This window comes from Brevundimonas naejangsanensis DSM 23858 (genome assembly GCF_000421705.1).
In the GTDB taxonomy this organism is placed as follows: domain Bacteria; phylum Pseudomonadota; class Alphaproteobacteria; order Caulobacterales; family Caulobacteraceae; genus Brevundimonas; species Brevundimonas naejangsanensis.
In genome coordinates this window covers 117,017-170,615 of record NZ_ATXN01000003.1, presented here as the reverse complement: position 1 = coordinate 170,615, position 53,599 = coordinate 117,017, and the positions used below count along the sequence as shown (strand labels likewise).

Below are 53,599 nucleotides of genomic sequence, written 5' to 3'. Positions count from 1 at the left end.
GGAATACCAACCGAGCAACAGATTACAGATCAGAGAATGTACTGAATCGTTACTAGGAACCTAACTGTGCACGAGGCGGCCTCGCCGCCCCCTCACCCCCGCCCGCGATACCCCGCCACGCCCTGATCCGGCAGCCACACGCCCTCCAGCGGCGCGCCCGTCTGCCAGAAGACGTCGATGGGGATGCCGCCGCGCGGATACCAATAGCCTCCGATGCGCAGCCATTTCGGTTGCAGCAGTTCGGCCAGGCGCTTGCCGATGGCGACGGTGCAGTCCTCGTGGAAGGCGCCGTGGTTGCGGAAGCTGGTCAGGTACAGCTTCAGGCTCTTGCTCTCGACCAGCCAGTCGCCCGGCACATAGTCGATGACGATGTGGGCGAAGTCGGGCTGGCCCGTCACCGGGCACAGGCTGGTGAACTCCGGCGCGGTGAAGCGCGCCACATAAAGCGTGTCGGCGTGCGGATTAGGCACGCGCTCCAGCACCGCCTCTTCCGGATTGGTCGGGGCGGCGGTCTGGACGCCGAGTTGGCTGAGGCTGTCGGTATAGTGGGTCATGCCCGCCATTTAGGCGTTTGGTCCGCCAAAGAAAACGCCGCCCCGCCGCAATCGGCCATCCCCCCGCCGCGCCTGTGCTAGACTGCGCCCCGGTCGAGGGGAGAGCGGCCGTGCAGGGACGGGGCAATTTCAGACGATTCAGACGAATTGGACTCTCTTTTTTCCTTCTCCCCTTGAGGGAGAAGGTGGGCGCTGGAGGCGCTCGGATGAGGGGTGTCGGCGCGATGTTTGAACCTTTGTCCGCCCCGGATCCGCAATCGGACGCCGCAGCGCTCACACCCCTCATCCGTCAGGCTGGCGCCTGCCACCTTCTCCCTCAAGGGGAGAAGGGCGCTGGAACGCATTGCCTTCCCTGACGACAGCCGGTTAGCGTAGCCAAAAGCAACTCAGGAGAGACGACCCGTGGCCATTCCCGCTTCCCTGCAGTCCGGCCTCAAGCTGCCGGTGATCGCCTCGCCCATGTTCCTGGTGTCGGGGCCTGATCTGGTGGTCGAGGCCTGTAATGCGGGCGTGATCGGGACCTTCCCCTCGCTGAACCAGCGCACGACCGAGGGCTATCGGGAGTGGCTGCACGAGATCAAGTCGCGGCTGAATCCCGACGCCGCCCCCTTCGGCGTCAACCACATCGTCCACCCGACCAATCCGCGCCTGATGGCCGACATGATGGTCTCGGTCGAGGAGAAGGTGCCGCTGATCATCACCTCGCTCGGCGCCGTGCGCGACGTGGTGGACGCGGTGCACGGCTATGGCGGCGTGGTCTTCCACGACATCGCCAATGTGCGTCATGCGCGCAAGGCGGCCGAGGCGGGCGTCGACGGCCTGATCCTGGTCGCCAACGGCGCGGGCGGGCACGCCGGGGTCGTCAACCCCTTCGCCCTGATCAACGAGGTCCGCAGCTTCTACGACGGGACCATCATCCTGGCGGGCGCCCTGTCGACCGGGCAGGACGTGGCGGCGGCGCTGATGATGGGGGCCGACTTCGCCTATATGGGCACCCGCTTCATCGCCACGACCGAAAGCGCGGCCCAGCCCCACTACAAGGATCTGATCGTCCAGTCGGGCTCGGCCGACATCACCTATACGCCCGCCGTCTCGGGCATTCCGGCCAACTTCCTGACGCCCTCGCTGGTCGAAAACAAGATCGACCCCAAGTCCCTGCCCGAGCACAAGCTGGACATGGGCGAAGAGGCCAAGGCGTGGAAGACAATCTGGTCGGCCGGTCAGGGCTCGGGCGCCATCCACGACGTGCCGACCACGGCCCAGCTTGTCGCTCGGCTGACGGACGAGTTTTCGCAGGCTTGTGATAAATTCGACAAGAAGCGCCTCTAGGAAGCGGCCTCGACACTCCCCTGACGAGGCCGACCATGCGCATCCTGACGACCGCCCTTCTGGCGACCGCCCCGCTCCTGATCCTGGCCTCGGCGGCTCAGGCGCAAGAGCTTCCCGGCCGCTGGAGCTTCAGCGCGGGCGCCGCCAGCGACAACCGCTCCAAGGACGCCTCCAAGTCCGACGGCGATCCCTTCGTCTGGGGCGCGGCGGAATGGGAAAGCGAAAGCGGCCTCTTCTATGTCAGCCCCGCCTTTGAAACGATCAAAAGCGGCGGCTCGGAGCTGGAGTTGGAACTGGCCGGCGGCGTGCGCCCGCAATGGGCCGGCTTCGACTTCGACCTGAACGTCGCGCACAAGTGGCGGGTCGACGCCGACCCCGGCTATGACGACAAGTCGTGGGAGTTCACGGCCGACATGAAGCGCTCGATCGGCCCGGCCAGCGCCCGCCTGCGGCTGCAACACTCGCCCGACGGCGCCGGTTCGGTGAAGGCCTGGACCTGGGTCGCGGTGCGCGGCGGCTGGGACTTTACCGACAAGCTGAACGTCTCGGCCGAGGTCGGCCGTCGCGAGCAGGACAACAGCGTCGACTACACCGGCTACAACATCGGCGCGACCTACGCCCTGACGTCCAATCTTGAGGCCGAACTGCGCTGGCACGGCACGAACGCCAAGGTTCCGGGCGAACAGTACGCCGACGCCTTGGTCGCCGGGATCAGCGTCTATTTCTGACCAGAGGCCTGCGTCTCAGGCGCCTGTTTCACCTTTGGCGGAAAAAGCCTAGGCTGACGCCATGACTTTTCGACCGACGACTTTGGAACGTGCGTACCAACTGGCCCAAAGCGGCGCCTGCCGAACCGTAGGCGATGTAAAACAGGCCCTGAAGACCGAGGGGTATGAGCGGATTCAGGACGCGCTGTACGGCTCGACCATCACCTCGGCCCTGCGCAAGCTGTGTCAGGAGAACTGGATTTCGCCGCCGGAAACGGCCGAGCCCTGAACCCCGCCCCTTGCATTAGGGCGATGGAGGGTCCACCCTAGTGAGGTCGATCTCTCTGCGTAACGCTCTGCCTTCTGCCCCGCGCACCGAGGTCTAAGCCGATCCATACAGACCCGACAGGCCATCAGGGACGTTCTCTGAGGCCAACTTCTAGCGGAGGTCCTGAAAATGGCTACCGGCACTGTAAAATGGTTCAACTCCACCAAGGGCTACGGCTTCATCCAGCCGGATGACGGCGGCAAGGACGTCTTCGTCCACATCTCGGCCGTCGAAGCAGCCGGCCTGCGCGGTCTGGACGAAAACCAAAAGGTTTCCTACGAAATCGAGCGCGACCGTCGCTCGGGCAAGGAATCGGCTGGTCAACTGAAGACCGAAGGCTGATCCAGCCCTCTCGCCGCTCCGTTCGCAACGACGGGCGGCGATGACAGGATTGAAGCGCGCAGAGGTCGCCCTCTGCGCGCTTTTCTTATGAGGACTTCAGCTGGACGAAGTCCGCGCCGGTGGGCGACTGAAACAGGCGCAGGCCGAACTCAGGCAGGATCGCCAGCAAGTGGTCGAAGATGTCGCCCTGGATCGCCTCATACTCGGCCCAGGCCGTGGTCGCGGTGAAGGCGTAGATCTCCAGCGGCAGCCCCGTCTCCGTCGGCTGCAACTGACGCACCAGCAGGGTCATGTCCTGACGGATGCCGGGGTGGTTCTCCAGATAGTTCTGCACATAGGCGCGGAAGGCGCCGATGTTGGTCGAGCGGCGCATATTGACCGGGTCGCGCCCCGCCGCGACCAGTTTGGCGTTCCAGTCGGCCATCTCAGCGCTCTTGTCGGCCAGATAGTCGTCGATCAGCAGAAATCGCCGCATCCGGTCACGCTCGTCCTCGGTCAGGAAGCGCGCGCTGGTCTGGTCGATCAGCAGGGCGCGCTTGATACGACGCCCGCCGCTTTCCTGCATCCCGCGCCAGTTACGGTAGGACTCGCTGATCAGCCGCCAGGTGGGGATGGTGGTGATCGTCTTGTCCCAGTTCTGGACCTTCACCGTGTGCAGGGCGATGTCGATGACGTCGCCGTCTGCGTTGACCTGGGGCATCTCGATCCAGTCGCCGACGCGCAGCATGTCGTTGGAGTTCAACTGAACCGAGGCCACGAGCGACAGTATGGTGTCCTTGAACACCAGCATCAGCACCGCCGCCAGAGCGCCGAGGCCCGACAGCAGCAGCAAGGGCGACCGGTCGATCAAGGCCGCGATCACCAGTATGGTGGCGATGGCGTAGATGACGATCTTCAGCACCTGAAGATAGCCCTTGATGCTGCGTCGATGGGCGCGCGGCGAGCGGGCGTAGATGGCGTTGGCCATGTCCAGACCGGCGCCTATGCCGATGGCCACGGCCACGATCATGAAGGCCCCGGCCACGTTCTGGATCAGGGTGACGACGCCGGGCGCCAGATGCGGCACGCCGCTGATCCCCTGATGGATGATGATGGCGGGCACGACGCGGGTGAAGCTGCGCACCACGGGCTGCAACAGAGTGTCGAGATCATGCACCGCCCGGCCGACGACTTTCAGGATCAGTCGGGTCAGGATGCGGCGGACCACAAAGTCCGCGATGAAGGCAAGAAGGGCGAGAAGACAGAGCCCGATCAGCATCTCCGCGATCGGAAACTCCGCCAAGCGAATACGCATGGCGTCGAAATCAAACATGACCCCAGCCTAGGCAGGCCCGCCGGGGATTTGAACCCCCGGCGCCTCAATCAGCCTCAGCCGATAGCCTGATCCAGGTCGGCGATCAGGTCGTCGATGTCCTCGACGCCGACCGACAGGCGGATCAGGTTGTCGGTGACGCCGCCCGCCTCACGCACCTCTTTGGGCACGCTGGCGTGGGTCATGATGGCCGGGTGGTTCACCAGGCTTTCGACGCCGCCCAGCGACTCCGCCAGGGTGAAGACCTGCACCCGTTCCAGAACCCGCTTGGTGCGCTCCAGATCGCCGTCGATCAGCATGGTGACCATGCCGCCGAAGCGGCCGTTCATCTGGCGCGCAGCCAGTTCGTGCTGCGGGTGGCTGACCAGACCCGGATAGAGCACCTTGGCGACGCCCTTTCGGTCTTCCAGCCAACGCGCCACGGCCAGGGCGTTCTCATTGTGCGCCTTCATCCGCAGGCCCAACGTCTTCAGGCCTCGGTTGGCCAGGAAGGCGTCGAACGGTCCCATGATCCCGCCGATAGAGTTCTGCAGGAACTTCAACTGGGCCGCCATCTCTGCGTCCTTGGCGACCAGAACCCCGCCGACGATGTCGGAGTGGCCGTTCAGATATTTGGTCGCCGAATGCATGACCACATCGGCGCCCAGCGTCAGCGGCTGCTGGCTCCACGGCGTGGCGAAGGTGTTGTCGACCACCAGGATCAGCTTGTTCGCCTTGGCGACGTTCGACAGGGCCTCGATGTCGGCCAGTTTCATCAGCGGGTTGGTCGGCGTCTCCACCCACAGCATCCGCGTCTTGTCGGTGATGGCCGCTTCGACCGCCGCCAGGTCGGTCAGGTCCACATAGCTGAAGTCCAGCCCCATCGACCGGCGCCGCACCCGCTCGAACAGCCGCCATGAGCCGCCGTACAGATCGTCGCCGGTGATGATGTGCGACCCGGCGTCCAGCAACTCCAGCGCCGTCGAGGTCGCCGCCATGCCCGAGCCGAAGCCGAAGGCCTGAACCCCGCCCTCCAGATCGGCGATGCAGGCCTCGAACGCCTCGCGCGTCGGGTTCTTGCCGCGGGCGTATTCATAGCCCTTGTTCACGCCGGGGCTTTCCTGCGCATAGGTCGAGGTGGCGTAGATCGGCGTCATCACCGCGCCCGTGGTCGGGTCCGGCCGCTGGCCCGCATGGATGGCGCGGGTCGAGAAGCCCTGGCGGTTCTTCAGTTCAGACATAGGCTTACCGGTTCAGGCTGAGGTGGTTGATCAGGTCGGTGCGGGTGATCAGGCCGACGAAGCTCTCGCCGTCCAGCACGATGGCCACGCGGTCTCGGTCAAAGACCGGGATCAGGGCGTCCAGCGATTCCGTCACCTGCAGCGTGTCCAGATCGCGCGTCATGGCCGAGGCGACCGGCTTGGCGAAGCGTTCCTGGCGGGTGATGTCGTCGGTGTTCATGATGTGGACGATGTCGCTTTCGTCCAGAATACCGACCAGACGGCCGTCCTGAATGACCGGCAGTTGCGACAGCCCGTCGCCGCGCATCCGCTTGAAGGCGGTGTCCAGCGTATCTTCAGGCCCGATCACCACCACGTCGCCGGCGGCGTATTTGCGGTTGATCAGGTCCGACAGGTCGCCGTGCAATTCGCGCTCCGCCAGCCCCTGATCGGCCAGCCAGGCGTCGTTGTAGACCTTGGACAGATATTTGGCGCCGGTGTCGCAGACGAAGGTCACGACCCGCTTCGGCTCGGCCTGCTCGCGGCACCAGCGCAGGGCCGTGGCGATCAGGGTGCCCGAGGACGATCCCGCCAGAATGCCTTCCTTCAACAACAGCTCGCGCACCGTGGCGATCGCCTCGGCGTCGGGGATGGAATAGGCGACGTCGATCAGATCTGGATCGGTCGTCTCAGGCATGAAGTTCTGGCCGATGCCCTCGACCGTATAGCTGCCGTCCGGCCCAGCGACGCCCTCATTGATCAGTCCCGCCAGCGCCGATCCCACCGGGTCAGCCAGAATGATCTTGGCCTTGGAGCCCTGCGCCTTGAAGTAGCGCGCGTTGCCGGTAATCGTCCCGCCTGAGCCGATGCCGGCGACGAAGGCGTCGATATCGCCGTCCATCTGCTCGAAGATTTCCGGGCCGGTCGTCTTGAAGTGGGCCTCGGAGTTGGCGTCGTTGGCGAACTGGTTGACGAAATAGCCGCCCGGAATCTGCTGGGCCAGACGCTCGGCCATGTCGGTGTAATATTCAGGATGGCCATGCGGCACGTCCGAGCGGGTCAGGCGCACGTCGGCGCCCATCGCTCGCAGGTGCTGGATCTTCTCCTTCGACATCTTGTCGGGGATGACCAGCAGGACCTTATAGCCCTTCTGCTTGCCCACCAGGGTCAGGGCCAGGCCGGTGTTGCCCGCCGTCGCCTCGACGATGGTGCCGCCGGGCTTCAGCCAGCCCGCCTTCTCCGCCGCCTCGATCATCGACAGGGCGATGCGGTCCTTGATGGAGCCGCCGGGGTTCTGGCTCTCCAGCTTCAGGAAAAGGCGGCACGGGCCGGTGTCGATCCGCGTCACCTCGACCATCGGCGTCTTGCCGATCAGGTCCAGCAGGCTCTTGGCCGGACGGCTGAGAACAGGGGCGTCGGTCATCGACATGAGAGCAGGCTCCGTTGCACGGGTGACTTGTGAAGCTGGGCGTCCGCCCCTTCGCGGTCAACTCCTGCAAGTTTTCACCCTTTCGCCGAGAAGCGCGTTAGAAAGGGCGCAATGGTCAAGACACCCAAACGCCCCGCTGCGGGCCTGCCCGACAAAGAATCCCTCATCGCCTTCCTTCGTGAGGCTGGAGAAGCCGAAAAGGCCGACATCGCGCGCGCCTTCGGCCTGAAAGGCGCCGAGCGGCGCCAGATGCGCGACATGCTGAAGGAGCTGGAGGCCGAGGGCCGCCTCAGCAAACGCGGCCGCAAGGGCTTTTCCGAGGCCGGCGCCCTGCCCCCGGTCGGCGTCGCCGACGTGGTGGATCGCGACGCCGACGGCGAACTTTACGTCCAACTGGTCAAGGGCGGAGAGGATGCACCGCGCGCTGTCCTGATGCCTGATCGCGAGGGTCGCGGCCCGGCGCCCGGCATGGGCGACCGCCTGCTGGTCAAGTTCAGCCAGGGCGTCGACGGCTGGGAGGCCCGACTGGTCAAACGGCTGGATACTGGCGGCAACCGCGTGCTGGGCGTCATCCGCAAATCGGCGCGCGAAACGCGGGTCGAGCCGGTCGACAAGCGCTCCAAGGATGTTCTGCTGGTCCCGCAGGCACAGGCTGCCGATCTGCGCGACGGCGATCTGGTTCTGGCCGCCGTCGAGAAGGGCGAGCATCGCTACGGCCCCAAGCGCGGCAAGATTCTTGAGAACATCGGGCGCGAGGACGACCCGCGCGCCGCCTCCATCATCGCCATTCACGCCCACGGGGTGCCGACCGGCTTCTCCGAGGCCGTGGAACGCGAGGCCGAGGATCAGGCTGTCCCGACGCTGAAGGGGCGCGAGGACCTGCGCCACGTCCCCTTCATCACCATCGATCCCGCCGATGCGCGCGACCATGACGACGCCGTCTATGCCGAGCGCGATGAAGACCCGGCCAATGCGGGCGGCTGGATCGTCTGGGTCGCCATCGCCGACGTCGCCGCCTATGTGCGCCCGAACACGGCGCTGGACCGCGAGGCGCGAGCCAAGGGCAACTCGACCTACTTCCCCGACCGGGTCGAGCCGATGCTGCCCGAAGTGCTGTCCAACGGCCTGTGCAGCCTGAAGCAGGGTGAGAACCGCGCCTGCATGGCCGTGCGCATGGTCTTCGACAAGGACGGCAGGAAGACCGGGCACAAGTTCACGCGCGGCCTGATGCGCAGCCACGCCAAGCTGTCCTACGAACAGGCGCAATCGGCCATCGACGGCCTGCTGGACGACGCCACCGGGCCGATCATGGAGGCCATCCTCTATCCCCTGTGGAACGCCTACCGCACCATGTTGAAGGGCCGCGAGCGCCGCAGTCCGCTGGCCATCGAAAGCCCCGAGCGCCGCATCATCATGTCGCCCGACGGCGGCATCGCCGGCATCGAGCCGCGCAAGTCGCTGGAAGCTCACCGCCTGATCGAAGAAATGATGATCCAGGCCAACGTCTGCGCCGCCGAGACGCTGGAGAAGACGCACACGCCGCTGATCTATCGCGTCCACGACACGCCCAGCCAGGAGAAGATCTTCAACCTGGCCGACTTCCTGCACACCATCGGCAAGCCGTGGAACAAGGGCGAGGCGCCGAACACCAAGCGCTTCAACAAGCTGCTGGAAGAGACCCGCGACACCCCGCACGCCGAGGTCGTCAACGAAGTCGTCCTGCGCACCCAGATGCAGGCCATCTACTCACCGGACAATGTAGGCCACTTCGGTCTGCACCTGGACCGCTACGCCCACTTCACCTCGCCCATCCGGCGCTATTCGGACCTGATCGTCCATCGCGGGCTGATCCGGGGGCTGAAACTAGGGTCGGACGGCCTGACCGACCGCGAGATCGCCGAACTGGGCGGCATCGCCGAACACGTCACCGAGACCGAGCGCCGCTCGATGGCGGCCGAGCGCGACGCCATGGACCGCTACATCGCCGCCTTCCTTGAAGAACACGTCGGCGCGACCTTCACCGGCCGGATCACCGGCGTGACCCGCTTCGGCCTATTCATCCGGCTGGACGAGACGGGCGCAGACGGTCTGGTCCCGGTCTCGACGCTCGGCGACGAATATTTCACCCACGACGACCGCGCCCATGCCCTGGTGGGAGAGCGCAGCGGCAAGCGCTTTCCGCTCGGCCGCCGCGTCGAGGTGCGGCTGATGGAAGCCACGCCCGTCACCGGCGGTCTGGTGCTGGAGATGCTGTCCGAACCGGACCCGCGCGACCCCAACGCCCCAGCCCCGCGCTATGGGATGCGCGGAAGAGGCGGCGACGGCCCGCCCAAGCGTGGGAAAGGCCGTCCGGGCGGTCCCAAGCCCCGCAACGGCGCCAAGCCCTCCGGCGGCCTGAAGGGCGTCAGAAAGGGCAAGCGGCGTTGAACCCCCTCCCCTTCGACGCGGCGCAGGACCTCGCCGATGCGCCGCGCACCGGGGGCGTCCAGCGCCCCAAGGACGCCGCCACCCTGATCCTGACGCGCGACGCCAAGCGGCCCGAGGTGCTGATGGGCCGCCGCGCGCCGGGCCATGTCTTCATGGCCTCGAAGTGGGTGTTTCCGGGCGGACGCATCGAGCGCGCCGATTTCACCGCCGCCTCGAAAGGCCCCTTGTCGCTCGACGCTGCGCGCCGGCTGGAGGTGGAAATGCCCGCCCGCCGCGCCCGCGCCCTGGCTCTGGCCGCTGTGCGCGAGACCTTTGAAGAAACGGGGCTGATCCTGGGCCAAGCGGCGCCCGCCGCCTCAGTCGCCGGGCCGTGGCGGGAGTATCGTCAGGCGGGCGCCCTGCCCGATCTGTCGGTCCTGTCCTATGTGGCGCGGGCCATTACGCCGCCGGGCCGACCGCGCCGTTTCGACGCGCGCTTCTTCATGGCCCCGGTCGAGGCTCTGCGCGATCCGGACCGTATCGAAGGCTCGGGCGAACTGGACGAGATCGCCTGGATTCCTCTGGACGAGGCGCAGAGCCTCGACCTGCCCGCCATCACCCGCTTCGTGCTGGGCGAGGTGGCCGAGCGGCTGGAGACGCCTCAGCGCCCCCTGCCCTTCGTGCACATGGTGAGCGGCCGCCACGTCATCGACCATCAGGACTGACGCGGCGGCCTTAAGGTCTTATTCGGCGACCGGCTTCGTCAGGTCGAAATCAACCTGGAAGTGGCGGTTCGGGCGGCGCAGTTCATAGGTGAAGGTCTTGTCGGGATGGACCTCCATCGCCCAGACGTTGGTCGTCGAGACCGAGGCGTCGTTGGCGTTGAACAGGTCGATGGATTCCTGATCGACCGGGAACTCCTGACGCTCTGCCGTGCCTTCGTTCGCCGTGTCGCCGCCGTACCAGTGCAGCGGGTCGGTCTTGCCGTCCGGCTGGCGGTGATCGTGCTTCAGGCGCAGGCCCGAATCGGTGCGCGTCACCACCCAGGTGCGCGAGCGGTCTTCGCCGACCCAGAAGGGGATGCGAATCTCGTCCGCCGAACAGTCGCGCACGTGCATCAGCAGGCGCTTGCCGGCGAAATCGGAATCGGCGGCCTCGTTGGTGACGACCTTGCCCTCGAATCTCTGGCCGCACAGGGCGGTCAGATTGGCGAAGAAGGCGTCCTGCGCCGTGGCTGGAGCCTCAGCAGTCGCAGCCGCCGGTGCGGCAGGCTCGGACGAACAGGCGGAAAGGGCCAGACCGGCGGCGACAACGGCGGCGGAAAGGACGTGGGCGGGCTTTAGACAAGGCTTTTTCATGGCGAAACACTAGCGTCTGTATGGCCAGGCTCAACGCGACATCGAAGCCGTTGACTTTGAGCCCGTCCTGAGTATGTTCCGCGCCTCTTATTTCAAGCGGCTTTCGCCGTCGCAGAGGTTAATTCCGATGGCCAAACCGGCTTCCATCAAGATCCGCCTGAACTCCACCGCCGACACCGGCTTCTTCTACGTCACCAAGAAGAACGCCCGTACGATGACCGAGAAGATGGTCGTCAAGAAGTACGACCCGGTCGTCCGCAAGCACGTCGAGTTCAAGGAAGGCAAGATCAAGTAAGGGCTTCGCCCCCCGCTTGAATCTGCAAGAATCGAAACGCCCGGTCGCAGGACCGGGCGTTTTTCTTTGACCGTTTATCGGAAAGCGCCGCGTCACGCGGCGCGGGCGACGACGCGGTTGCGCCCCTGAGCCTTGGCCTCATAGACGCCTTCGTCCGCCCGCTTGAGCAGGGCCTCGGGCGTGTCCTCCATGCCCAGGCTGGCCGCCACGCCGACTGAAACGGTCACGCCCAGCACATCGCCTCCGCTGATACGGAAGGGGGCCGCCCCCACGTCGCGGCGAATACGTTCGGCGATGCGATGGGCGTCTTCCAGCGTCGTGCCCGGCATGACCACCACGAATTCCTCGCCGCCGAAACGACAGGGCAGATCGACCGCACGCACATTGGTCGCCAGCCGTACCGAAAACTCGCGCAGCACCTCGTCGCCGACGTCATGACCAAAGGTGTCGTTCACGGCTTTGAAGTGGTCGATGTCCAGCACCAGCACCGCCACCGGGTCCCCGCCCCGCGCGGCGCGCGCGACCAGAGCTTGCAACTGGCTGGTCATGTAGCGGCGATTGTGCAGACCCGTCAGCGGGTCGGTGATCGCCATCTCCAGATTATGGTCCAGCTTGTCGCGCAGGAAGTCGCCGTACCGCTTGCGCTTCACCTGGGTGCGGACCCGCGCCGACATCTCTTCAGGATCGACCGGGCGGGCCAGGATGTCGTGCGCGCCCAGATCCAGCGCCTTCAGCAGACGCGGCCGATCATGGGTGTCGATCAGCGCCAGTATGGGAATGCGCCGCGTCATCTCCTTGGAGCGCAACTGGGCGATCAGGCGCAGGCCGTCGAAACCCTCGGACGACACATTGACGATGACCAGATCGACCGGTCCCCGCGCCGCGTCCAGAGCGTCGGCCAGGGTGTCCGCAATCATCGGGCGATGCTCGATCGACAGCTCCCGCGCGATCATCTCGGCCTGAAGCTCATTGTCGTCGACGACCAGAACCCGACCGCCCGAGCCCTTCAGACGGCCGACGCCGCCTGCGTCCATGCCCAGACGGCGGCTGCTTTCCTCGCGTTCACGCAGCTCATCCATGACCATTTTCAGGCGCGTCAGGCTCTTGACTCGCGCCATCAGGATCACATCGTCCAGCGGCTTGGACAGGAAGTCGTCAGCGCCCGCTTCCAGTCCCCGGATGCGGTCATGACGCCCGTCGAGGGCCGTCACCAGCACCACCGGGATATGACGCGTTTCCTCGGCGGCCTTGAGCCTACGGCAGGTCTCGAACCCGTCCATGCCGGGCATCATGACGTCCAGCAGGATCAGGTCGGGCTGTTCATCCCGGGCGATGCGCAGGCACGAGGTCCCGTCGCCGCAGGTCAGGGCGTCATAGTATTCAAGGGTCAGCTTGGCTTCGAGCAGACGGACATTCGCCTCTACGTCGTCGACCACCAGAATTCGCGCGCTCATCCCCTACCCCAGGTGCTTTCGCACCGTTTCAAGGAAGGAAATGACAGAGATCGGCTTGGAGATGTAGGCTTCGCAGCCCCCCTGACGAATCCGTTCCTCATCACCCTTCATGGCGAAGGCTGTAACGGCGATGACGGGTATATGGTTCAGCTCTTCATCGTCCTTGAGCCATTTGGTCACCTCAAGCCCGGAAATCTCCGGCAACTGGATATCCATCAGGATCAGATCGGGGCGGTGCTCGCGCGCAATCGCCAGCGCCTGCAGCCCTTCGCGGGTCTGCAGCACTTCGTACCCCTGAGAATCGAGCAGATCATGAAAAAGCTTCATGTTCAGCTCGTTATCCTCGACGATGAGGATCTTCTTGGACATCCGCCACCCGGCCGTTGCGCCTCTTGTTCATTCGCTTTCGCGTCGGGCTGTTACGCCTTCTTGGGTGCACTGTGGGCGCGTCAGTCTTAAGTTGACGTGAAGCTGAGGAAACGGAGTTCCTGTTTGGCCATCACGGCCCTTTGCCGCGACTGTCTGTGGACCGGAGACCGCAAGGTCGTGCGGTGCCCGTCGTGCGCCTCGCGCCGGGTGATCGCCCACGACGAACTGAGCGATCTTCACATCGCCCACCTGGACTGCGACGCCTTCTACGCCTCGGTCGAAAAGCGCGACCGACCCGAACTGCGCGACAGGCCCGTGATCGTCGGCGGCGGCAAGCGCGGCGTGGTCTCCACCGCCTGCTATGTAGCGCGGCTGTACGGCGTCGGCTCGGCCATGCCGATGTTCAAGGCGCTGAAGGCCTGTCCGGACGCCGTGGTCATCAAGCCGGACTTCGCCAAATACAAAGCCGAGAGCGCACGCATCTTCGGCGCCGTGCAGCGCCTGACGCCGCTGGTTCAGACCCTGTCGCTGGACGAGGCCTGGATCGACCTGAAGGGCACAGAGCGGCTGAATGGCGGGCCGCCCGCCTTCCAGTTGGCGCGCCTGCAGAAATGGATCGAGGACGAGACAGGCTTGAGCGTCTCCATCGGCCTGGCGCCCAATCGCTTCCTGGCCAAGATCGCGTCCGAACTGGACAAGCCGCGCGGCTTCTCCGTCATCGGCGCGGCCGAGGCGCAAGGCCTGCTGGCCCCCCGCCCCGTGACCACCCTGCCCGGCGTCGGGCCGGTGTTCGGGCGCACCCTGCGTTCGGACGGTTTCGCCACCATCGGCGATCTGGCCGCCGCCGAGGTCAAGGACTTGATCCGGCGCTATGGCGAGACGGGCCTGCGGCTGCACGATCTCAGCCACGCCCGCGACAGCCGCCCGGTGAACCCCGACCACGACCGTCGCGGCATGAGCGCCGAGACCACCTTCAACGACGACCTGACCACCGCCGAGGCGCTGGAGGCCGAACTGTGGCCCCTGTGCGAGAAGCTGGCGGCCAAGGCGCGACGCGACGGCGTGGCCAGCCGGGTCCTGGTGCTGAAACTGCGCAAGACGGACTTCAAGATCGTCACCCGCCGCATCACCCTGGCCGAGCCCGTGCAGACGGCGCGCGCCCTGTTCGCCGCCGGTCGCGACCTGCTGAAGCCGGAACTGGGCGTGCCCTATCGATTGATCGGCATCGGCATGGCCGATATCGCCGACGCCCAGGATGTCCCCGCCGGGTTGTTCGCCACCGCCGAAGCCCGCGCCCTGAAGACCGAGACCGCCATCGACGCCCTGCGCGACAAGTTTGGGGCAGGCGCTGTCGTCGCCGGGCGCGCTCTGAAACGTCCCAACGAACGCCCCGGATGACGCGGCCGCCGCGCCGCGCTAAACCCCCTGCACCCTTTCATACGGAGTCGCCCCATGAGCATCCACGCCCGCATCGCTGAACTCGGCATCACCCTGCCCGAGCCCGCCAAGCCGGTCGCCAGCTATGTCTCCTACGTCCGCTCGGGCGAGCAGATCTTCATCTCGGGCCAGCTGTCCAATGACGCCTCGGGCGGCATCAAGGGCACGGTCGGCGTGGATGTGACCCCGGAGCAGGCCGCCGAGGCCGCCCGCCTGTGCGGCGTCAACCTGCTGGCCCAGATCAACGCCGCCGTCGACGGCGACCTGGATCGCGTGGTCCGCATCGTCAAGCTGGGCGGCTTCGTTCAGGCCGGACCGGACTTCGAGGCCATCCCCGCGGTCATCAACGGCTGCTCGGACCTGATGGTCCAGGTCTTCGGCGACGCCGGCAAGCACTCGCGCTCGGCCGTCGGCGTCTACAAGCTGCCGCTCGGCTTCGCCGTCGAAGTGGACGCCGTCATCGAGGTGAAGTGACACCTGTGAACGTCAGCCTTCTCCCCTCGGGGGAGAAGGTGGGCGGCGGAGCCGCTCGGATGAGGGGGACGCTGGCTTCGCCCTTATCCGCCGCCTGCGCGGACACCGCCCCCTCATCCGGCCCTGACGGGCCACCTTCTCCCCCGAGGGGAGAAGGGTAAAAGTGTCCGGCTTCACACTTCAGGTGCACGACAGGATCGCCGCGATAGGCCGGGACGCGTGGGACGCCTGCGCGGCCCCGACCGGCGACCCCTTCGTCTCCTATGACTTCCTTGACGCCTGCGAGGCGTCCGGCAGCGCCGTCCCGTCTGAAGGCTGGGCGGCGCGCCACCTGTCCCTGCACAATGAAGACGGCGTCGTGATCGGCGTTATGCCCCTTTATCTGAAGGGCCACAGTCAGGGCGAATACGTCTTCGATCACAGCTGGGCCGACGCCTATCAGCGCGCGGGCGGGCGCTATTATCCCAAGCTGCTGGGTGCCGTGCCCTTCACCCCCGCGACAGGCCCACGCTTCCTGAACGCGCCGGGAACGGACGCCGCCACGGTGCACGAGGCCTTGCTGCAAGGCGCATTGACGCTGACCGAGCGGCTGGGCGTCTCCTCGCTACACGTCAACTTCCCAACCGAGAGCGACTGGCGCGCCATGAGCGAGGCGGGCCTGCTGCCGCGCCGGGATATCCAGTTCATCTGGCGCAACGACGGCTATCAGAGCTTCGACGACTTCCTCGGCGCCCTGTCTTCCAGTCGGCGCAAGACCATCCGGCGCGAGCGACGCGAAGCGCAGGCCGGTCTCGATATCCGCGTCCTGACGGGCGTTTCAATCACGCAGGCGCATTGGGACGCCTTCTTCGCCTTCTACATGGACACCGGAGACCGAAAGTGGGGGCGGCCCTATCTGACGCGCGACTTCTTCGCCCGCGTGGGGGCGAGCATGGCCGACCGCATCGCCCTGGTCATGGCGTTCGAAGACGAGACGCCCGTGGCGGGAGCGCTGAACTTCATCGGACGGGACGCCCTATACGGCCGCCAGTGGGGGACGCTGGTCGACCGGCCCTTCCTGCATTTCGAGCTGTGCTATTATCAGGCGATCGAATTCGCCATCGCGCGAGGGCTGTCGCGGGTCGAGGCGGGGGCGCAGGGGGATCACAAGATCGCGCGCGGCTACCTGCCCTCCCCGGTCTATTCGGCGCATTTCATCGCCGATCCGGCGCTGCGCGATCCCGTCGCCCGCTATCTGGAGCAGGAACGCCCGGCTGTGGAGGCGGAGATGCACGCCATGACTGCGGAGCTGTCTCCCTATCGCCATCGCTGACATGCGGTCGCACCTGATAAAACGCCGGAACCTCGACCTTGGCTGCGCGCTTTGAGGGAGAGTTTCACTCCCCAACAGGTAAGAAGAATGGCTAATCAACGTATCGAAGGCGCTGTCGAAGAGTTTGAAGGCAAGGCCCAGCGCGGCCTGGGTCGTCTGGCGGGCGACAGCAAGCTTCAGGTCGACGGCGCCATCAAGGAAGCCGGCGGCCGCGCCAAGAACGCCTATGGCCGCGTCATCGACGGCCTGGACGGCATGGTCGACAAGGCCCCGGCCGACCTGCGCGCGCCCGCTCGCAAGGGTCTGGACTTCGCCCGTGAAAAGCCTCTGCTGACGGTCGGCATCATCGCCGGCGCGGCAGCCGTGCTCAGCGCCCTGGGCCGCAAGCGCTAAGACGGCGACTCCCGATATGAAAAAGGCCCGGACGGCGACGTCCGGGCCTTTCTCTTTGCGCCTGATCGAAATCAGGCGGTCTCTTCTTCAGCCTCCTTCACCGCTGCGCCCTTGGCCGGGGTGATGTCGAAGGCGATCTTGCCGTCCTTCAGCTCGACCTTGACATGGCCGCCGCGGGTCAGGCGGCCGAACAGGATGTCGTCGGCCAGCGGCTTCTTGATGTGCTCCTGAATGACGCGGGCCAAGGGCCTTGCGCCATACAGTTCGTCGAAACCGTTCTTGGCCAGCCAGTCGGTCGCCTCGTCGGTCAGTTCGATCGTGATGTTGCGGTCCGCCAGCTGGGCTTCCAGCTGCAGCACGAACTTGGTCACGACCGAGCGGATCGTCTCGGCGCCCAGCGGCTTGAAGGCCACGATGGCGTCCAGACGGTTGCGGAACTCAGGCGCGAACAGGCGCTGGATGGCCTTCTCATCCTCACCCTCGACCTTGCCCCTGCCGAAGCCGATGGCCGCGCGCGCGTTATCGGCGGCGCCCGCGTTGGTGGTCATGATCAGGATGACGTTCCTGAAATCGACCTTCTTGCCCACGGCGTCGGTCAGCGTCCCGTTGTCCATCACCTGCAGCAGGATGTTGTAGACGTCGGGGTGCGCCTTCTCGATCTCGTCCAGCAACACGACAGAGTGCGGGTGCTGGTCGACGGCGTCGGTCAGCAGGCCGCCCTGATCGTGGCCGACATAGCCCGGAGGCGCGCCGATCAGGCGGCTGACCGTGTGGCGCTCCATGTATTCGCTCATGTCGAAGCGCTGCATCTCGATGCCGAGGGTGGCCGCAAGCTGCTTGGCCACTTCGGTCTTGCCGACGCCGGTCGGGCCGCTGAACAGGAAGGCGCCGATAGGCTTGTTCGGGTCGCGCAGACCCGCCCGCGCCAGCTTCATCGCCGACGAGACCTGATCGATCGCCTGCTCCTGACCAAAGACGGCGCGCTTCAGATCGGTCTCCAGCTCGCGCAGGGATTCCGTGTCCGACTTCGACACCGACTTGGGCGGGATGCGCGCCATCTTGGCGATGACGGCCTCGACCTCCTTCTGGCCGATGACCTTCTTGCGCTTCGATTCCGGCAGCAGCATCTGCGACGCCCCCGCCTCGTCGATCACGTCGATGGCCTTGTCCGGCAGCTTGCGGTCGGTGATGTAGCGCGCCGACAGATCGACCGCCGTGCGGATGGCCGAGTCGGTGAAACGCAGCTTGTGGTGCGTCTCATAGGTCGTCTTCAGGCCCTTGAGGATCTTCACCGTGTCCTCGATCGTCGGCTCATTGACGTCGATCTTCTGGAAGCGACGCACCAGGGCGCGGTCCTTCTCGAAGTGCTGGCGATATTCCTTGTAGGTGGTCGAGCCCATGCAGCGCAGGCTGCCGGACGCCAGGGCAGGCTTCAGCAGGTTCGACGCATCCATCGCCCCGCCCGAGGTCGCGCCCGCGCCGATCACCGTGTGGATCTCGTCGATGAACAGGACGGCGTTGTCGTGGCTCTCCAGTTCCTTGACGACCTGTTTCAGTCGTTCCTCGAAGTCGCCGCGATAGCGGGTGCCCGCCAGCAGCGAGCCCATGTCGAGGCTGTAGATCGTCGCGTCCTTCAGGACTTCCGGCACCTCGCCGTTGACGATCTTGCGCGCCAGACCTTCGGCGATGGCGGTCTTGCCGACGCCGGGGTCGCCGACCAGCAGCGGGTTGTTCTTGGTGCGGCGGCACAGGATCTGGATCGAGCGCTCGACCTCGGCCTGACGCCCGATCAAGGGGTCGATCTTGCCGTTGCGGGCCTTCTCGTTGAGGTCGATGCAATAGGCTTCCAGCGCCTCGCCGCCCTGTTTGACGACCGAACCGTCCTCGGCCTCTTCGGGGCTGGCGCCGCGCACCGAGCGGGCTTCATTGGCCCCGGCCTTCTTGGCGATGCCGTGGGCGATGAAGTTGACCGCGTCGTAACGCGTCATGTCCTGCTCCTGCAGGAAATAGGCGGCGTGGCTTTCGCGTTCGGAGAAGATGGCGACCAGGACGTTGGCGCCGGTCACTTCCTCGCGGCCGGACGACTGGACATGGATGACCGCGCGCTGGATCACGCGCTGGAAGCCCGCCGTCGGCTTGGCGTCGTCGCCGTCGGCCGTGGCCAGGGCGGCCAGGTCGGTGTCGACATAGGAGCCGAGCGCAGCCTTCAGCGCGCCCAGATCGACGTTGCAGGCCGTCATCACGGCCGAGGCGTCCGGATCGTCGATCAGGGCCAGCAGCAGGTGTTCAAGCGTGGCGTATTCGTGCCGACGCTCGTTGGCGTAGTGGACCGCGCGGTGCAGGGTCTCTTCGAGAGGACGGGAAAACGAAGGCATGGCAGGTTCCTCTCAGTCCTTTTCCATCGTGCATTGCAGGGGGTGCTGGTGGCGTCGCGCCGTCTCGACCACCTGGGCGACCTTGGTTTCGGCCACTTCGTAGGTGAAGACGCCGCAGACCCCGACGCCATGCTGGTGCACGTGCAGCATGATGCGGGTCGCGTCCTCGCGGCTCTTCTGGAAGAACCGCTCCAGCACGTAGATGACGAACTCCATGGGGGTGTAGTCGTCATTCAGGATCAGCACCCGATAGAGCGAGGGGCGCTGAAGTTTCGGCTTTGTCTCGGTGACGACGGCGGCGCCTGCGCCTCCGCCTTGTTCACCTGGCCGTCTGTTAGGCATTCGTGGTCCGTATGCGGGGAGTGTCGAGGGATCAGATAGGGAATGATGGCCTGATTTGTAGAGGCGTCCAGCCCCGCAGACGCTCGCGCACGCCCAGTTGATGCCTGAACGTGAAAAGGCCCCGGCGTTTCCACCGGGGCCCTTCCGAAGTTCTGGACCTGAAGGTCGCGCTTAGCGAGCGGCCTGGAACTGCTCGACGGCAGCCGAAACGCGCTCGTTGATCGGCTTGAAGCTGTCCTTGACCGAGGCGGTCATGGTCTCGGTCGCCTTGCCGAACTCGGCCAGATAGGCCTCGGCGGCCGACTTGGCCCAGTTGGTCTGCAGTTCGAACAGTTCCTGCATCGAGCGGGCCTGCGAGAAGGACTGGGCGGCGGCGACGCCGTCTTCCCAGGACTTCTTGCTGTAGGCCATAGCCTGTTGCGACAGGGCCTCGGCGCCCTTCTGGGCGGCGGCGGCGGATTCCACCACGGCTTCCAGGTTCTTCTTGCCGTGCGCGTTGATCTCGCTCAGCGAGGCGACAGACTTGTCGACGCCTTCGCGGAACGCCTTGGCGCCGGCGGCCTGGATGGATTCTGCCTGGGCCTTGGCCTTGGCGGTGGTTTGTTCGACGGTCTTCTTCACGGTCTCAGCGGCGTCAGCCATGGGGAGTCTCCTGAAGCGAAAGGTTTCATGCGACAGGCGGAGCCCATCGCGACAACGGCGATATGGTGCACCTGCGAAAAGACTTCAAGTGAAATTTGTGCAACGCACAATATAATCGCTGATCACCTGACGCGGAGCCGCTCGATCACAAGTCTGTTGACGCGCCGTTAACCCTCTCGAAACCGGGCGAGCCGATGTTAGCGTTTGTAACGTGCGTGATCGCAGCCGTCTTCGCGCCACAGTGACGAGGCTAGTAGCTTGCCCATGAACGCCATCTTCCGCCGTCGTTTCCTGGCCGCCCTGGTCATGGGGGGAATTGTCCTGACGCCAACGGTCGGCGTCGCCCCGCCGGAAGCCCAATCGACCGATAGCCGATACGCCGCCATTGTGGTGGACGCCGCCTCCGGCGAGGTGCTGTTTTCGCGCTTCGCCGACGCCCGGCGCTTTCCGGCCTCCATCACCAAGGTCATGACCCTGTATCTGACGTTTGAGGCGCTGGAATCGGGCAAGGCCAAACTGGACGACAATCTGACCGTCTCGCCGCGCGCAGCCTCTCAGCCGCCGTCGAAGCTGGGTCTGGCGGCAGGCCAGACGATCAGCCTGGACGACGCCATGCGCGCCACCGCCGTCCGCAGCGCCAACGACATGGCCGTGGTTATCGCCGAACATATCGGCGGCTCCGAAGGTCGCTTCACCCAGATGATGACGGAAAAGGCGCGCGAGCTGGGCATGGAGCACACCCGCTTCACCACCGCCAACGGCCTGCCCGACACGCGCCAGGCGACCACGGCGCGCGACCTGTCGATCCTCAGCCGCGCGGTGATGCGCGACTATCCGCAATACTATCGCTACCTCGGCCTGCACGACTGGTTCTACAAGGGCCGCGACTACCGCAACACCAACGGCCTGCTGGCCACCGGGCGCGGCTATGACGGCATCAAGACCGGCTTCACCAACGCCTCGGGCTATAATCTGGCGGCGTCTTCGGTGCGCGACGGCAAGCGGATCATCACCATCGTCATGGGCGGGCGTTCGACCGCCAGCCGCAACGCCCACGTCGCCGAGCTGATGGACACCGGGTTCGAGGTCCAGCGTCGCCGGGGTCAAGGCGAGAACATCCAGCTGGCTCAGGCCTTCTTTGAACAGCGCGGCTATGGCGTCAGCAGTGATCCTGCGCCCGTCGCCTACGCCTCCCTGTCCGACGAGGATGGAGAAGGCGTCGGCTCCTCGACCGAAGTGGCCTATGTCTCAGGCCCGCCGCCGCGCAGCCTGCCGACCGAGGTGACCCCGCCGCCGTCGGCCCGCCGCGCCGAGAACCGCCCGCCCGAAAGCCTGACCGCCGCGCTGAACGGCGGATCAGCCGCGGCGCCTACGCCCCCTGCCCGCACGACCCGAAACCCGCCCGCGCGCGGCGCCGCCCCGGCCCCGGCCCCGGCCGGTCGCTGGACCGTCCAGGTCGGCGCCTTCCGCGAAGAGGCCGTGGCCCGCGACTGGCTGAACAACGTCAGCCGCCGCTTCTCCAGCCAGTTCTCGAACGCGCAGCGTGACGTGCAGACGGCCAACGGCTGGTATCGCTCGCGCTTCACCGGCATGACCCAGCAGGCGGCCGAGGCCGCGTGCGAGGCCCTGTCGGAACGCCGCGTCACCTGTATGGTGGTCCGCCCCAGCTAAGCGAGGCGGCGCTTCTCAGCGCCCCTGCCCGTTGCGCCACCCCGGCTCCGCCAGACGCCGGGCGTAGGCGCGCACGCCGACGGGCCAGTTCTCTGTTCGAGCGTCGAACGCCGTCCAGTCGCCGGCGAACAGCATCCGCACGGCCTCTTCATAGTCCGGCAGGTCGCCCGCCACGGCGGTCATGAAGCGATAGGCCGCCTCGCGGCTGCGACGCATCCGGTCAGGCCCCTCGGCCTCGCGCAAGGCGGCTTCGACCAGCTTGCGTAGGGCCACCGACGCCCCGCCGGGCTGAGACGCCAACCAGTCCCAATGACGCGGCAACAGCGTCACCTCACGCGCCGTGACGCCCAGCTTCGGCCGCCCCGGCCCCCGCTTCTCAGGCCCCCGCTTCTCAGGCTCAGGCTGCGTCTGCTCCTGCGGCAGGCGCGCCAACACGGCCTGCAGGTCTCCGCGCAGATCCAGATCAATCGGCCGGGCGTCCTCGTCTCTGAAAACGAGAACTGTCCGTCCAGCGTCATGTGCGGCCTTGGCCGCTGCGGCGATCTGCGCCAGGGGCCCTGCCGCAATCATCGTGTGGCCATCAAAGGCCGTGCATAGAGTCATGATCCGTCCTCACTCGTTGAGGCCGGATTTACCCGGACAATATTATGCCGTCAATATTGCCCGGATAAATTATCAGGCCCGATCAGCCATGCCTCCAAACAGAGCTCCGGCGATCCAGCTGACGACGCCGGTGACGATGGCCGCCCCAATCCCCGCCCACAGGCCGTTGACGACGAAGCCGCCCAGGAACATGGCCGTCAGCCCGATCATGGCCGCGTTCACCACCAGCAGAAACAGGCCGAAGGTGACGATGGTCAGCGGCAGGGTCAGGATCACCATCAGCGGCCGCACGAAGGCGTTGACGACACCCAGAATGACCGCCGCCGCGACCAGCGATCCGTTGGAAGTGAACTCCACCCCCGGCACCAGTTTGGCCGAAGCCCACAGGCCGATCGCCGTGACCACGGCCTGAACGATGAAACCCAGCATGACGCCTCCGTTGGTTGAACCTTGACCATATAAGCGCATATCGCGGCGATCCGCTCCGTGCGTCCATCAGGATCGCCTGCTAGGCTGGCCGCCCTATCCCGAAGGAGACCTCCATGAGCCTTCACGGCGCCTACGACCCGGACAACATCTTCGCCAAGATCCTGCGCGGCGACATGCCCAGCGTGAAGGTGTGGGAGGACGACGACGTCCTGGCCTTCATGGACGTGTTTCCCCAGTCGGAGGGTCACGTCCTGGTCGTGTCCAAGACCTCGACCGCCCGCAACATCCTGGAGATCGAGCCCGAGGCCCTGGCCAGGCTGACCGCCGCCGTCCAGCGCACCGCCCGCGCGGTCGAGAAGGCGCTGAAGCCCGAGGGCCTCAGCCTGATGCAGTTCAACGGCGATGCAGGCGGGCAGACGGTCTTCCACCTGCATTTCCACATCGTGCCGCGCTGGGCCGACCGCCCGATGAAGGGCCACGGCCACGCCCCGATGGCCGACGCCGAACAGCTGAAAACTCTGGCCGAGAAGATCGCCGCGGCGCTCGACTGAGCGTCTCTTACAGCGGCCCTTTGAAGATGAAGAAGGCCCCGCCGGCGATCAGGGCGAAGCCGATCAGGTGGTTCACCGTCAGCTTCTCGCCTAGATAGAGCACCGAGAAGATCGCGAAGACCAGCAGGGTGATCACCTCCTGCATGGTCTTCAGCTCGGCCGCCGAGTAGACCTGATGGCCGATGCGGTTGGCGGGCACGGCCAGCCAGTATTCGAAGAAGGCGATGCCCCAGCTGATCAGGACCACGATCCACAGCGGCTTGGCCCCGAATTTCAGATGGCCGTACCAGGCGAAGGTCATGAAGACGTTCGACAGGGCCAGCATGACGATGGGCGCGAGATAGGGCAGCGACGGCATTCAATCAGTGTGCTTGCGTCAAAGAGATTCCGCCAGCATAAGGCGGGCCACGCCGGTTTAGCTCAGCTGGTAGAGCAGCGGTTTTGTAAACCGAAGGTCGCGGGTTCGATTCCTGCAACCGGCACCACTCTCGCGGCCGCCTCCTCATGTCCGAGACGACCAACAAACTGGGTCACAGGATCCGAACGCGCGGCGCGCGCACCCGCCGCGCCCTGCTGGACGCCCTGCGCGCCCTGCTGAACACCAAGCATCTGGGCGAGATCCGTTCCGCCGACGTGGCGATGGCCGCGGGCGTATCGGCGCCGACCTTCTACACCTACTTCGCCTCGGTCGAGGAAGGCCTGCAACTGCTGTGCGAAGAGGCGGGCGAGGACTTTCAGCGGTTGGCGGCCCACATTCACGCCGACTGGTCGGGCGACCGGGCCTTCGAGGCCGCGCGGGCCTATGTGCTTGAAGTGCTGAACCTCTGGAACGACCACGGGCCTGTGCTTCGCGTCGAGCATATGCTGGCCGACATGGGCGAGCCCGCCTTCGCCGAAAGCCGCATCCGGCGTCTGCGTCGCCTTCACCTGGCGCTGGAGCGTCGCATCGCCCAGGCGCACGCCAACGGCCTGCACCCCGAAGGCCTCAATCCTCGTCTGGCCTCCTATGAGACGGCGAACCTGGTGGAGTCCGTCGCCGCCGGTTTCGACCTGATGCGCCGCGCCGACACGCCCGAAGCCATCATCGAAACCACCGCCCATGTCGTGGTGAAGCTGACGACCGGCCGCTGACGACCGCCGCGAGCCTTGGACAAGCTGTCCATTGCGACGGCGCCTTCATGGGGTAAAGCATGACCGTTGGCCAAGGAGTGCGTCATGTCCCGTCTTTCGTCCTTCCCTTCGATCCGCAGCATGGCGGCTGCGGCGCTGGCCGCCGTCCTGATGCTGGCGGCCTGCGGCCAGAACGACGCCGCGCCCGCCGCCGACAGCGCGCCGCAAGCGCCCAAGACGCCGACGCCCACCGAAGCCGAAAAGATCGCCCTGCTGGCCGCCCTGCCCGCACCGTATAACGAGGGAGACCTCGATAACGGCCGTCGCGCCTTCGCACGCTGCCGCTCGTGCCACACCATCACGCCGGGCGGGCCGAACATGACGGGGCCGAACCTCTATGGCGTCTTCGGCAGCAAGGCCGGGGCGAAGGAAAAGTACAGCTATTCCCACGCCCTGCGCACGGCGGACTTCACCTGGGACGCCGAGACGCTGGATCACTGGCTGCAGAACCCGCGCACCTTCCTGCCCGGCAACAAGATGAGCTTCGCGGGCCTGCCCGACGCCACGGACCGCCGCGACGTCATCGCCTTCCTGAAGGTCGAGACGGGATTCAAGCCGCAGGGCGAATGAGCCGGCACAGGCAGATAAGCAAAAAGGGCGGCGGGCCATATGGTCCGCCGCCCTTATCATTTTCGAAGACCAGAGCGTCCTATTCCGCCGGGCTCATGTCCGGCTCGAGGCCCTCGCGCTTCTCCTGAGCCTCCCATTCCTCGATCTTGCGGGCGGTGTATTCCGGCGACTTGGTGAAGCGCGCCAGCACGCCATAGATCACAGGCACCACGAACAGGGTCAGCACCGTGGCGAACATGGCGCCGGTGAAGATCACCACGCCGATGGTCTGACGGCTGCCCGCCCCCGCCCCTTGCCACAGCACCAGCGGCAAGGCGCCGAAGGCGGTGGCGATCGAGGTCATGATGATCGGGCGCAGACGCAAGCTGGAGGACTCGATGATGGCCTCGCGGATGGTCCGCCCCTGATCGCGCAGCTGGTTGGCGAACTCGACGATCAGAATGCCGTTCTTGGCTGCGACGCCGATCAGGATGATCAGGCCGATCTGGCTGTAGATGTTCAGGCTGGAGCCCGCCATCAACAGGCCGAACAGCCCGCCCGCCGCCGCCAGAGGCACGGTCAGCATGATGACCGCCGGGGTGATCCAGCTCTCGAACTGGGCCGCCAGCACCAGGAAGACCAGCAGCAGGGCCAGGGCGAAGGCCCAGCCCACAGCGCTGCCCGCCTCCTGCTGGTCGCGGGCGGCGCCGCCCCAGCGGATGTTGGTCACGCCCTGCGGCTGCTTGGCGGCCTCGTTCATGAGGAACTGAACAGCGTCATCGATGGTCGTGCCGGGGTTCAGGTCGGCCTGCAGGGTGATGGCGCGCTGGCGATCAAGACGGCGACGATCAGGCGTGTCGCCCGAGGTCTTGGTCGTGACCACCGCCGACAGCGGCACCAGCTGCGCCGTGCCGGTCGAGACATACAGCGCCTCGAGGTCCGAAACCTCGCGGCGGCTGTCGCGGTCGGTCTGCAGGATGACGTCATATTCCTGGCCGCCCTTGATGTAGGTCGTGGCGCGGCGCGAACCAAACATGGTCTCCAGCGTGCGGCCGATCTGCTGTGACGACACGCCTAGCGCCGCCGCCTTCTGCGGATCGACGTCGACCAGCAGGCGCGGCGCGTTCGGTTCATAGTTCAAACGCGGACGCGAGAAGCCTGGGTTCTCCTGCGCCGCCGCCAGGATGGGCTGCAGCCAGTTGTAGATGGCGCTGTATTCAGCTCCAGTGACGATCATCTCGATCGAGTTGGAGTTGCCGCCGCCGCGTTGGAAGGCGCCCGGCGTCGAGGCGTTGACCTGAGCGCCGGTCTGATTGCGCAGCTTGGCGTTCAACTCCTGGGCGATCTGATCCGCCGAACGATCGCGCTCGGACCAATCGGCCAGATTCAGGACCGCGCTGCCCGAACTGAAGCCCGAACCGCCGAAGCCCGGCGACGAGATCATGAAGTTGGCCGCCTCGCCATTCTGGCGATACTCGGCCAGGATCGGTTCCAGCCCCAGCATGATCTCGCGCGTGTAATCAAAGCCCGTGCCTTCCGGCCCGGCGATGCGCAGGGTCACGCGGCCCCGGTCCTCGTTCGGCACCAATTCATTAGGCAGATGCAGGAAGATGCCGGTCGCCCCCGCCGCCACCAAGACAATCAGGGCGGCCACGCCCCCGACCGCGACACGGCGGCCAAGCAGGGCGTCCAAAGACGCGGCGTAGGACCGCTTCAGCGCGTCCATGCCTGCATCCACGCGCCGAGCGACCCAGCCGCCGGTATGCGCCGGCTTCAGAATCTTCGACGCCAGCATCGGCGACAGGCTCAGCGCCAGGAAGGCCGAGAAGGCCACGGCCGCAGCAATAGCAGCCGCCAGTTCGACGAACAAACGCCCGACATAGCCCGGCAGGAACAGCAGCGGCGCGAACACCGACAACAGCACGACGGTCGTAGCTACGACGGCGAAGAAGACCTGACGCGCTCCGCGCTCGGCCGCGACCAGCGGCGGCTCGCCGTGATCCAGACGGCGCTGAATATTCTCGACCACGACGATGGCGTCGTCGACCACCAGGCCGATCGCCAGCACCAGGGCCAGCAGGGTCAGCAAGTTCAACGAGAAACCAAGCGGCGCCAGGACGATGAAGGTCGCAAGGAGGCAGATCGGAGCCACCACCGACGGAATGATCGCCGCCCGCAGACTGCCCAGGAAGATGAAGTTGACCAGGGCCACCAGAGCCATCGAGATGCCGATGGTCACCCACACTTCGTCAATGGCGTGGGAGGTGAAGACCGAGTTGTCCGAGCCGACTTCCAGCGTCGTGCCGGGCGGCAGGCTGTGGCGCATCTCCTCCATCAGGGCGCGGGCCCCCTTGGAGATTTCCAGGTCGTTGGACTGGGCCTGGCGGGTGACGGCCAGACCGATCTGGTCCAGCCCATTGCCGCGGAACAGGCGCCGCGCCTCAGCCGGGGCTTCCTCGATCCGGGCGATGTCGCCCAGACGGGTGACATAGGCGGCGTTGCCGATCAGGGCGCCGGTGACGCCATTGGTCATGGCCGCCGACGCTGCGCCCAAGGTGCCGGACGCTTGCGCCCCCGTGGCGGTCGAGGCCGAGCCGCGCGTGCCGATCGGCAGTTGAGCGAAATCCGCCGGATCGGCGTAGTTGCGCGCCACGCGGACGGTATAGTCTTTCTGCGCCGACTCCAGCGAGCCCGCAGGCAGTTCGACGTTCTGATTGTTGAGGGCGGTCTCGACGTCGGTGACGGTCAGACCGCGCGCCGCCATCGCCCCCGCGTCCAGCCAGATGCGCATGGCGTAGCGCTGCTCGCCGAAGATATTGACCTGGGCCACGCCAGGCACGGTGGCGAAGCGGTCCACCAGATAGCGACGGGCGTAGTCGGTCAGTTCCAGACGGTCCATCGTGGTGGACCGCAGGAACATGATCAGGATGGGCTGGCTGTCGGAATCGGCCTTGGCCACTTCGGGCGGATCCGCCTGATCCGGCAGACGGCCCAGCACGCGCGAGATGCGATCACGCACGTCGTTGGCGGCGTCGTCGATATTGCGATCCAGCGAAAACTCGATGTTGACGTTGGACCGGCCGTCGCGACTGGTCGAATTGATGCGTTTGACGCCCTGAATCCCGGCGATCTGCTGTTCGATCGGCTCGGTGATCCGGCTCTCGATCACCTCAGCCGAGGCGCCGGCGTAGCTGGTGCTGACCGAGACGATCGGCGGGTCCACGTCCGGCAGTTCGCGCACCGGCAGGAAGAAGAAGGCCGCCAGGCCGATGACGCACAGGACGATCGCCGCCACCGCCGCAAAGACGGGGCGCCGGACCGAAACATCGGACAGCATCATGGGCGGGCCGCCTGCGTCGCGCGAGCGCCGCCCTTGGTCGGAGCGCGCCGTTGGGCGGCTTCACCCTCGACGCTGACAGGAGCGCCGGGCTGAATGCGGTTCAGGCCCGAGGCGACGATGTGGTCGTTGTTGGCCAGCCCCGAAACAATCTCGACATAGCCGCCCTCGACGGCGCCCGTCTGGACCTCGACACGCTGGGCGGTTGCGCCCGTCTCGCCGCGCGCGATGCGATAGACGAAGGCGCCCTGCCCTTCGTACTGAACGGCGGCCTCGGGCACGGCCAGGCTCTGGCGGCGGCCTTGATGAACGGCGACGCGCATCATCATTCCGGGGCGGATGCGGTTGCCGGGATTGGGGAATTCAGCGCGGGCGATGATCGCACGGGTCTGTTCGTTGACGCGCGTGTCCAGCAGGGCGATGCGGCCGTTGAACTCTTCTCCGGGGAAGGCGTCCGTCGTCGCCGTCAGCGGCGCGCCCACCGGCAGCACGCCCAGATAGCGCTCCGGCAGCGGGAAATCGACGCGCACGCCGCTGATGTCGTCCAGAGTGGTGATGACCGAACCCGGCGAGATCAGGGTCCCCGGCGTCACCGAGGTCAGCCCCAGCACCCCGGCGAAAGGCGCGCGCAGGATGCGGTCGCCGCGACGGGACTCAGCCGCCGCCACGCCGGCCTGCGCCGTCTTCAGGGCGGTTTCCGCCGTCTCGGCCATGACGCGCGGCGCCACGCCGCGCTCGGCGAGGATGCGATAGCGGTCATACTCGCGCTGGGCGTTCTCCAACTGGGCGCGGGTGCGGATCAGGTCCGCGTCTTCCTCACGCGCCTGCAACTCGACCAGGGGCGTGCCCGCCGCCACGGCCTGGCCATCGGCGAACATGACCTGGGTCACCAACTGAGTCGTATTGGAGGTGATGTTGACCGAGCGGCGCCCCCGCGCCACGCCCAGAACGCGGATCTGATCGGCGAACTCACGGCGTTGGGCCACGACCTCGGCGACCACCTGGCCCCGTCCGGCGCCGGGCCCGCGCGGACCCTTGCCATCGCCTGCGCCGCCGTCGCTGAAGGCGATCTTGAAGACCGCTGCGACGACCATCAGCCCCAACAGACAGGCCGCGCCGATAATGAAAAAGTGGCGTTTGAACACGCGACGCAGTCTCCCCGACAACAAGCGTTATCGCTTAACGGGTCATCGCCGTTACGCAAATAACGTATCTGTAACGAGACTACTCTCTGATTCCGTCGCGGAAATTCGCTTTAAAAGCGCCGCCAGATTCCGATTACGGGCCCCTGTCCCGCAGGAGTTTCACGGCCTGCGACCGCCGTTCGCCAACCGGCCTGCAGGCTCCAGTCGCCGAGTCGCCGCACGACCGAGCTTTCTAACGTCAGCCAGCGGGGCCCGCCGTCGTCCGCCGCTCCGGCATAGGCCTGACCCAACAACAGCCAGTCCGGCGCGAGATACAGGCCCGCCGTCAGGTCCAGCCGCGTCTCGTCATTGAGGCCCGCGCGCCAGAGCCTCGCCGCCTGCGCCTCGATAAAGCCGCCCTGCCCGTCGGCTCCCAGGCCGCGCCCGGCCATCACGCGCGCCTCCCAGTCATGATCGCCGGCTCCAGGCGGCGCATAGCCGGCGTTACGCCCCTCGCCGCCATGAGCGTAGCCGACATAGAGGGCCGCAGCGTTGCGCGTATCGCGATAGGCCTGCCAGCGCACGCCGATCTCAATCGGGCCGCGCCCCTGATAATCGACGAAGGCGTCGCGCCCCTCCTGCCATTCGCTCTTCATCTGCAGAGTGAAACGGTCGTCCAGTCCATATTCCGCAAAGATGGAAAGAGCGCGGTCGAGGCGGTCGTGCGACAGGTCAACCCGCTCTCCGTCGGGCGAAAAGGCCTGATCCGCGCGGACGGTCTCATATTTGACGATCGCCTGCCCCTGTCCCTTCGGCAGGTTCCAGGCGCCCGCATGGGCGGGGCAGCCGACTGCAAGCCAAGCCAGACCGACCAGAAGGTCGATCGGGCCGCGCCTCAATCCGCCCCCCAGCGGCCTCACGCGTCGTAGCCGGGCGATTTTCGCTGGAGCTGACGCAGGGCGCCGGGCCATGCCAGGGACGAGACAAAGCCGATGCCGCGCCCCTGCTCCTTGGTCTCAGCCTGAGCCGCATCCGGGGCGATCAGAACGTTGTCCCGCCCCGCCGAAAGGGCGGCGACCTGCTGGGCGCAGGCGCGTTCCAGAAAGAAGATGCCGACCCAGGCCTGCGCCGCCGTATTTCCGACCGCCATCGTGCCGTGATTGCGCAGCAGCATCAGCGACCTGTCGCCTAGGTCCGCGACCAGACGCTCGCGCTCGTCATGGTTCAGCGCCAGGCCTTCATAGCCGTGGTAGGCCACCTGATGCTGCAACAGGCAGGCGTTCTGGCTGATGGGCAGCAGGCCGTCCTTCTGGGCCGCCACCCCGACGCCGTTCACCGTGTGCAGGTGGATGACGAAATGCGCGTCCTCGCGCGCCGCATGGACGGCCGAGTGGATGGTGAAACCCGCCGGATTGATGAAGCTGTCAGTCTCTTGAACAATATTGCCTTCCAGATCGACCTTCACTAGGCAAGAGGCTGTAATCTCGTCGAAATACCAGCCGTAGGGATTAATCAGAAAATGCGTTTCCGGCCCCGGAACACGCGCCGAGATATGGGTGAAGATCATGTCGTCCCACCCGTGCAGCGCCGCCAGCCGATACAGGGCCGCCAGTTCGACGCGCGTGCGCCACTCGTCTTCTGAAACGCGCCCCTTCAGCGAGGGCTCCCCGCTCATTCTATCCGCCATGATCACTCCCCTGATCAGCGTTCAGGTGAACGTCTCCCCGGCAGGCGTCGGCGTCAAGGCGCAAGGCCCCGCTTTCCCAAGACTTCGTTAACCCTGTTTTCACAGCCCCTCTTCAAGGTGCCTTTCGCCTCAGGGGCAGGCAGTTTTTCCGCGAGGGCGACGTGGAACCCACCAATGTGACTCGCAACGGACCGCAGGCGCACGGCGCCACGCCCGCCCCCCTGCCTTTGGACAGCCTTGAACAACTGGTCGACCTGGCGAAGGGACAACCGCCGGAGCGTCAGCATGGCCTGCTGATCGGCGTGACGGACCTGTATCGCTCGACCGGAGGGCGTGATCGCGCGCCCCAGGCGCTCGGCGACGCCTTCATCGCCCTGGTCCGCGTGGTTGAGGCGGATATCCGTCAGGCCCTCTCGGAGCGACTGGCGGATGCGGATTGGGCGCCGGTCGCCCTGGTGCGGATGCTGGCGGCCGACGCCATAGAAATCGCCCGCCCGGTCATCGCCGCCAGCCCCCTGCTGCAGGACGACGACCTTTTGACCCTGCTGGCCCAGGCGTCGCTGGATCATCGCATCCAGGTCGCCCTGAGACCCGGCCTCGGGGCCGCCGTCGCTCGCGCCATAATCAGGGCCGACGATCCGACTGTGCTGACGGCCCTCGCCTCGAACCGCACGGCGGCGTTGTGTGTGGAAAGCATGAGCCGACTGGTCAGCCGGTCGCGGGAACTGGCCGCCCTGCGCGCGCCGCTGGCCCGCCACCCGCAGATGACGCCGGAACTGGGCGCGCGCCTGTATCAATGGGTGGGCGAGGCCCTGCGCCAAGCCATCACGGAACGCTTCACCCTCGATCCAGCGCGGCTGGCCGAAGCGGCGCAGGCCGTTGCACAGGAAACCGCGCCCGCCGATGTGGCCGCCGCCCGCCTGACAGCCAAGCTTCAGGCCTCAGACCAGCTTCGCCCCGCCACCCTGATCCGCGCCCTGCGCGAAGACCGGCTGGAGGTCTTCATCCATGCCCTGAGCCGCCTGGCCCGGCTGGACCTGGATCAGGTGCGACACGCCCTGCGGGCCGACACCACCCGCCCGTTGTTGCTGGCCTGCAGCGCTGCGGGGCTGGATCGCGCCGCCTTCCCGGCGGTCCTGAGCGAGGTGCGGCGCATAAATAACGGCTTTCCGCATGATCCTGACGGCGGCGACTGGCGTCTGGCGCATCGTTCGGCGGCCCAGGCGGCCTCTGAATTCCAGTTGCTGATGGCGCCCCAGGACGGTCATCCCGTTTGACAGGCGGCCCCGGCTCCGCTTGCCTAGGCTGGTGAGCCAGCCTTTCCGCCCCACCGCCGTCACCTTCCTAGCCAGCGACCGGCCCGAGGCCGAAGAAGCGCGCCTGCGGCTAACGGAACGCTATGGATCCGTCCCCATAACCGAGGCCGAGGTGATCGTGGCCCTGGGCGGCGACGGCTTCATGCTGGAAACCCTGCACAACAATCTGCGATTACAGACGCCGGTTTACGGGATGAATCGCGGCTCGGTCGGCTTCCTGATGAACGATTATGAGGAAGACGACCTGCTGGATCGCTTGGTCCAGGCCGACCGCACCATGCTGCATCCCCTGCAGATGGACGCCTGGACCGAGAGCGGTCAGGTCCACAGCGGCCTGGCGATCAATGAGGTCTCCCTGCTGCGCCAGACGCGCCAGAGCGCAAAGCTGCGCATCAGCATCAACGACAAGGTGCGCCTTGAAGAACTGACCTGCGACGGCTGTCTCGTGGCGACGCCGGCCGGGTCGACCGCCTATAATCTGTCAGCACACGGCCCGATCATCCCTCTGGATGCACCCAGCCTGGCCTTGACCCCGATCAGCGCCTTCCGTCCCCGTCGCTGGCGCGGGGCGCTGCTGTCGCACACGGCCCGCGTGCGCTTCGAGGTGCTGGAGGCCGACAAACGCCCCGTCAGCGCCACCGCCGACAACTTCGAGGTCCGGCGCGTCACACAGGTGGAGGTGCGCGAACGCCGCGACATCACCCTGACCATGCTGTTCGACGCGGGCCGCTCCTATGAGGAGCGTGTGATGGCTGAGCAGTTCTCTTCCTGAGCGTCATGATTTTTTAGAACTCTCCCGGCACATTGGATTTTACAGTTCAGGAGTCCGCCCGTGAGCAATTCGTCCAACGTCTTTCGTCCGCCCAACGCCCTGCGCGCCAAGGTGGGCGGCGGTTTCGGCGGCATCGACGCCAACGCCATCGCCAAGGCGGAAGAGGCGCTGAAAGCCATGTCGGCCCAGTTCGGCCAGTGGCTTCAGGACGAACTGGTCAAGCTCGACCAGGCCCAGGCTGACATCCGCGCCAAGGGCTATACGGCCGAAACGGCCGAGGCTCTGTATTTCCGCGCCCATGACCTCAAGGGCCTCGGCGCGACCTATCAATATCCGCTGGTGACGCGCATCGCCGGGTCCCTGTGCCGGATACTGGACGACGTCGACAAGCGGATGCAGGCGCCCCTGCCCCTCGTTGACGCCCACATCGACGCCATCAAAGCTGTGGTGCGCGACGAAATCCAAACCGACGAACACCCGGTGGGGCGCGATCTGGCCCAGACGCTGGAAGCACGCGTGGCCGAGCATCTCGGCTGAGTTTCCAGATTCTTGAATGATAAAGGGGCGTTCTGCCGGACGCCCCTTTTTCTATGCCGCGCCGGCCGCTGCCTGCATCTCGAGCGCTGGCCGATCCAGCCGTTCCATCAGATAGGCCAGATCTTCGCGGGCGGCGTCGGGACGCTGGCTGAGGAAGCGCTCGAGCATCCGCTGGCGGAACCGCTCGCCCGAGGTGTCGCCTCCCTCGGCCTGAAGCGCGCGCCAGGTGTCCACGCCCGCGCGAAACGCCTGGAACAGACGCGGCGGCATCCCCGCCCGGTCATACAGCGCCTTGAACCCCAGCGGCCCCGCATCGTGCACCATCAGCCAGGCGCGGTGGTGCGGCGTCCCGGCCAGTTCGGCCAGGGCGTGCTCCAGCAACCCCATCTGCCCGCGCGCCAGCGCCCTCAGCAGCAGGGACGGCGTCAGCGCCTTGCGTCCATACAGGCGTGCGACGAAGGCGGGCAGGTCGGGCGCCGTCCGCGCCTGATCAATCAGATCGACGGTCGCCCGTTCGCGCGCAAAATCGGCGAACTGAATGGCGGTCTCCGGCGCCAGGGCGTGCTGGGTGATCAGATGCTCGCGCGCCGCATCTGCGGCCAACCCCACCAGGCGCTCAGTCACCGACAGCGGCAGAACCTGGCGATAGGCCAGGGCCGACACGACATCGGACGCATGGCCGAAACGATCGACCACCACGCCGAGCGCGTCTTCGGACAGGTCGGCGTTATCATTGGCGGCCAGGGCCAGCACCGCCTCCTGCCGCCCCTCGGCGGCCAGAACGGTCGCCACATCGCGCGGCACCTGCGGACGCGAGGCCACAGCGGCCTGACGCAGCGCGCAACCGGCGCGGACGATCTCGATCAGATCGTCGTCGGAAAAGACAGGCGAGCAGTTGATGACCGGCAGGGCCACGCTGTCCACATCGGCCGCCAGGCGGCGCGCCACATCTCGCGGCATCAGGCTTGAGGCCTTCAGCGTCACAGCCAGGGCGCGGCGCACCAGTTCAGCCGCATCGACGGCCAGCACTGTGAGAATCTTCTGCGCCGCCGCCCGTTCGGCCTCGTCCAGCGTCATGCGGTCGATGCTGCGCAACAGCTTGTGCGCCGCCGCCGCCCGATCGTCCTCGACGTCGGACTTGATCAGGCGCCGGATGTCGCTTTCCGTCAGGCGGGCCCGGTAGGCGGTCATGGATGAGGCTCAGGGCGGCGAAGAATCAATCGTCACCCATAGCGTTACATAGTTAAGGCCCCGTTAGGAATAACGGCCGAACAAAGGTCTTCAGACCGACCTGTCCGGCGGCGGTCCATAGGCGCCGTTAAAGCCTCCGCCCGTCCCCTGCCCGTCCTGCCCCAGCAGCAGGGCCAACAGGCCTTGATCCTGCTTCAGACGATCCAGTCGCGCGGCCAGCGCGCGCTCCTTGTCGCCCAGTTCGGGTCCAGCCTTGACGGCGCCGACGCCTGCGGCAGGCGCGACCTCGCCCGCCGTGCGCTGCAGATTGGCGTGCACCTCGGCCACCGATACGGCCCGCCCGTTGCGGTAGAAAATCGAGCGGTTGGCCGAAGCCGCCTCCGGGAACAGGGCCGCGGCGCTGGACTGGGGCCGCATCTGCATGGCCTCCATCAGCTTGGCCGCGCCCGCCGGGCCAAGGAAATGCGCGGCGTAAAGCTCGCCTCCGTTGGGCTCGCGCCCCGTGCGGCCGCGCAGATAGGCGGCGTTGGAGGCCGTCAGTTCGCCCGCCATGGTCGAGGCCGCCTGTGGATCGAAGCGCAGGTCCAGCACCACATTGCGGGCCGAGCCCCGCACCTGCCAGCGCCCGTCGCCGCCTTGATAGATCAGGTCCGCATACTGGCCGTAGCCATGCTTGGCGCCGTGCCGCTTCACCGTGCCCAGCCAGGTCTGCTCGATGAACTGGAACAGACCCGAGGCCGAAGACGTCGGCGCCCGCGCATTGGGGTTCATCGCGCTTTCGCGACGCGCGGTCTTCATCAGAAAGTCGAAGTCCACGCCGGTCGAGGTCGAGGCGCGCCGAATGGCCGCCTCCACGCCGCCGGATGATGGAATCGCTTTCACGGTCATGTGTGAACGGTCGCTAACCTAGGTAAACCAAACCTTAACGCAGCAGCGTGGCCGTTAACAATTCGAAGCGCCACAATAAGGCCGCAAGCAAAGCGCGAACTTCGTTCCGTGGGGCGCTGGGGAGGGCCCGCGACAGGAGGCGCGTAAGTCATGATGATGCGTATCGCCGGGGGCCACGGCGTGGTCAGCCCCCTCGACTTCCAACAACGCCGGAAGCCGCTGTCCCCTTTGATGTGGGCGATGATCGGCGCCTCGGCCCTGGTCCACGTGGGCGCCGGAGTCTGGCTGTATCAGCAACGGTTTGAACTGGCCGAAGCCCCGCCTGCGCCGACGGAGCCGCCGCCCACAATCGTCGATCTGATCCGTCCGCCCTTGCCGCCCAAGCCGGAAACACCACTTCAGGCCTCGCCCGCGCCGACGCCGCCGATCCATCGGCCGACGCAGGCCATGCCCAGCGATGTCGCGCCCCTGGAGGTCCCGGTCGCCCCCGTCGTCAGCCATGACGCCGGGCCGGCCATCAACATCACGGCGCCGGCAGCCGAACCTTCGACCGGCACGGCGGTCACGCCCGAACCGCCCAAGCCCATGCCGGTGATCACCCAGCCGGACTGGGTGCGAAAGCCGACAGCAGATCAGTTGATGCGGGCCTATCCGTCCGCTGCCGAAGCGCGCGGCATCGGCGGAGTGGCGGAGTTGTCCTGCCTGGTGCGGGTGGACGGCAGTCTGACCGGCTGTTCGGTCACCTCTGAGACGCCAGGCAATCAGGGCTTCGGCCGGGCGGCGCTCAGCCTGAGCCGCTACTTCCGCCTCAGCCCGCGCACGGTCGACGGACAGGCGGTCGACGGCGCCCGCGTCACCATGGCGATCCGCTTCACCCCGCCGACGGACTAAAGGAACCGCGAAGGATGGAGGGCCGGCTCGGCGACGGGCCGGCCCTCTGTCGCATCGGCGACAACGGCCCCGATCAGAGGCCCCAGCAACCAGCCGTTGCGGCGCGGCCCCAGCGCGACATGCAGGCCCGGCGCAATCTGCCCCGCCATCGGCAGGCCGTCCGGCGTTGTCCCCCGCACCCCTGCGCGCCAGTCGATCGTCAGCGTGCGCGGCGCCTGCCCCAACGCCTTCCATGCCGCCGCCAGCATGGCTTCACAGCGCGCAGCGTCGGGGATCAAGGACCGCTCGCCCGGCTCCATCGTCGCCCCGATCACGCTGCCCTCGCCCATCGGCGCGACATAGGCGCCCGGCCCGCGCAACACGTGGTCGACCAGCTTCTCCTGCACCAGACCGATCTGTCCGCGAATGGGGGTGATGCAGGCGACCGCCGCTTGCGCTTCGGGCGGCAGGCCGCCCAGAGCCGGGCCGGCGCCGGTGGCCAGAATCAGATACTCCGCGCGTACGGCGCCCGCCGTCGTCTCGACCCGCCAGCCCTGCCCGTCGCGCACCGCGCCCTGCGCGCGCGCCGCGACCATCGTCACACCCTGCGCCAGAGCCGTAAGCGCCTGAGGCGGATCGACCTTCGCATCCTCATGCGTCGTCAGGCGCGCCGATGCGGCGTCATAGTGATGCTCAAAGCCCAGCGTCTTCATCCGCGACGCCAGTTCGGCGACGTTCCCGCCGCGCCATTCCGCCAACTCGCCATACAGCCGCACGCCCGTCGCTTCGGCGAAGGCGGGCCACAGGTCGCGCGCGCGCCTCAGCACACCGGCTGCCTCAGACGATAGATCATCGATGGCGCATTCCATCGCGGGCGCGATCATACCCGCCGCCACGGCCGAGGCGTTGACGCCGCCAGGATCGACCACCGCCACGCGGCGTCCGCGTCGTCTCAACTCCGCCGCCACGCACAGGCCAAGAGCGCCCGCGCCGATAGCCACGGCGTCGAAGGAAGGTTCGGGAGAATTGAAATGGGGCACGGGATGTCCTTCGACCTCCCGCGCACCGATTTCAACCGTCGATAGCGGTCTTTTATTCAGCCGCCAGCTTGGCCGCGCGCGCCTCTTCCAGACGCTTGGTCAGGGCGGCGTGCTGGCCCCACAGGGCCTTGGGCAGGCGATCGCCGAACTTCTCGTAAAAGGCGGGGATCAGGGCGGCTTCCTCGGTCCACACGTCGGCGTCGACGTCCAGCAGGATCTGCAAGTCGGCGTCGGTCAGCGTCAGGCCCGACAGGTCCAGCGCAGCCTTTGACGGCACGCGGCCGACCGGAGTGTCCACGGCCTCGGCCTGGCCTTCCAGACGCTCGACAATCCACTTCAGAACCCGGGCGTTGTCGCCGAAGCCCGGCCACACGAACTTGCCGTCCTCGTTCTTGCGGAACCAGTTGACGAAGTAGAGACGCGGCAGCTTGGCCGCATCTGTCGTGCGCTGGGCCATCGACAGCCAATGGCCGAAATAATCGCCCATATTGTAGCCGCAGAACGGCAGCATGGCGAAGGGGTCGCGGCGCAGTTCGCCGACCTTGTTTTCGGCGGCGGCGGTGCCTTCGGAGGCCACGGTCGAGCCCATGAAGACGCCGTGCTCCCAGTCATAGGCTTCCGTCACCAGCGGCACGGCCGAAGCGCGACGGCCGCCGAACAGGATGGCGTCAATCGGCACGCCCGCAGGGTCTTCCCACTCAGGCGCGATCGACGGGCACTGACCGGCCCAGACGGCGAAGCGCGAGTTCGGGTGGGCCGCAGGCTCGCCCGATGCCGGATCGTGCGGCTGACCCTTCCAGTTGGTCAGGCCTTCCGGCGCTTCCTTGGTCAGGCCTTCCCACCAGACGTCGCCATCGGCAGTCAGGGCGACGTTGGTGAAGATGGTGTCGCGCGTCAGGGTTTCGAGCGCATTCTTGTTCGTGTTGCGGCTGGTGCCCGGCGCCACGCCGAAGAAGCCCGCTTCCGGGTTCACGGCGTACAGGCGGCCGTCTTCGCCGAAGCGCATCCAGGCGATGTCGTCGCCCACCGTCTCGGCCTTCCAGCCGTCCAGCGCCGGTTGCAGCATGGCCAGGTTGGTCTTGCCGCAGGCCGACGGGAAGGCGGCGGCCACATACTTCGACACGCCTTCGGGGCTGGTCAGCTTGAGGATCAGCATGTGCTCGGCCAGCCACCCCTCGTCGCGGGCCATGATCGAGGCGATGCGCAGGGCGTAGCACTTCTTGCCCAGCAGGGCGTTGCCGCCGTAGCCCGAGCCGTATGACCAGATTTCGCGGGTTTCGGGGAAGTGGACGATCCACTTGTCGTCATTGCAAGGCCAGGCCACGTCCGCCTGACCTTCGGCCAGCGGGGCGCCCAGGGTGTGCACGGCCGGGACGAAGACGCCGTCGGCGCCCAGCATGTCCAGCGCGCCCTTGCCCATGCGGGTCATGACGCCCATCGACACGGCGACATAGCCGCTGTCGGTGATCTCGACGCCCAGGGCGGAGATCTTGGAGCCCAGCGGACCCATGCAGAACGGAACGACATACATCGTCCGGCCCTTCATGCAGCCGTCGAACAGGCCGTCCAGACGGGCGCGCATCTCAACCGGGTCGGACCAGTTGTTGGTCGGGCCGGCATCAGCTTCGTCCTGCGAGCAGATGAAGGTGCGGCTTTCGACGCGGGCCACGTCCTTGGGGTCCGAGGCGGCGTAATAGCAGCCGGGGCGCTTGGCCTGATCCAGTTCCTTCAACGTGCCCTTGGCGATCAGATCGGCCACGATGGCCGACTTCTCGGCGTCCGAGCCGTCGCACCAGTGAACACGGTCCGGCTTGGTCAGGGCGGCGATCTGCTCCACCCAAGCGACGAGGCCCTTGTGTTCGGTCGGCGCCGGAAGGAGTCCGGGAATCGATTGCGTCACGTCTTGCTCTCCTGAAGCTGCGCGCGCCGATCTGTTGTCGCCGTCACGCAATAAGCTGATCACGCTGTGTTACGCGGGCAATGAACCCGACGGGACGTAAGGTCAACCGCTGCACGTTTCATTCCCCCGTTATCCGGGCCAGGCCGCCCGCGCGCACAATTAAATCGTCAGAGCGCGCCCCAAGGGCTATCTCCTTCGGCGTGAAGACGATGGATTCTGCAATATCGACATCGGCCGGCGCCCCTGACGCGCTGATTTCGCCGGCAGCCGAACGCAACAGCGCGGCCATACTCGACGTTCTGCGCGCCCATCTGCCTGCTCGCGGCCGGGTGCTGGAGATCGCCTCCGGACCGGGTCAGCACGCCGTCGCCTTCGCCGCCGCCCTGCCCGGACTGGACGCCCAGCGACCCCAGCCCTCAGGCCCGCGCCAGCATCGAGGCGTGGCGGACGCATACAAGCGTCGCAAACCTGCGCCCTGCACAGGCCGTCGACATGCTCGACGACGCCAACTGGCCGTCGGAGCCGCTGAACGCCATCGTCTGCATCAACATGATCCACATCAGCCCGTGGACGGCGGCCGAAGGCCTGATGCAACTGGCCGAGCGGTCGCTGATGCGCCCCGGCGGCCTGCTGTACCTCTACGGCCCCTATCGCGAAGCGGAGGTTCCGCTGGCCCCCTCCAACGCCGCCTTCGACGACAGCCTGAAGGCGCGGGACCCTGCATGGGGCCTGCGCGACCGGGGCGAGGTCGAGACGCTCGCCCGGTCGCATGGCCTGGCCCTGACGCTGCGGCGAGCCATGCCTGCCAACAACCTGAGCCTGATCTTCCGCCGGATTTAGATGGCGGCGACCACGGCCGTCAGTTCGGCGCGATCGTTCAGCAGGGCGACCTTGCCGTCGCGGAAAGCGGCGCCCGGCGCATCGGCCGCTTCGCCGAAGATTTCGGCCGTCAGGGCCACGCCGTCGGCGAACGCCAGAACCGGCAGCCCCTGCGCCTTGGCCAGATTCACCAGCGCCTTGACCTGGACCAGTCCGGCCTCGTCCGCCATGCCGCCGGGAACCACCACGCCCTGAACCCGGCCGCCGGTGATGTCATCGGCCGTCGCCGTGGCCAGAACCGTCAAGCCGCCCGAAACCAGACTGCCCTCGCCGGTCGAGATCGGAGCCAGCGACACGCCTTCAAAGCGCAGGGCGGTCTCCATGTCGCCCAGTTCGCCGAAATCCATGCCCTTGCGCATGATCAGGCCGAAGCGCAGGCGGGTCGGCGCGGGGCGGTTGCCGTATTGGCGGGAACGAGGGGCGGTCGCGGTCTTGCGTTGAGCGTACAAAATGTCTCCTTCGAAGGTTATCGATCAATATTCGCGGACAGTTCCTAGAAACTGTCGCGCCCTGCGTGTCGAAATTCGGTCAGACACGGCAAACGTCGCGATCCGAATCGATCGGAGGCGAACGTATCAAAATCATCAGGGTGACTGCTGATATAGGCTTATGATGCTCAAGGTCAACTTGGCGACGAAAACGTGACCTGAAACACAAAGGCGGAAAATCTGAACCTTGGCGCGTGGCGGCCAGCCTTGCCTGAACGCCCAGCCCCGCCCTACACAGCCGGTCGCATCGCAGAGAGTCAGTCAGGCCATGGCCTTCGTCCGCACCTATGACGGCGCAGAACCCGTCCGCATCAACAAATGGCTGGGCCAGACCGGCGTCTGCTCGCGCCGCGAGGCCGAGGGACTGATCGCCGAGGGACTGGTCAGCATCGACGGCGAGGTGGTGCGCGACGCGGGCCGCAAGATCGAACCGGGCCAGACCCTGACGCTCAACGACACGGGCGAGGCGGCGCTGGCGGCGGGCGTCGCCATCCTGCTGCACAAGCCGGTCGGCTATGTCTCGGGCCAGCCCGAGCCGGGCAAGATTCCCGCCGCGCGCCTGCTGACCACGGCCAACCGGGTCGGCGACGGCGAGACGCCCGCCCGCGACGCCTCCCTGCCCCCGGTCGGACGGCTGGACGAGGATTCGCGCGGCCTGCTGCTGCTGTCGTCGGACGGGGTCGTAGCCAAGGCGGTGATCGGCCCACAGTCCGACCTCGACAAGGAATATCTGGTCCGCGTCGCCGGCGCCGTGACCGAAGCAAAGCTGTCCAAGCTGCGCCACGGGCTGGAGCTGGACGGCCGCCAGTTGAAGCCCGCCCGCGTCACCCAGATGGAGCCCCAGCGCCTGCGATTCCTGCTGCGCGAGGGCCGCAACCGCCAGATCCGCCGCATGTGCGAACTGGTCGGGCTGGAGGTCGTCGACCTCTATCGCATCCGCATCGGTCCGGTGAAGCTGGGCGACCTGCCCGAAGGCCGCTGGCGGATGCTGACGGCCGACGAGCGCGCGGCGCTGATCAAGGGCTGACCGGCGCCGTCATGGTCGCCAGACGGTTCAGTTCGGCGACGTGGGAGGCGAAGGCCGCCTTTCCGGCATTGGTGAGGTTGAGCCAGGTGCGCTGGCGACCGCCCTGCGCCGCCTTGCGGACGGCGACGTAGCCCGCTTCTTCCAGCGTCTTCACGTGTTTCGACAGGACGGAGTCAGACACCTGAATGGCGTCGCGCACCACTGCGAACTCGGCTTCGGCGGCGGACAGGATAGCGCAGATCTGTAGCCTTCCCGCCGCATGGATCACAGGATCGAAAACCGGCGGCTTCACGACAGGCTCCGCACGTCGATGCGGTACAGGCGCATCCAGACCCTCATGCCGACGACGCCCAGAACCGCCGCCGCCAAACCGTTGGCGATCGGCACCCAGACGACGCCCTGCACCCGCCCGAACCAGATGCTGACGCCCATCAACCCCATCAGGATCGCCGCCAGGCCAAAGGCGGCCCAGCGGGCGCGACGCGGAGAATACCCGTTTACCCGGACCCCTGTGCGATCCTGCCAGACCCGCATGATCGTCACCAGAATCGCGATCGCCGCCACGACGCAGGCCATGCCGATCATGGTCGGAAAACCCTGCCCCGCCACCAGAAGCCCGCACGCCATGGCGTAGCCGGCGTCATACCACCAGGGCCAATACTCCATCTTTCCGAGCGCCTGCCCGCGCGTCTGGCGTATCTGCTCCAGAGCGGCCTTCGCATCGTGCGTATCTGACATGGGACATCCCTCACTTTCCACAACGGAAAATGAAGATGACTTTCCACTTCTTCAAGTCATAACTTTCCAGAACGGAAAGTTATCTGAGCGCCTCAAACCACCGCTGCAGCAAGGCCGCCTCGGCGCGGTGAGCTGCGGTGCGGGCAGCCGCCTCCTCGTCCACGCCCCAACGCTCCTCGGTAAAGGCTTCGTCCAGACGCGACAGGTCCAGCGCCGCCTCGCCCGCCAGCGCCCCGCGCTGCACGGCCAGCCCCAGCACCGCCGACCCGAACAGCGGCACGGCCGTCGCCAGCCCGGTCAAGACGAAGTCGTCCATCTCAAGCGCCAACGCCTCGACCCGCGCCAGAGCCTGCGGAGCCTGCGTGCGGTGGATGATGCCCTCTACCGTATGCAGTTCGACGCCCAGTTCGCGCGCGGCCCAGTCGCGCCACGGGCGCCACTCCGTCTGCTGGCGCTCGATCAGCCCCGACGGCGTCTCGGCCAGATAGCAGAGCACGTCCGACCCGGCGTAACGCGTGATCTCTTCAGCCACAGGTCCGCGAGTCTGGCTGACCCGGTCAATGGCGGTCGAGGCCAGGCGGGTGGCGGGCATGGTGGCGGGCATCAGGTGCTCGCCTTGTGCGTTCCATTCGTCCGCCACCAGCCGCGCGGCGGCCTCGGTCGGCAGGACGATGGCGTTTCCGGCAGGCGTCTTGGGCGCACGACCGTCCAGCAAGACGATCCAGCCGCCGTCGCGGGCCTCGACCCCGGCGCTCTTCCAGAAGCGCTTGATGCGCTCCTCGGATTCTCGAAAGCCCTTCTGGGCGGCGACGTTGGGGTCCAGCGAGGGAATATGGGTCATGACGGACTTCTAGGCGAACAGCTTGGTCGAGGCGAACCGATCCAGCGCCGCCTCCAGGTCAGGAAAATCAACGGCGATATGCAGAGCGCCCGCGTCGGCCTGCTCCTCAACCGTATGGAAGCCCCAGCCGACCCCCAGCGGGTGCACCCCCGCCGCCACGGCCATCGCGATGTCGTGGCTGGTGTCGCCGATCATGGTCGTAGAGGCCGCATCCGCGCCGCAGGCGGTCATGGCGGCGCGCAGCATGGCCGGGTCCGGCTTGCCCGGCCCGTCCTCGGCGCAGTGGCTGGACAGGAAAAGGTCGCTCCACTCGGGCCGCGCCAGGTTGCGGGCCACCCCGCGCCGATTCTGCCCCGTCGCCAGCGACAACCGCCAGCCGTCGCGCTTCAACCGCCGCAACGTGTCCATCACGCCGGGATAGAGCGGCTCTTCATGGCCCGCCTCGTACATGGCGCGGAAGCTGGCCTGAAAGGCGGCGACGAAATCCGCCAGCTCAGCGTCCGTCAGCGACGGCTCAAGCACATGCAGGGCGTGATGCAGGCTGAGGCCAACGATCTGACGCACCCGGTCGTATTCGGGCTCCGGCAGGCCCAGCACCTGCGCCGCCTCGCAGGCCGCGCGATAGATGGAGGCGCGGCTGTCGACCAGCGTGCCGTCGATGTCAAAAACGGCAAGCGGCCTCATCGCATCCGCCGCACGCCCTCGAAGGGATCCTCGTCCGCCTCGTCCTCGGAGAAACCGAAGTGGTTGAAGCCGGCCTTCATCTCGGGGCTCAGCGGCGCCTCGACAATCAGCTTGCCGCCGCCGGGGTGGTCCAGCTCGATGCGGCGGGCGTGAAGCTGCAGCTTCAGCGGGCCGGACAGTTCGCGGGACCTGTCGTCGCCGTATTTCGGGTCGCCCAAGATCGGGTGGCCGATGGCCGCCATATGGGCGCGCAGTTGGTGCGTGCGGCCGGTGAAGGGACGCAGCGCCATCCAGGCGGCGCGGTGGGCGGCGCGGCTGATCGTGGCGAAGGCCGTTTCGGCCGGTTCGCCCTTGGGGTCCTTGGGCTCGGCCGGGCGCATCATCTCGAAGTCGTTGATGCCCGTCTTCTTCAGAGCCATGTCGATCTGGCCCGCCGAAGGCTTGGGGTTGCCGATGACGATGGCCCAGTAAGTCTTTTTCGCCTGACGACGGGCGAAGGCACCCGCCAGGCGCTTGGCCGCTTCCGGTCCCTTGCCCAGCAGCAGGACGCCCGAGGTGTCGCGGTCCAGACGGTGAACCAGACGCGGCCGGTCCATCCCCTCGCCCCAGGCCGACAGCAGGCGGTCGACGTGCTTGGTCGTCTTGGTGCCGCCCTGCACGGCCAGACCGTGCGGCTTGTTCAGGGCGATGACCATGTGATCTTCATAAAGCACCAGCGACCTGGCGTAGGCGATGTCGCGCTCGGTCAGTTCATGCAGGTCGCCGGGCTTGCGCGGATTGGCGTCCGGCAGCGGCGGCACGCGCACAGCGGCGCCGGCGGTCAGGCGATCCTGCGGCTTGACGCGCGAACCGTCGACGCGGATCTGGCCGCTGCGGGCCATCTTCTCGACCTGGATATGGGTCAGGTGCGGCCAGCGTCGCTTGAACCAGCGATCCAGGCGGATGTCGTCTTCATCCTCGGCGACATAGAGGGTCTGGACTTCGCGGCTCATGCGCCCACTCCGGTAAACAGTTTGCGCGCGATCATCAGGCCGACGAACAGGGCGGCGATGGCGAGAACCACCGAACCCGCCGCATAAACCAAAGCCGGGACGATTTCACGGCGTTCGATCATCAGGGCCGTTTCCAGTGAGAAGGCGGAAAAGGTCGTGAAGCCGCCCAACACGCCGACGGCGGCGAACAGGCGAATGCTCTCCTGTCCGGCCCCCGCCTTAAGCGCCAGCCAGCCGGCCAGCAGTCCCATCATCAGGCCGCCCACGACATTGACGGTCAGCGTCGCCCACGGCCAGGCCGCGCCCGGCGCCAGGCGACCTGCCGCCAGGCCCAGACCATAGCGCGCCATCGCCCCCAGGCCGCCGCCGATCGCCACCAGCAAGAAACGTGTCATGCTGGCGGCATATACTGTTCCGACCCCATTTGCGAAGGCCGCCATGCACGACCTTGTCCTCGCCATCCTGCATCACCTGCTGTTCCTGGGCCTGATCGTCATGCTGGCGTCGGAGCTGGCGCTGCTGCGGATGCCGGAACCGCCGGTGAGGCGACTAGCCGGACTGGACGCGGGCTATGGGGTTACGGCCCTGCTGATCGTGCTGGTCGGGGTCGGGCGGGTGATGGGCGGCAAGGGCTGGGCCTTCTATGAAGCCAACCCCTTCTTCTGGGCCAAGATCGCGACCTTCGCCCTGATCGGCCTGATCTCGATCCGGCCGACGTTGCTGATCCTGAAATGGCGCAAGGCGGGGAAGACCACGCCTAGTTATGCTCCACCACAGGCCGAACTGACCGCCGCCCGGCGCGCGATCGGGCTGGAGATTCTGCTGCTGATCCCGCTGCTGGCCTTCGCGGCCGCGATGGCGCGCTGGCCCTTCTAGGCCTTACAGGCGCGGACGAATGGCGTCCTGCACCCCGCGCGCGTCATAGGCTTCCCGGCGATCCGGGCGCTGGCCGCGCCCCATAACGACCTCCAGCGTCGTCGAGGTCGGCTGTGGTCCGCTGAGGTCGAAGCCGAGGCCCACGCCGACGCCCGAGGTCGACCATCCGCCGTAACGGCCGGAACTGGCGCCCACCGACACGCTGGGACGCACGCCGCCCGCGCTGTCGGGACGACCGTCGATCCAGCGCTGCGTCACCTCGAACCAGTCGTAGCCCTGCTCGACCGTCAGTTGGGCGGCGCGGAACAGGGCCATGTCCGCCACCGGACCGGGCGCGCCCACGCCCTTGTAAGTCACGCGGAAGCGGTCGCGCTCGATCTGTTGTTCGGAATAGCCCTGCCCGTTCGGCCCCATCTGCTGGCCATAGGGCGCCAGGCTGGCGCAGGCGGTCAAGGCCAGGGTCGAGGCGGCGATCGTGACGATGGCAAGGCGTTTCATGCGCGTGTCTCCCACGCCCGAACAGCGCGCGGGCGAGCCGGATTGTTCCGCCGCGAAGCTGAACAGGGGATGAAGCGCCTAAAGCCCCCCTGCGTCGCGCAGGGCGACGAAATCTTCCGGCTCCGGCGCCTCGACCGTCACGCGCCCGCCGTCCGGGTGGGGAAAGCTCAGCTTCGCCGCGTGCAGCATCAGGCGCGGCGCCGCGCGCCCGGCGAAGGTCAGGGCGCCGCCATAGCGGACGTCGCCGACCAGAGGACGCCCGATGGAGGCCATGTGGACCCGGAGTTGGTGCATCCGCCCCGTCTCCGGCGACAGTTCGACCACCGCCCCGTCCTGACTGGAGGCCAGGGTGCGATAGCCGCTGGCGGCCCCCTGCGCGCCCGGCGCATCGAAATCCACGACCCGCATATAGCTTTCGCGGCCGATCTCCTCGCGACGCAGGGCCGAGGTGATCCGGCCCGATTTCGGCTCCGGCGCGGCCGCGACCAGCGCCAGATAGGTCTTCTGGAACTTGCGCATCTGCATCGCCTTGCCGAAGAAACCGGCGGCGGGCTTGGTCTTCGCCGCCAGGATGACGCCGGAGGTGTCGCGATCCAGCCGATGCACCAGCTCGGGCCGCTTGCCGTTGGATCGGGCGAAAGCCCACAGCAAGTCGTCCAGCGTATGCGCCTGAATGCGGCCGCCCTGACTGGACAGGCCCGACGGCTTGTTGAAGGCGATCAGATGCGCGTCTTCATGCACCACCCAGGAACGGACGGCGGCGATCTCTTCTTCGGTCAGGGAAACGGGCTGGCGGATCTTCACCAGCCGAGCCTTAGCGGAGCAGACGGCGCTTCGCCATGCCTCTCAGGAGATCAGGTCCCTCAGCGGATCAGGCCCTTGCGGCGCGCCCAGTGGGCATAGGCGATCTGGATGACGAAAACGGCGGCGACCGCCACGACAGAGGCCAGCCCCGCTGCGCCCAACACCTCGCGCCCATTGCTCAGCGCCAGCACATAGACCGAGTGCGCCAGCATGGCGATCAGGCCCGCGACGAAGGCGTTGAAGGCCAGCTTGCGCCGCAGCAACAGCATCAGCGCGCCCAGCAGGCCGCACCACACCGCCACGCCGAAAGCCACATCCGTCCACATCGGCGCCGAGCGCAGATAGAAGACCTGCTCCATCGTCAGAGCGCTCCAATAGGCCTGCGCGCCGGTCACCTTCTGGTACCATTGCCAGACACCGACGCCGTTCCAGAGCACCGAGGCCACAGCTATGGCCCACAGGTGCCACGGCGCCGTCGAGCGCTTCGAAATATCGACCATCATTCTTCCCCCAGAGCCTTGAGCGCCGAAAACTACGCCGAAATAGGCCGCCGCAACAAGGGTTTCGGCCCCGCCTCAGACGATCACGCCGCGCCGACCCATCCAGGCGCAATAGGCGATCTGGGCGATCAGGACAGCGATGATGACCAGGCCGAACGCCACGCCGACCGGCCCCATGATCTCGCGCCCATTGCTCATGAAGTGGATGTAGGCCGTGTCCGCCAGCATGGCGATGAGCGCCACGGCGAACACCAGCGCCGCCTGTCGCCGTCGCAACAGCAGCAGCACCGCCGCCAGCAGCCCGCCCCAGAAGGCGATCCCAACCGCGACATCGGTCCACAGAGGCACGGCGCGCAGATAGGCGGCCTCGGCCGGGGTCATGCCGGCCCAATAGGCTGGATCACCCGTCACCTGCAGCATCCACTGCCAGACGAAAAGCGCATTCCACAGGAAGGACAGCACGCCGACCAGCCACACATGCCAGGGCGTCGACATACGTCGCACAACATCGACCATAGACGCCTCCGCAGTTGGGAGGTTCAGCTTACGCTCCTAAGATACGCACAACAATGAACGCTGTTCACCGACCACCGAAGGCATTGCGCGGGCGGTAGACGCCTACGCCTTATCCGCCCGCATCCGCGCCCGCATCGCCGCCCAGCGTTCCAGGCGCGCCTTGACCTTCTCTTCGTGGCCCTCGCCTTTGGGTTTGTAAAAGGTGCGGCGCTCCATCTCGTCAGGGAAGAAGTCGGCGCCGGAAAAGCCCTCGGGCGTGTCGGGGTCGTATTGGTAGCCCTTGCCGTAGCCCAGCGACTTCATCAGCTTGGTCGGGGCGTTGCGGATATGGGCGGGCGGCATCAGGGAGCCGGTCTCGTGAGCGGCGCGCTTGGCCGCCTTAAAGGCTTCATAGACCCCGACCGACTTCGGCGCCGTGGCCAGGTGGACGACCGCCTGGGCCAGAGCCAGCTCCCCCTCGGGCGAGCCGAGGAAGTCGTAGGTGTCCTTGGCCGCATTGGCGACCAGGATGGACAGAGGGTCGGCCTGACCGATGTCCTCGACCGCCATGCGCACGATCCGCCGCGCCAGATAGAGCGGGTCCTCGCCCCCGTTCAGCATCCGCGCCAGCCAGTAGAGCGCCGCGTCCGGGTCCGACCCGCGCACTGACTTATGCAGGGCGGAGATGAGGTTGTAGTGCTCCTCGCGCGACTTGTCGTAGGCGGGTGCGCGTTTCTGCAGCACGCCCGCCAGAGCCTGCACGTCCAGCGGCTCGACGTCCGTCAGATCGAACAGCACCTCGGACATGGTCAGCAGGTATCGGCCATCGCCGTCCGCCAGCGCCAGCATGGCCTGCCGCGCCTCTGGCGTCAGCGGCAGGGACTTGCCCATCAGGGCCTCGGCCCGGTCCAGCAACAGATCCAGCGAGGCGTCGTCCAGCCGCTTCAGCACATAGACCTGGCTGCGCGACAGCAGAGCGCCGTTCAGCTCGAAGCTGGGGTTCTCGGTCGTGGCGCCGACCAAGGTGACGATCCCCTCCTCCACGAAGGGCAGGAAACCGTCCTGCTGGGCGCGGTTGAAGCGGTGGATCTCGTCCACGAACAGCAGGGTCTGCTGCCCCGCCGCCCGACGCATCCGCGCGGCTTCAAATGCTTTTTTCAGGTCGGCGACGCCTGAGAAGACGGCGCTGATCGACTGGTATTCATAGCCCGCCGCCTTCGCCAACAGGCGAGCGATCGTCGTCTTGCCCGTGCCCGGCGGACCCCACAGGATCATGGAGCCGAGGCGCCCGGCCTCGATCATGCGACGGATCGGCCCGCCTTCGCCCAACAGGTGGTCCTGGCCCACCACCTGATCGAGCGCCTGCGGGCGCAGACGGTCGGCGAGCGGCGCGTCGGGAGGATGAATGCCGGAAGCTTCGAACAAATCAGTCATGGAACGCTCTAGATAGGCGTTCGTTCGGGCGACTGCACCCGCTACAACGCCTCCAAGGAGGAATCGCATGACAGAACCCAAGCCCGATCAGGGACCGCGCGGCGGGGTGACGCCCCATCTGACCATTCCCTCGCGCGGCGCCGCCGCAGCGATCGAATTCTACGCCCGCGCCTTCGGGGCCGAGGAAGTCATGCGGATGCCCGCCGAGGACGGCGAGCGGCTGATGCACGCCCATCTGCGCATCAACGGCGGCAGCCTCATGCTGGCTGACGAATTCCCAGAATGGACCGGCGAGGCCGACATCAAGCCGGTCGGCGTCAGCCTGCATCTTCAGGTCGACGACGCCGACGAATGGTGGGGCCGCGCCCTGGTCAACGGCGCGATTCCGGTCATGCCGCTGGAGGACCAGTTCTGGGGCGACCGCTACGGCCAGGTCCGCGATCCGTTCGGACACCTGTGGAGCATCGGCGGACCGGTGAAGGGGTAAGACCCCGCCGCCGTCAGCATCAGAAAACGCGCTTCCCTCTCCCTCCCCTTCATGGGGAGGGTGGCTGAGGCCGCAGGCCGAAGACGGGTGGGGACGGCAAGGCTAATCAAGCGCCGCGCCCTCATCACCGAGCCCTCCCCACCCGGTCGCTTCGCGACCACCCTCCCCATGAAGGGGAGGGAGAAACGCGGTGTCGGTTTCCTTACGGCAAGCGGCCCGTCAAACGGCGGCCGCCGCGAACGATGGTCAATTCCGAGCCCCGCTGCGCGCGGCCGAGGGCCGAGACCGAGGTCACGGCACGGCCGTCCACCTGCACCACGAGATCGTTGGGACGCAGACCGATGCGGGCCGGGACGCTGTTACGCTGCAAGCCCGTCACCACCACGCCGCTGGTAAAGGGATCGCCGCCCAGACGGTCGGCCAGCGCAGGGTTCAGCGCCACGCCCTGAAGTCCGGCCAGCGCCCCCTGCCCCACGACCGTACCCTGTCCCGGATCAGCATCGCCCGGCAGGGTCGAGACGCGGGCGTTCAGCGTCTGGGTCCGGCCGTCGCGCAGCACCGTGACGGCGACGGAAGCGTTGGGCGACTTGGTGCCGACGCGGAAGTTCAGGCCGCCCTGATCATTGACCTCTGCGCCGTCGATGGCGGTGATCACATCGCCCTGTTGGATGCCTGCGCGCGCGCCCGGCCCGCCGGCGTAGACGTCGGTGACCATCAACCCCTGCGGCCGCTCAAGGCCCAGACTGCGAGCGATGTCGGCGCTGACCGTATCGCCCTTGACCCCCAACCAGGCGCGCTCGACCGCCTTGGCGCCGCCGACAGCCGAATCCACCACCCGCTTGACCATGGCTGCGGGCACGGCGAAGCCGACGCCGCTGGACGAACCCGAGCGCGAGAAGATCGCCGTATTGATGCCGATCAGTTCGCCGTCCATGTCGACCAGGGCGCCGCCCGAATTGCCCGGATTGATCGGCGCGTCGGTCTGGATGAAGGAGCCGGAATCGCTGATGCCCGTCTCGGTGCGGTTCAGGGCCGAGATGATGCCGTTGGTCACAGTCTGGCCGACGCCGAACGGGTTGCCGATGGCCAGCACCAGATCGCCGACCTGCTGCTGTTCCTGATCGTCGATCCGCAGGACTGGCAGGTCGCCGTCCAGGTTCTCGAGTTGCAGCACGGCGATGTCGGACCGCTCGTCCGCCAGCAGCACCTTGGCCGGATATTCGCGCCGGTCGTTCAGGGTGACGCGGATCTCCTGCATGTTCTGGATGACGTGGTTGTTGGTCACGACGATCCCGTCCGGACGCACGATCACGCCCGAACCGATGGAGCCGGTCACGCGCGACTGCGGCCCGCCCCCGAACAGTTCAAAGAAGGGATCGCGCACGCGCTGGACGCCTCGCGCCGAAATATTCACCACGGCGGGGGCGGCCTCGCGCACCACGGGGGCGAAGCTGGTCTTCAGCGAACCGGCGTCGCGCGGGGCGACGCGGGGCTGTTCGGCGAAGACGCCTTCCTGCGCCTTGGTGGGCTGCGGCTGGCCGCAGGCGGACAGGATCAGGGCGGCGGCGATGGCCAGTCTGGAAGTCTTCATCTCGTCCCGGTTCTACAAGCTTGGGCGTTGTATCCATTCCGCCTCGGCTTTTCGACAGGATCAAGGCCGTCGTTCGATCCGGGGCGCGGCGGCGATCAAACGGACGTGACCTCGTCCCGTTCCGCCCGACGCGCGGTCAGGAAGCCGATCAACGCCCCGAGCGCCAGCACGACGGAGGCCAGATAGAAGGCCAGCCCCGGCTCGGACAGCATGGCGTCGGCTGCGGCCGACACCGCAGGCAGCCCCCGATCCGACAACCAGACCGCCGCCCGCCCGCCGCCCTCGCCCACGGACACCGAATAGATCCAGCCGAAGAACAGGGGCGACGCCACCCCGGCGATGGAAGCGACGCTCATGTTCGCACCCTGCAGCTGGCCCTGTTCGCTCTCGCCGACGCGTCGGGTCATCAAGGACTGAAGCGTCGGCATGGCAAGACCCCACAAGGCGTTGGGGAACATGGCGATGATGAAGGCGACGCCCGTCAGCGCCCAGCCCATCAGGGCGATGCCCACAGCCCCGCCGCACAGGCCGAAGATCATGGTCGCGCGGTCGCCGAACCGCTTGGACGCCGGGCCGACCAACACGCCCTGAACAATCATGTCCAGCACCCCGACCATGGCCAGCAAGGCACCGACCTGCCACGGCCCCCAGCCGTAACGCAGCCCGGCGTAAAGGACGAAGACCGCCGAAAACACGTGGTGGGCGAAATAGAGCAGGAAGTTCACGACCGCGAGGCCCGCCAGCTCGGCGTGACGTTTCAACAGGATCATGGCGCCGATCGGATTGGCGCGCCGCCAGCTGAAGGGCATTCGTTTCTCGGGCGCCAGGCTCTCCGGCAGGATGAACAGGCCGTACAGGAAGGCCAAGCCCGATAGGGCCCCTGCCACCCAGAAGGGCACGCGCGGTCCGAACTCTCCCAGAAATCCCCCCAGCACCGGCCCCAGCACGAATCCGCCCGAGAAGGCCGCGCCGATCAGCCCATAGGCGCGGGCGCGTTTTTCCGGCTCGGTGATGTCGGCCATATAGGCGTAGATGGTGGTGAAGCTGGACGAGGTGACGCCCGCCACGAGTCGCCCGACCGCCAGCCACCACAGGTTCGGCGCCAGCGCCATCAAGACATAGTCCGCGGCCAGCCCGGCGCAGCTGATCAGGATGACCGGGCGGCGCCCGTACTGGTCCGACAGCGAGCCGATCACCGGCGAGGCCAGGAACTGCATCCCCGCCCACAGGGCCACAAACACGCCATTCAGCAGGCCTGCCCGCGCGTTCGACCCGACAAACTCCTCGATCAGATGCGGCAGGACCGGAATGACGATCCCCATCGCCACGATGTCCAGCACCGCCGTCACAAGGATGAAGGCGATCGCCGCACGGCGGACCTTGGGGATATGCAGGGACATGGATGCTCGCGGAGGTGGAGCGCCGTTCTACTCCGCTGCCCTTTTCCAGCCCATACCTCGATCAGTCGCTTAGCGCTGCGTGACGGGCAGCGTGTCGTTCGGGTCACCGTCGCCCCGCGGCGCCGTCACGCCCAGCAGGCGGGCCAGGAAAGGCTGGACGTCGACGCTGTCCA

At 66.8% G+C, this 53,599-nt stretch carries 60 protein-coding genes, 1 tRNA gene and 1 pseudogene (2 of these 62 cut by a window edge); 25 read left to right on the top strand and 37 right to left on the bottom strand.

What is annotated here, in order from left to right:
* Positions 1–45, top strand: partial view of a hypothetical protein gene (locus tag H556_RS16080; protein WP_211216117.1) — the 3' portion only. It extends 741 nt beyond the left edge of the window; 45 of the gene's 786 nt are visible here — the last part of the coding sequence; its start codon lies off the left edge, out of view; it ends in the stop codon at positions 43–45.
* Between the two features lie 47 nt (positions 46–92).
* Here H556_RS16080 and queF read toward each other — a convergent pair whose 3' ends face one another.
* Complete coding sequence (gene queF / locus H556_RS0108265) at positions 93–554, bottom strand: preQ(1) synthase (protein WP_024353990.1); 462 nt, start codon at positions 552–554, stop codon at positions 93–95.
* 402 nt (positions 555–956) lie between these two features.
* Here queF and H556_RS0108260 point away from each other — a divergent pair, with 402 nt between their 5' ends.
* The 4 genes from H556_RS0108260 (at position 957) to H556_RS0108245 (ending at position 3,260) form a co-directional block, all read left to right on the top strand.
* A complete protein-coding gene (locus H556_RS0108260; RefSeq protein ID WP_024353989.1) occupies positions 957–1,883 on the top strand; it encodes an NAD(P)H-dependent flavin oxidoreductase in 927 nt (308 codons plus the stop codon).
* 35 nt (positions 1,884–1,918) lie between these two features.
* Positions 1,919–2,611, top strand: coding sequence for a TorF family putative porin (locus H556_RS0108255; RefSeq protein WP_024353988.1), 693 nt, complete (start codon positions 1,919–1,921; stop codon positions 2,609–2,611).
* A 61-nt stretch (positions 2,612–2,672) separates the two neighbouring features.
* Positions 2,673–2,879 carry a hypothetical protein gene (locus tag H556_RS0108250; protein WP_003167328.1) on the top strand — a complete coding sequence of 69 codons (207 nt, stop codon included), beginning with the start codon at positions 2,673–2,675 and terminating at the stop codon, positions 2,877–2,879.
* Between the two features lie 168 nt (positions 2,880–3,047).
* Entirely contained in the window at positions 3,048–3,260 is a 213-nt protein-coding gene (locus tag H556_RS0108245) for a cold-shock protein (protein WP_003167329.1), read from the top strand.
* A gap of 85 nt (positions 3,261–3,345) precedes the next feature.
* Here H556_RS0108245 and H556_RS0108240 read toward each other — a convergent pair whose 3' ends face one another.
* From H556_RS0108240 to H556_RS0108230, 3 genes are read right to left on the bottom strand one after another with little or no spacing between them, the layout of a single operon-like run.
* Positions 3,346–4,572, bottom strand: coding sequence for a mechanosensitive ion channel family protein (locus tag H556_RS0108240; RefSeq protein ID WP_024353987.1), 1,227 nt, complete (start codon positions 4,570–4,572; stop codon positions 3,346–3,348).
* 56 nt (positions 4,573–4,628) lie between these two features.
* Positions 4,629–5,792 (bottom strand): cystathionine gamma-synthase, encoded by a 1,164-nt coding sequence (locus H556_RS0108235; protein WP_024353986.1) that lies wholly within the window; start codon positions 5,790–5,792, stop codon positions 4,629–4,631.
* Positions 5,793–5,796: 4 nt separating this feature from the next.
* The gene (locus H556_RS0108230) at positions 5,797–7,200 is read right to left on the bottom strand and encodes a pyridoxal-phosphate dependent enzyme (RefSeq protein WP_024353985.1); all 1,404 of its coding nucleotides are present in this window, start codon (positions 7,198–7,200) and stop codon (positions 5,797–5,799) included.
* Positions 7,201–7,311: 111 nt separating this feature from the next.
* Here H556_RS0108230 and rnr point away from each other — a divergent pair, with 111 nt between their 5' ends.
* Together rnr and H556_RS0108220 are read left to right on the top strand one after the other, a co-directional pair.
* Positions 7,312–9,627 (top strand): ribonuclease R, encoded by a 2,316-nt coding sequence (rnr, locus tag H556_RS0108225; RefSeq protein WP_024353984.1) that lies wholly within the window; start codon positions 7,312–7,314, stop codon positions 9,625–9,627.
* A complete protein-coding gene (locus H556_RS0108220; protein ID WP_024353983.1) occupies positions 9,624–10,331 on the top strand; it encodes an NUDIX hydrolase in 708 nt (235 codons plus the stop codon). The genes rnr and H556_RS0108220 overlap by 4 nt, the downstream gene beginning before the upstream one ends.
* Positions 10,332–10,349: 18 nt before the next feature.
* Here the strand turns inward: H556_RS0108220 and H556_RS0108215 are convergent, their stop codons facing one another.
* Positions 10,350–10,964 (bottom strand): hypothetical protein, encoded by a 615-nt coding sequence (locus H556_RS0108215; protein WP_024353982.1) that lies wholly within the window; start codon positions 10,962–10,964, stop codon positions 10,350–10,352.
* 127 nt (positions 10,965–11,091) lie between these two features.
* On the opposite strand from H556_RS0108215, the gene rpmG reads away from it, so the two are divergent.
* Positions 11,092–11,259: a 50S ribosomal protein L33 gene (gene rpmG / locus H556_RS0108210; protein WP_003164451.1), complete on the top strand. Its 168-nt coding sequence runs from the start codon at positions 11,092–11,094 to the stop codon at positions 11,257–11,259.
* 92 nt (positions 11,260–11,351) lie between these two features.
* On the opposite strand, the gene H556_RS0108205 is transcribed toward rpmG, so the two are convergent.
* Both H556_RS0108205 and H556_RS0108200 read right to left on the bottom strand, forming a co-directional pair.
* Positions 11,352–12,713 (bottom strand): PleD family two-component system response regulator, encoded by a 1,362-nt coding sequence (locus tag H556_RS0108205; protein ID WP_024353981.1) that lies wholly within the window; start codon positions 12,711–12,713, stop codon positions 11,352–11,354.
* A gap of 3 nt (positions 12,714–12,716) precedes the next feature.
* Complete coding sequence (locus H556_RS0108200) at positions 12,717–13,082, bottom strand: response regulator (RefSeq protein WP_003167338.1); 366 nt, start codon at positions 13,080–13,082, stop codon at positions 12,717–12,719.
* 123 nt (positions 13,083–13,205) lie between these two features.
* Between H556_RS0108200 and H556_RS0108195 the strand changes: the two genes are divergently transcribed.
* The 4 genes from H556_RS0108195 (at position 13,206) to H556_RS0108180 (ending at position 16,698) form a co-directional block, all read left to right on the top strand.
* Complete coding sequence (locus H556_RS0108195; protein ID WP_024353980.1) at positions 13,206–14,480, top strand: DNA polymerase IV; 1,275 nt, start codon at positions 13,206–13,208, stop codon at positions 14,478–14,480.
* A 54-nt stretch (positions 14,481–14,534) separates the two neighbouring features.
* The gene (locus H556_RS0108190; protein WP_024353979.1) at positions 14,535–14,993 is read left to right on the top strand and encodes a RidA family protein; all 459 of its coding nucleotides are present in this window, start codon (positions 14,535–14,537) and stop codon (positions 14,991–14,993) included.
* A gap of 163 nt (positions 14,994–15,156) precedes the next feature.
* The gene (locus H556_RS0108185) at positions 15,157–16,305 is read left to right on the top strand and encodes a GNAT family N-acetyltransferase (protein WP_024353978.1); all 1,149 of its coding nucleotides are present in this window, start codon (positions 15,157–15,159) and stop codon (positions 16,303–16,305) included.
* An 87-nt stretch (positions 16,306–16,392) separates the two neighbouring features.
* Positions 16,393–16,698 (top strand): CsbD family protein, encoded by a 306-nt coding sequence (locus H556_RS0108180; protein WP_024353977.1) that lies wholly within the window; start codon positions 16,393–16,395, stop codon positions 16,696–16,698.
* Between the two features lie 71 nt (positions 16,699–16,769).
* Here the strand turns inward: H556_RS0108180 and clpA are convergent, their stop codons facing one another.
* The 3 genes from clpA to H556_RS0108165 all read right to left on the bottom strand — a co-directional run bounded on the left by clpA (position 16,770) and on the right by H556_RS0108165 (position 20,057).
* Positions 16,770–19,073 (bottom strand): ATP-dependent Clp protease ATP-binding subunit ClpA, encoded by a 2,304-nt coding sequence (clpA, locus tag H556_RS0108175; RefSeq protein WP_024353976.1) that lies wholly within the window; start codon positions 19,071–19,073, stop codon positions 16,770–16,772.
* Between the two features lie 12 nt (positions 19,074–19,085).
* Entirely contained in the window at positions 19,086–19,415 is a 330-nt protein-coding gene (gene clpS, locus H556_RS0108170) for an ATP-dependent Clp protease adapter ClpS (RefSeq protein ID WP_003164443.1), read from the bottom strand.
* A 171-nt stretch (positions 19,416–19,586) separates the two neighbouring features.
* Complete coding sequence (locus H556_RS0108165; RefSeq protein ID WP_024353975.1) at positions 19,587–20,057, bottom strand: phasin family protein; 471 nt, start codon at positions 20,055–20,057, stop codon at positions 19,587–19,589.
* A 264-nt stretch (positions 20,058–20,321) separates the two neighbouring features.
* Between H556_RS0108165 and H556_RS0108160 the strand changes: the two genes are divergently transcribed.
* Positions 20,322–21,728, top strand: a complete 1,407-nt coding sequence (locus H556_RS0108160; protein WP_024353974.1) for a serine hydrolase — start codon at positions 20,322–20,324, stop codon at positions 21,726–21,728.
* A 15-nt stretch (positions 21,729–21,743) separates the two neighbouring features.
* Here H556_RS0108160 and H556_RS0108155 read toward each other — a convergent pair whose 3' ends face one another.
* On the bottom strand, positions 21,744–22,331 hold the full coding sequence (locus H556_RS0108155; RefSeq protein ID WP_024353973.1) for a DUF2239 family protein: 588 nt from the start codon (positions 22,329–22,331) through the stop codon (positions 21,744–21,746).
* Between the two features lie 72 nt (positions 22,332–22,403).
* Complete coding sequence (locus H556_RS0108150) at positions 22,404–22,760, bottom strand: phage holin family protein (protein ID WP_024353972.1); 357 nt, start codon at positions 22,758–22,760, stop codon at positions 22,404–22,406.
* Between the two features lie 113 nt (positions 22,761–22,873).
* On the opposite strand from H556_RS0108150, the gene H556_RS0108145 reads away from it, so the two are divergent.
* Positions 22,874–23,311, top strand: coding sequence for an HIT family protein (locus H556_RS0108145; protein WP_024353971.1), 438 nt, complete (start codon positions 22,874–22,876; stop codon positions 23,309–23,311).
* 7 nt (positions 23,312–23,318) lie between these two features.
* Here H556_RS0108145 and H556_RS0108140 read toward each other — a convergent pair whose 3' ends face one another.
* Positions 23,319–23,669 (bottom strand): DMT family protein, encoded by a 351-nt coding sequence (locus H556_RS0108140; RefSeq protein WP_003167351.1) that lies wholly within the window; start codon positions 23,667–23,669, stop codon positions 23,319–23,321.
* Between the two features lie 51 nt (positions 23,670–23,720).
* Between H556_RS0108140 and H556_RS0108135 the strand changes: the two genes are divergently transcribed.
* From H556_RS0108135 to H556_RS0108125, 3 genes are all read left to right on the top strand, one after another.
* Positions 23,721–23,796: transfer RNA gene (locus H556_RS0108135), tRNA-Thr, on the top strand.
* Between the two features lie 19 nt (positions 23,797–23,815).
* Positions 23,816–24,442 (top strand): TetR/AcrR family transcriptional regulator, encoded by a 627-nt coding sequence (locus H556_RS0108130; RefSeq protein WP_024353970.1) that lies wholly within the window; start codon positions 23,816–23,818, stop codon positions 24,440–24,442.
* An 84-nt stretch (positions 24,443–24,526) separates the two neighbouring features.
* Entirely contained in the window at positions 24,527–25,051 is a 525-nt protein-coding gene (locus tag H556_RS0108125) for a c-type cytochrome (protein WP_029673384.1), read from the top strand.
* Positions 25,052–25,130: 79 nt separating this feature from the next.
* On the opposite strand, the gene H556_RS0108120 is transcribed toward H556_RS0108125, so the two are convergent.
* The 4 genes from H556_RS0108120 to H556_RS0108105 form a co-directional block, all read right to left on the bottom strand.
* Positions 25,131–28,367 (bottom strand): efflux RND transporter permease subunit, encoded by a 3,237-nt coding sequence (locus H556_RS0108120; protein WP_035302854.1) that lies wholly within the window; start codon positions 28,365–28,367, stop codon positions 25,131–25,133.
* Positions 28,367–29,512: an efflux RND transporter periplasmic adaptor subunit gene (locus H556_RS0108115; RefSeq protein WP_024353967.1), complete on the bottom strand. Its 1,146-nt coding sequence runs from the start codon at positions 29,510–29,512 to the stop codon at positions 28,367–28,369. Before H556_RS0108115 ends, H556_RS0108120 begins: the two co-directional genes overlap by 1 nt.
* A 110-nt stretch (positions 29,513–29,622) precedes the next feature.
* A complete protein-coding gene (locus H556_RS0108110) occupies positions 29,623–30,411 on the bottom strand; it encodes a hypothetical protein (protein WP_029673379.1) in 789 nt (262 codons plus the stop codon).
* Positions 30,408–31,178 carry a class II aldolase/adducin family protein gene (locus H556_RS0108105; RefSeq protein ID WP_024353965.1) on the bottom strand — a complete coding sequence of 257 codons (771 nt, stop codon included), beginning with the start codon at positions 31,176–31,178 and terminating at the stop codon, positions 30,408–30,410. The genes H556_RS0108110 and H556_RS0108105 overlap by 4 nt, the downstream gene beginning before the upstream one ends.
* A gap of 176 nt (positions 31,179–31,354) precedes the next feature.
* On the opposite strand from H556_RS0108105, the gene H556_RS0108100 reads away from it, so the two are divergent.
* From H556_RS0108100 to H556_RS0108090, 3 genes are read left to right on the top strand one after another with little or no spacing between them, the layout of a single operon-like run.
* Entirely contained in the window at positions 31,355–32,455 is a 1,101-nt protein-coding gene (locus tag H556_RS0108100; RefSeq protein WP_245559451.1) for a DUF2336 domain-containing protein, read from the top strand.
* Between the two features lie 31 nt (positions 32,456–32,486).
* Positions 32,487–33,266 (top strand): NAD kinase, encoded by a 780-nt coding sequence (locus tag H556_RS0108095; RefSeq protein WP_024353963.1) that lies wholly within the window; start codon positions 32,487–32,489, stop codon positions 33,264–33,266.
* 60 nt (positions 33,267–33,326) lie between these two features.
* Entirely contained in the window at positions 33,327–33,803 is a 477-nt protein-coding gene (locus H556_RS0108090) for a hypothetical protein (protein ID WP_024353962.1), read from the top strand.
* A 51-nt stretch (positions 33,804–33,854) separates the two neighbouring features.
* On the opposite strand, the gene spbR is transcribed toward H556_RS0108090, so the two are convergent.
* Together spbR and H556_RS0108080 are read right to left on the bottom strand one after the other, a co-directional pair.
* On the bottom strand, positions 33,855–34,994 hold the full coding sequence (gene spbR / locus H556_RS0108085) for a SpbR family protein (RefSeq protein WP_024353961.1): 1,140 nt from the start codon (positions 34,992–34,994) through the stop codon (positions 33,855–33,857).
* Positions 34,995–35,084: 90 nt separating this feature from the next.
* The gene (locus tag H556_RS0108080) at positions 35,085–35,882 is read right to left on the bottom strand and encodes a transglycosylase SLT domain-containing protein (RefSeq protein WP_024353960.1); all 798 of its coding nucleotides are present in this window, start codon (positions 35,880–35,882) and stop codon (positions 35,085–35,087) included.
* A gap of 150 nt (positions 35,883–36,032) precedes the next feature.
* On the opposite strand from H556_RS0108080, the gene H556_RS0108075 reads away from it, so the two are divergent.
* Positions 36,033–36,773 (top strand): energy transducer TonB family protein, encoded by a 741-nt coding sequence (locus H556_RS0108075; RefSeq protein WP_024353959.1) that lies wholly within the window; start codon positions 36,033–36,035, stop codon positions 36,771–36,773.
* Here the strand turns inward: H556_RS0108075 and H556_RS0108070 are convergent.
* From H556_RS0108070 to H556_RS16425, 3 genes are all read right to left on the bottom strand, one after another.
* Complete coding sequence (locus H556_RS0108070; protein ID WP_245559450.1) at positions 36,770–37,792, bottom strand: NAD(P)/FAD-dependent oxidoreductase; 1,023 nt, start codon at positions 37,790–37,792, stop codon at positions 36,770–36,772. The genes H556_RS0108075 and H556_RS0108070 overlap by 4 nt on opposite strands.
* 52 nt (positions 37,793–37,844) lie before the next feature.
* On the bottom strand, positions 37,845–39,692 hold the full coding sequence (locus H556_RS0108065; RefSeq protein ID WP_024353957.1) for a phosphoenolpyruvate carboxykinase (GTP): 1,848 nt from the start codon (positions 39,690–39,692) through the stop codon (positions 37,845–37,847).
* A 118-nt stretch (positions 39,693–39,810) separates the two neighbouring features.
* The gene (locus H556_RS16425; RefSeq protein ID WP_162140904.1) at positions 39,811–39,981 is read right to left on the bottom strand and encodes a hypothetical protein; all 171 of its coding nucleotides are present in this window, start codon (positions 39,979–39,981) and stop codon (positions 39,811–39,813) included.
* Here H556_RS16425 and H556_RS16655 point away from each other — a divergent pair.
* Positions 39,902–40,532: pseudogene (locus H556_RS16655) on the top strand (DUF938 domain-containing protein). The gene H556_RS16425 and the pseudogene H556_RS16655 sit on opposite strands and share 80 nt — an antisense overlap.
* On the opposite strand, the gene H556_RS0108055 reads toward H556_RS16655, so the two are convergent.
* Positions 40,529–41,020, bottom strand: coding sequence for a hypothetical protein (locus tag H556_RS0108055; RefSeq protein ID WP_233551859.1), 492 nt, complete (start codon positions 41,018–41,020; stop codon positions 40,529–40,531). The pseudogene H556_RS16655 and the gene H556_RS0108055 overlap by 4 nt on opposite strands.
* Positions 41,021–41,327: 307 nt before the next feature.
* On the opposite strand from H556_RS0108055, the gene H556_RS0108050 reads away from it, so the two are divergent.
* Positions 41,328–42,086, top strand: coding sequence for a pseudouridine synthase (locus tag H556_RS0108050; protein ID WP_024353955.1), 759 nt, complete (start codon positions 41,328–41,330; stop codon positions 42,084–42,086).
* Here the strand turns inward: H556_RS0108050 and H556_RS0108045 are convergent.
* From H556_RS0108045 to crcB, 6 genes are all read right to left on the bottom strand, one after another.
* Positions 42,076–42,378 carry a winged helix-turn-helix domain-containing protein gene (locus tag H556_RS0108045; protein ID WP_024353954.1) on the bottom strand — a complete coding sequence of 101 codons (303 nt, stop codon included), beginning with the start codon at positions 42,376–42,378 and terminating at the stop codon, positions 42,076–42,078. The two genes, H556_RS0108050 and H556_RS0108045, sit on opposite strands and share 11 nt — an antisense overlap.
* Positions 42,375–42,824, bottom strand: a complete 450-nt coding sequence (locus H556_RS0108040; RefSeq protein ID WP_024353953.1) for a hypothetical protein — start codon at positions 42,822–42,824, stop codon at positions 42,375–42,377. The genes H556_RS0108045 and H556_RS0108040 overlap by 4 nt, the downstream gene beginning before the upstream one ends.
* Positions 42,825–42,903: 79 nt before the next feature.
* Complete coding sequence (locus tag H556_RS0108035; protein ID WP_024353952.1) at positions 42,904–43,665, bottom strand: ATP12 family chaperone protein; 762 nt, start codon at positions 43,663–43,665, stop codon at positions 42,904–42,906.
* Positions 43,666–43,674: 9 nt separating this feature from the next.
* On the bottom strand, positions 43,675–44,349 hold the full coding sequence (locus tag H556_RS0108030) for an HAD-IA family hydrolase (RefSeq protein ID WP_024353951.1): 675 nt from the start codon (positions 44,347–44,349) through the stop codon (positions 43,675–43,677).
* Positions 44,346–45,341 (bottom strand): RluA family pseudouridine synthase, encoded by a 996-nt coding sequence (locus H556_RS0108025; RefSeq protein WP_024353950.1) that lies wholly within the window; start codon positions 45,339–45,341, stop codon positions 44,346–44,348. Before H556_RS0108025 ends, H556_RS0108030 begins: the two co-directional genes overlap by 4 nt.
* Complete coding sequence (crcB, locus tag H556_RS0108020; protein WP_024353949.1) at positions 45,338–45,736, bottom strand: fluoride efflux transporter CrcB; 399 nt, start codon at positions 45,734–45,736, stop codon at positions 45,338–45,340. Before crcB ends, H556_RS0108025 begins: the two co-directional genes overlap by 4 nt.
* 43 nt (positions 45,737–45,779) lie before the next feature.
* On the opposite strand from crcB, the gene H556_RS0108015 reads away from it, so the two are divergent.
* The gene (locus H556_RS0108015; RefSeq protein WP_024353948.1) at positions 45,780–46,217 is read left to right on the top strand and encodes a DUF2214 family protein; all 438 of its coding nucleotides are present in this window, start codon (positions 45,780–45,782) and stop codon (positions 46,215–46,217) included.
* A gap of 3 nt (positions 46,218–46,220) precedes the next feature.
* Here the strand turns inward: H556_RS0108015 and H556_RS0108010 are convergent, their stop codons facing one another.
* The 5 genes from H556_RS0108010 to H556_RS0107990 form a co-directional block, all read right to left on the bottom strand.
* Positions 46,221–46,715, bottom strand: coding sequence for a CC0125/CC1285 family lipoprotein (locus H556_RS0108010; RefSeq protein ID WP_024353947.1), 495 nt, complete (start codon positions 46,713–46,715; stop codon positions 46,221–46,223).
* 78 nt (positions 46,716–46,793) lie between these two features.
* Positions 46,794–47,519, bottom strand: a complete 726-nt coding sequence (locus tag H556_RS0108005; protein ID WP_024353946.1) for an RluA family pseudouridine synthase — start codon at positions 47,517–47,519, stop codon at positions 46,794–46,796.
* A 59-nt stretch (positions 47,520–47,578) separates the two neighbouring features.
* The gene (locus H556_RS0108000; protein ID WP_233551861.1) at positions 47,579–48,019 is read right to left on the bottom strand and encodes a hypothetical protein; all 441 of its coding nucleotides are present in this window, start codon (positions 48,017–48,019) and stop codon (positions 47,579–47,581) included.
* Between the two features lie 75 nt (positions 48,020–48,094).
* The gene (locus H556_RS0107995) at positions 48,095–48,514 is read right to left on the bottom strand and encodes a hypothetical protein (protein WP_245559449.1); all 420 of its coding nucleotides are present in this window, start codon (positions 48,512–48,514) and stop codon (positions 48,095–48,097) included.
* Positions 48,515–48,637: 123 nt separating this feature from the next.
* Positions 48,638–49,948 carry a replication-associated recombination protein A gene (locus H556_RS0107990; RefSeq protein ID WP_024353943.1) on the bottom strand — a complete coding sequence of 437 codons (1,311 nt, stop codon included), beginning with the start codon at positions 49,946–49,948 and terminating at the stop codon, positions 48,638–48,640.
* Positions 49,949–50,015: 67 nt separating this feature from the next.
* Here H556_RS0107990 and H556_RS0107985 point away from each other — a divergent pair, with 67 nt between their 5' ends.
* Positions 50,016–50,435, top strand: a complete 420-nt coding sequence (locus H556_RS0107985) for a VOC family protein (protein ID WP_024353942.1) — start codon at positions 50,016–50,018, stop codon at positions 50,433–50,435.
* 202 nt (positions 50,436–50,637) lie between these two features.
* Here the strand turns inward: H556_RS0107985 and H556_RS0107980 are convergent, their stop codons facing one another.
* From H556_RS0107980 to H556_RS0107970, 3 genes are all read right to left on the bottom strand, one after another.
* Positions 50,638–52,026, bottom strand: a complete 1,389-nt coding sequence (locus tag H556_RS0107980; RefSeq protein ID WP_024353941.1) for a Do family serine endopeptidase — start codon at positions 52,024–52,026, stop codon at positions 50,638–50,640.
* 95 nt (positions 52,027–52,121) lie between these two features.
* Entirely contained in the window at positions 52,122–53,426 is a 1,305-nt protein-coding gene (locus tag H556_RS0107975; protein WP_024353940.1) for a TCR/Tet family MFS transporter, read from the bottom strand.
* Between the two features lie 69 nt (positions 53,427–53,495).
* On the bottom strand, positions 53,496–53,599 hold the final stretch of the coding sequence (locus H556_RS0107970; protein WP_024353939.1) for an alkaline phosphatase family protein. Its footprint extends 1,132 nt past the window's final position; only the last 104 of its 1,236 coding nucleotides appear in the window; its start codon lies beyond the right edge, outside the window; it ends in the stop codon at positions 53,496–53,498.

Excerpts from the sequence above, each read along its gene's own strand:
- H556_RS0108040 (WP_024353953.1), bottom strand. The coding sequence starts at position 42,824 with ATGTCAGATACGCACGATGCGAAGGCCGCTCTGGAGCAGATACGCCAG.
- H556_RS0108190 (WP_024353979.1), top strand. The coding sequence starts at position 14,535 with ATGAGCATCCACGCCCGCATCGCTGAACTCGGCATCACCCTGCCCGAG.
- H556_RS0108000 (WP_233551861.1), bottom strand. The coding sequence starts at position 48,019 with ATGGTCGATATTTCGAAGCGCTCGACGGCGCCGTGGCACCTGTGGGCC.
- rpmG (WP_003164451.1), top strand. The coding sequence starts at position 11,092 with ATGGCCAAACCGGCTTCCATCAAGATCCGCCTGAACTCCACCGCCGAC.
- H556_RS0107995 (WP_245559449.1), bottom strand. The coding sequence starts at position 48,514 with ATGTCGACGCCCTGGCATGTGTGGCTGGTCGGCGTGCTGTCCTTCCTG.
- H556_RS0108125 (WP_029673384.1), top strand. The coding sequence starts at position 24,527 with ATGTCCCGTCTTTCGTCCTTCCCTTCGATCCGCAGCATGGCGGCTGCG.
- H556_RS0107980 (WP_024353941.1), bottom strand. The coding sequence starts at position 52,026 with ATGAAGACTTCCAGACTGGCCATCGCCGCCGCCCTGATCCTGTCCGCC.
- H556_RS0108140 (WP_003167351.1), bottom strand. The coding sequence starts at position 23,669 with ATGCCGTCGCTGCCCTATCTCGCGCCCATCGTCATGCTGGCCCTGTCG.
- H556_RS0108050 (WP_024353955.1), top strand. The coding sequence starts at position 41,328 with ATGGCCTTCGTCCGCACCTATGACGGCGCAGAACCCGTCCGCATCAAC.
- H556_RS0108150 (WP_024353972.1), bottom strand. The coding sequence starts at position 22,760 with ATGCTGGGTTTCATCGTTCAGGCCGTGGTCACGGCGATCGGCCTGTGG.
- rnr (WP_024353984.1), top strand. The coding sequence starts at position 7,312 with ATGGTCAAGACACCCAAACGCCCCGCTGCGGGCCTGCCCGACAAAGAA.
- H556_RS0107990 (WP_024353943.1), bottom strand. The coding sequence starts at position 49,948 with ATGACTGATTTGTTCGAAGCTTCCGGCATTCATCCTCCCGACGCGCCG.
- spbR (WP_024353961.1), bottom strand. The coding sequence starts at position 34,994 with ATGACCGCCTACCGGGCCCGCCTGACGGAAAGCGACATCCGGCGCCTG.
- H556_RS0108030 (WP_024353951.1), bottom strand. The coding sequence starts at position 44,349 with ATGAGGCCGCTTGCCGTTTTTGACATCGACGGCACGCTGGTCGACAGC.
- H556_RS0108035 (WP_024353952.1), bottom strand. The coding sequence starts at position 43,665 with ATGACCCATATTCCCTCGCTGGACCCCAACGTCGCCGCCCAGAAGGGC.
- H556_RS16425 (WP_162140904.1), bottom strand. The coding sequence starts at position 39,981 with ATGGCCGCGCTGTTGCGTTCGGCTGCCGGCGAAATCAGCGCGTCAGGG.
- H556_RS0108230 (WP_024353985.1), bottom strand. The coding sequence starts at position 7,200 with ATGTCGATGACCGACGCCCCTGTTCTCAGCCGTCCGGCCAAGAGCCTG.
- H556_RS0108120 (WP_035302854.1), bottom strand. The coding sequence starts at position 28,367 with ATGCTGTCCGATGTTTCGGTCCGGCGCCCCGTCTTTGCGGCGGTGGCG.
- H556_RS0108130 (WP_024353970.1), top strand. The coding sequence starts at position 23,816 with ATGTCCGAGACGACCAACAAACTGGGTCACAGGATCCGAACGCGCGGC.
- H556_RS0108240 (WP_024353987.1), bottom strand. The coding sequence starts at position 4,572 with ATGTTTGATTTCGACGCCATGCGTATTCGCTTGGCGGAGTTTCCGATC.
- H556_RS0108200 (WP_003167338.1), bottom strand. The coding sequence starts at position 13,082 with ATGTCCAAGAAGATCCTCATCGTCGAGGATAACGAGCTGAACATGAAG.
- H556_RS0108255 (WP_024353988.1), top strand. The coding sequence starts at position 1,919 with ATGCGCATCCTGACGACCGCCCTTCTGGCGACCGCCCCGCTCCTGATC.
- H556_RS0108080 (WP_024353960.1), bottom strand. The coding sequence starts at position 35,882 with ATGACCGTGAAAGCGATTCCATCATCCGGCGGCGTGGAGGCGGCCATT.
- H556_RS0108180 (WP_024353977.1), top strand. The coding sequence starts at position 16,393 with ATGGCTAATCAACGTATCGAAGGCGCTGTCGAAGAGTTTGAAGGCAAG.
- crcB (WP_024353949.1), bottom strand. The coding sequence starts at position 45,736 with ATGACACGTTTCTTGCTGGTGGCGATCGGCGGCGGCCTGGGGGCGATG.
- clpA (WP_024353976.1), bottom strand. The coding sequence starts at position 19,073 with ATGCCTTCGTTTTCCCGTCCTCTCGAAGAGACCCTGCACCGCGCGGTC.
- H556_RS0108165 (WP_024353975.1), bottom strand. The coding sequence starts at position 20,057 with ATGGCTGACGCCGCTGAGACCGTGAAGAAGACCGTCGAACAAACCACC.
- H556_RS0108105 (WP_024353965.1), bottom strand. The coding sequence starts at position 31,178 with ATGGCGGATAGAATGAGCGGGGAGCCCTCGCTGAAGGGGCGCGTTTCA.
- clpS (WP_003164443.1), bottom strand. The coding sequence starts at position 19,415 with ATGCCTAACAGACGGCCAGGTGAACAAGGCGGAGGCGCAGGCGCCGCC.
- H556_RS0108075 (WP_024353959.1), top strand. The coding sequence starts at position 36,033 with ATGATGATGCGTATCGCCGGGGGCCACGGCGTGGTCAGCCCCCTCGAC.
- H556_RS0108205 (WP_024353981.1), bottom strand. The coding sequence starts at position 12,713 with ATGAGCGCGCGAATTCTGGTGGTCGACGACGTAGAGGCGAATGTCCGT.
- H556_RS0108155 (WP_024353973.1), bottom strand. The coding sequence starts at position 22,331 with ATGACTCTATGCACGGCCTTTGATGGCCACACGATGATTGCGGCAGGG.
- H556_RS0108250 (WP_003167328.1), top strand. The coding sequence starts at position 2,673 with ATGACTTTTCGACCGACGACTTTGGAACGTGCGTACCAACTGGCCCAA.
- H556_RS0108025 (WP_024353950.1), bottom strand. The coding sequence starts at position 45,341 with ATGAGCCGCGAAGTCCAGACCCTCTATGTCGCCGAGGATGAAGACGAC.
- H556_RS0108015 (WP_024353948.1), top strand. The coding sequence starts at position 45,780 with ATGCACGACCTTGTCCTCGCCATCCTGCATCACCTGCTGTTCCTGGGC.
- H556_RS0108145 (WP_024353971.1), top strand. The coding sequence starts at position 22,874 with ATGAGCCTTCACGGCGCCTACGACCCGGACAACATCTTCGCCAAGATC.
- H556_RS0108235 (WP_024353986.1), bottom strand. The coding sequence starts at position 5,792 with ATGTCTGAACTGAAGAACCGCCAGGGCTTCTCGACCCGCGCCATCCAT.
- H556_RS0108215 (WP_024353982.1), bottom strand. The coding sequence starts at position 10,964 with ATGAAAAAGCCTTGTCTAAAGCCCGCCCACGTCCTTTCCGCCGCCGTT.
- H556_RS0108010 (WP_024353947.1), bottom strand. The coding sequence starts at position 46,715 with ATGAAACGCCTTGCCATCGTCACGATCGCCGCCTCGACCCTGGCCTTG.
- H556_RS0108160 (WP_024353974.1), top strand. The coding sequence starts at position 20,322 with ATGAACGCCATCTTCCGCCGTCGTTTCCTGGCCGCCCTGGTCATGGGG.
- H556_RS0107985 (WP_024353942.1), top strand. The coding sequence starts at position 50,016 with ATGACAGAACCCAAGCCCGATCAGGGACCGCGCGGCGGGGTGACGCCC.
- H556_RS0107975 (WP_024353940.1), bottom strand. The coding sequence starts at position 53,426 with ATGTCCCTGCATATCCCCAAGGTCCGCCGTGCGGCGATCGCCTTCATC.
- H556_RS0108245 (WP_003167329.1), top strand. The coding sequence starts at position 3,048 with ATGGCTACCGGCACTGTAAAATGGTTCAACTCCACCAAGGGCTACGGC.
- queF (WP_024353990.1), bottom strand. The coding sequence starts at position 554 with ATGACCCACTATACCGACAGCCTCAGCCAACTCGGCGTCCAGACCGCC.